The sequence below is a fragment of the Paramaledivibacter caminithermalis DSM 15212 genome (assembly GCF_900142245.1).
GTDB classification, from domain to species: Bacteria; Bacillota; Clostridia; order Peptostreptococcales; family Caminicellaceae; genus Paramaledivibacter; species Paramaledivibacter caminithermalis.
Genome location: NZ_FRAG01000004.1, coordinates 16,052 through 73,722, shown reverse-complemented (window position 1 = coordinate 73,722; position 57,671 = coordinate 16,052). Strand labels below are relative to the sequence as shown.

Here is a 57,671-nt window from a genome sequence, read left to right as displayed (position 1 = left end):
AGACATTTAGAAACCTCCCTACATTTTCATTCTGTCTTGATATTTATTTCTTAAAAGTATAGCAGTAAGATTGATAAATATTAGTACCAGTAGCAATACTGTAATTCCTGCTGCAGCAACTAATTGAAAGTCAGCCTGTGGCTTTGAAGCCCAAGTGAAGATTTGCAATGGCAGTGTAGTAAATTCATCCATCAATCCCTTAGGAGTAAACCATATAGCTGCAGCTCCTCCAACAACAACTAAAGGTGCAGCTTCTCCTATTGCCCTTGAAATAGCTAATATAGTTCCTGTTAATATTCCTGGCATAGAATATGGTAATATTACACCAGTAATAGTTTCCCATTTAGTTGCTCCTAAGCCATAGGATGCTTCCTTCAAATCTTTAGGGACTGTTTTTAAAGCCTCTTGGGATGAAACAATAATTATTGGTAATATTAATAACGCCATAGTTAAGGATGCAGACAAAATTGTTCTTCCAAATTTCAAAGTCCTAACAAACAAAGATAAACCAAGTATACCATATACAATTGATGGAACCCCTGCTAGATTACTTATATTAATTTTAATTAAGCTAGTAAATCTATTTTTGGGTGCGTATTCTTCAAGATAGATAGCACCGCTTACCCCTAATGGAAAGGCTATTATTACAGTAGTAATTATTATCCATAGTGATCCAAATAAACCAGCCCTAATTCCAGATTTTTTGGGAAATCTTGATGAGTACTTTGTTAAAAAATCAATATTCAAAAATGGGAATCCCTTTTTTAAAATATCTGTAAATAAAATTATTAGAACAATCAAACTAAATAAGATACAAGCCACTAAAATAACATGAAAGATAGTATTTATTTTTTTTCTTCTTGCTAAACTCATTAGTAATCCTCCTTAAACCTGTTAACTATAAGCTTTGAAAGAAGATTCATTGTCAATGTGATTACAAAAAGTAGCATTGCTACAGCAAATAGACTATGTGCTTCTATAGTCCCTTGAACAACATCTCCTTGACTTATCTGTACTATAAAACCCGTCATAGTCTGGATACTTTCAAGGGGATTTAATGTTAGCTTTGGGGTAGCACCAGCAGCTAATGCAACAATCATCGTCTCTCCTATAGCCCTTGATATAGCTAAGATAAAAGAAGCAACTATTCCTGAAAATGATGCTGGAATAACAACTCCAAAGACAACCTCAAGTTTCGTTAATCCTAGAGCATATGCTCCTTCTCTTAAACTTTTTGGTACTGCCCTCATTGAATCTTCACTTAATGATAAAACCATAGGAATAGTCATAATTCCAACTGCTATAGAAGCACTTAAAGCATTATAAATACTAGTATCAGGATAAAATTTCCTAATAATTGGCGTAATTGTGGTAAGTGCAAAATATCCATAAACTATAGAAGGTATCCCTGCAAGAATCTCAATAAATGGCTTTACTATTTTACGAACTTTCATATGGGAATATTCGCTTAAATATATCGCACTCAATAGTCCTATTGGTAAAGATATTAGTGAAGAAAATATAACTATTAAAAAGGTCCCTGCTACTAATGGAAGTACCCCAAAATTCTGTGGCTTAAAAAGAGGAGTCCATTTTGTTCCAAACAAAAAATTTAATATGGGTACTTTTTGGAAAAATATTAAGCTTTCACTTAAAAGTGTTGCAAATATGCTAATTGTTATTAATATCGATACAGAGCCAAAAATAAATAAAATTTTCTTTATAAGTCCCTCTCTTATTTTTTTGCTCATTTCTATCCTCCTAAACATGCCGATAAAAGGGCACTTTATGCCCTTTTATTACAAGTGTTATTATTCTATTTTAATCCTAATTTTGATAAAGATTCATCATATAGATTCTGTGGAAGCTTTACATAACCAACATCCGGAATTACTTCTTTTCCTTCAGTTAAGTAATATTCTACAAATGCCTTTACTTCAGGTCTTTCTAAAGCTTCAATATTTACATATATGAATATCGGTCTAGAAAGAGGGATATATGTTCCATTTTCTATTGTTTCACTTGTTGGAGCAACTGGTCCATTTCCGCCATCAATGGCTACTGCTTTAATTTTATCAGTATTTTCAACATAGTACGCATATCCAAAGAAACCTAGTGCATACTTATCACCAGCAATACCTGTAACTAAAACATTATCATCTTCACTTGCTGTATAGTCTGGTCTTATATTTCCACCTTCGCCATTAATCTCTTCAGTAAAATAATCAAATGTTCCTGAGTCTGAACCTGGTCCATAAAGCTTGATTTCTTCATCCGGCCATTCTGGTCTTACATCTTTCCATGTTTTAACCTTGCTATCCTTATTCCAAATCATCTTCAATTCTTCAACAGTTAAATAATCAACCCAATCATTCTGAGGATTTACTAAAACAGACAACCCATCATATGCAACTTTAACTTCCTCATATTTTATTTCATTCTCTTGTGCAATTTTTATTTCTTTCTCTTTTATTGGTCTTGATGCATCATTTATATCTGTTTCTTTTACAAGAAACTTTTTAAATCCACCGCCTGTCCCAGATACGCCTACAGTAACTCTTACATCTGGATTTGATTTTTGGAACTCTTCTGCAACAGCCTCAGTTATAGGAAATACTGTACTTGATCCATCTATTACTACTGAACCTGATAATTTATTAGATTCTTGGTCGTTTACTTGCTCCGAACTGTCTCCATCTTTTTTTCCCGTAGCTTGTTCCCCACACCCTGCCAAAAGTGATAATGCTAAGCTTAAAATCAGTAATAAAGCTAATAACTTACTATTTTTTAATAAATTCATTTTCATTCTCCCTCCAACATTTAAAAAATTGAATGTTTTATACAATAATAAAATAACATTATTATTCTTTTTTATTGTTATCACATTGTTAACTGATTGTTAATTCCATGTTAAACAAGTACTTCTTACTTGATAAACTTGCATAATTAACATTGTTAATTTTGAATTTCTGTAATCTTTTAATCAAGTTATTGGGCATGTCATTTATAATATTATTTACTTCTTCATCCATTTTCATTATAGAACATCGTATTTATTTCTACGCATTTTATCCCAACTATTTCTATTCAATATCATTATCTAAAATTACTGTTAAATTCTAATTAATTTCATGTAAATTATTGTAGATGATATATTTTTGTTAAATTTGATATGTATTTGTTTTTGCAGTAGATAAAACAACTTATAATTTAATTGCATATTGAAAAATTTGTTTTTAATACTATTTCCAAGAAAAAAAGAATCCTATCACAAGGATTCCAATTTTTTAGATATAAATCTTAATTTTCAATTATATTATCTATAGGTTTTCCAGCAGGTACCATAGGATATACACATAAATCTTTATCTATTTTACATTCAATAACAGCTGCCTTTCTTGATTTTAATACTTTGCATATTACTTCTTCTAAACCTTTTAAATTATTAACACTATAGCCATCAATTCCATATGCATCAGCCAGTTTAACATAATCAACTTCTTGTCCTATATCCGTTTCAGAATACCTTTCATTTTGAAATAGTTTCTGCCATTGCCTTACCATTCCAAGAGCATTATTATTTAGGAGCAATGTTATTGTTGGAAGCTTGTATTTTGTAACGGTAGCCAATTCATTACAATTCATTCTAAAGCTTCCATCGCCTGTGATATGCAATACTCGTCTTTCTGGATTAGCTATCTGTGCTCCAATAGCTGCTCCAAGTCCATATCCCATGGTTCCTAACCCTCCAGAAGACAAAAAACTTCTAGGTCTAGAAAATTTCCAATATTGAGCCGTCCACATTTGATGCTGCCCTGTATCGGTTACAACTATTGTATCATCATCTAATGCTTCACATATTTTTTCTAATATATTTTTAGGTATAAATCTCTCATTATTTATACTAGATTTAGATTTCCATCCTTCTATTTTATTTAACCATTCACTTCGATCTTTAAAGTTAATATTTTTAATTAAGCTTCCCAAAATATGCTTAACATCTCCAATTATAGATAAATCAGCCTTCTTATTTTTATTTATTTCTGTTTTGTCTATATCTATATGAATAACCCCAGCTTGCGGTGCGAATTTATTCACATTTCCCACTACTCTATCACTAAATCTAGCTCCAACAGCAATAATTAAATCACTATTTGTCACCGCCAAATTAGCTTGCTTTAAGCCATGCATTCCTACTAATCCTAGAAATAAAGATTTTGATGTTGGATAACTTCCAAGCCCCATCAATGTATTTACTACAGGTATATTTGCCTTTTTAGCAAATTCGTATAATTCTTCAGCAGCATCTGCCATAACAACTCCTCCCCCTGCATATATAACTGGTCTTAAGGATTTATTAATGGTCTGGGCTGCTTTTTCTAAGATTTCCTTATCAATATCATCTATAGGAAAATCCTGAGTCCTATTATCTTTGATATCATACTCTGCTTCATCTAAAAAAATATCCTTAGGTATATCTATCAGTACTGGTCCTGGTCTTCCTTTTTTAGCAGTATAAAATGCCTCTCTAATTATGTCTGCCAAGTCATTCACATCTTCTACTAAATAGTTATGCTTTGTAATAGGTAATGAAATTCCAGTAATATCAACTTCTTGAAAAGAATCCTTCCCAAGTAAGGATCTCGGTACCTGCCCAGTAAATACAACCAAGGGCACAGAATCTAAATAAGCTGTAGCTATTCCCGTAATAGTATTTGTTGCTCCTGGACCTGATGTAGCAAAGCATACCCCTACTTTTCCAGTAGAACGTGCATAACCATCAGCTCCATGAACAGCTCCCTGCTCATGGGCCGTTAATATATGGGTAAAGCTATCAAAATTATCATACAAAGCATTATATAATGGAATAACTGCTCCGCCTGGATATCCAAAAATCGTATCAACATTCTGTTCCTTTAAACATTCTAATACAATTTGTGCTCCACTAAGCTTCATAATTTCACCTTCTTTCGGAGTAAATATTGAGTGTTTTTTAATATATTTTAACTTTCTAAGCTAGTAAATAAATTTTCAGCTTTCAAGATTTCTTAGGGGGTTTTAATATTTCTTTTGAGTAATTTTTATAAACCTGTTTTTTCATTGAAGTCATATAAAAAAACAGGTTTATTACATGAACGAAAAGGAAATATTAAAACCCCCATGATAGAAAGCATATTAGGTTACCTTATTTTTTTTCTATCCATTCCATCATACTTCTTAGATTCTTTCCAACCTCTACTATAGGATGTTCAAGTTCTCTTCTTTTAACAGCATTAAATACTGGTCTATTCATGGTATTTTCAGATAACCAATCTTTTGCAAACTGACCTGTTTGAATTTCCTCTAAAACTTTCTTCATTTCCTTTCTTGTTTCTTCAGTTATCATTCGTCTTCCAATCATGTAGTCCCCATATTCAGCAGTATCGCTAATACTATATCTCATTTTTTCAAATCCGCCTTCATATAGAAGATCTACAATCAGCTTCATTTCATGTAAACATTCAAAGTAAGCTATTTCTGGTTGATATCCTGCCTCTACCAAGGTATCAAATCCCGCCTTTATTAACTCTGTTGCACCACCGCATAAAACACATTGTTCACCAAATAAGTCTGTTTCAGTTTCTTCCTTAAATGTTGTCTCAAGAACTCCTGCTCTTGTTGCACCTATTCCCTTTGCATAGGCTAAAGCTAATTCCTTAGCATTACCAGTATAATCTTGGTAAACAGCTAATAATGCAGGTACTCCTTTGCCTTCTGAGTATACCCTTCTAACCAAATGTCCTGGACCCTTTGGGGCCACCATAAATACATCTACATACTCTGGTGGAACTATTTGACTAAAGTGAATATTGAAACCATGGGCAAATACTAATGCATTGCCTTCTTCTAAATTTTTTACTATATGCTCTGCATAAACCTTTTTTTGATGCTCATCTGGAACTAAAATCATAACTATATCACTGGCTTTAGCAGCTTCTGCTACTTCTAAAACCTCTAGTCCTTGCTCCTGTGCTTTACTCCATGATTTACTTTCTTTATACAGTCCTACAACTACGTCTACTCCACTTTCCTTTAGATTTAATGCGTGGGCGTGACCTTGACTTCCAAAACCAATAACTGCTACCTTTTTATCCTTTAACAATTCTAAATTTGCATCATTATTATAGTACATTTTTGCCATTTTAAATTCCCCCTATTTTAATTGATTTCTCTTATATCGTATACATTTACAAGTTTCTCCATTTGATTTATTGCTTGTTTTATACCATGCTCTAATCCATCCTTTAATGTTATTTCCAAGTTTGAATACTGTGAATTTTCTATTTCTTCCAAATTTACACTTCTTATATCAAATCTTTTTCTTTTTAAAAGACCTACAACTCTAATCAATGCTTCTAAGCCACTATCGACTCTACACAACAATTTTTTATCCAAATTAATTCAACTCCTTAAAATCATTTTTATTTTACTAATTTTCATTTTTTAAAAACAATTTAATGCCTTAAGTAAAAAAGAAGCAAAGGATTTTATGTAGGAAGTCATATTTATATAAATAATGGTCATCACAATAATTTCCATAATTATATTGATATAAAAAGAAGGATATAGTCTTTTAATGTCTAATTATTAGATTGAAGTATATAATTTTTTTATTAGCTAATAGATTATAGATTAAGTCTGTTAGCTTTTTTTATCTTTTTTATAACACATAGTAAAAATTTTTTTCTATTGACTCCTTTTTTATTCTTCTTTGACTTCTATAAATAAAACTTTAATTATCTATCCACTATTCACCTCCCTTTATTATTTTGGATCAATACTTTTTAGTATGACAATATTAATTTGATACTAGAAAAAATTTTAATGTCTCCAAATAAAAAATCTCCCATCCCTAAGACAACAAAAGCTTATCTTAGGGACGAGAGACTATTCTCGCGGTACCACCCTAGTTTCAATTAAAAACTAATTGACTCTCCATTCAGGTCGAAGAATTATTCCTTGAACCTTAGCTATATAACGGTAGCACCCGACCTAATCTACTTGGATGAACCCTTTCAATCAGGTAGTTCAAGAGTGATCATTACATATCTTCATTAACACCAGTTCTCAGCAAACCTGGCTCTCTGTAGTTAAAGTTTAGATATCTTTCTCTCTATCAATACTTTTTATACTATATTGAATATTTATGAAAATTATACTACCCTTATACATATAAGTCAACATTAATTTTGAATTTTCTAAATTATTTTTTATCGTACAATTTTTTTATATTTGAATTAATTTTATTATATAGAATTTACATAGTAAAACTTAATTTATACATGTGCAAATATGCAATGCTTCTGGGCATTTTGGACATGTATAAATTAAAGTCTTTACTTAGATTCCTATATAAATAAAAAAGCTTCTACGAATTTATGACACTTTTATTTTAATCCAGCAGATATTTTTATATTATACTGATGATCATAATCAATTTTTCCATCCTTATGTCTTGTACTATTTGCAAAGTGTATATCCATGTGTCCCGTTACACCATTATCATAGATATATTGTATATCATGGGGCATAGCAGATGCGGATGCTGCTATTTTTCTTCCATCAACTATTATAATTACAGGTCTAGTTTTCCAGCTGTAATCCCCACCCCAAACCTCTTTCATAACTGCTGAATCATATTTTGTTAAGGGTTCACAGTCAGCATGATTAGCACCTACAGTCCTTTTCATTGTCCATTCTTTACCAGTATAAAAATCTCTAACTTTAAATACCTTTCCTATAGGTATTACATATTGTGCTTCAGTCCACCAATCTAAATATTCCCCATATTTTTCTCCTAGAGTATTCTTCACTGGTACATTATGAACAGGAATCTTTATTACATCTCCAATATACAATATAGTATTTTCAGTCATATTATTTACTTTAATCAATTCATATTGAGGTATACCAAATTTTATAGAAATTTTCCAGAAATCATCGCCTTTTTGAACTGTATAATAGGTATATGTTACATAGGCTTCATCATCATTCTCTTGAGTTGAATACTCAGATTCTGATGAAGCTCCATCAGGTATCAATATTTTCTGCCCTACAAAAAGTTCACTATATTCATTTGCATTATTTATCTTTAATAATTCATTTATATCTACAGAATATTTTTGACTTATTTTCCAATAGGTTTCTCCCGCTTCAACTATGTGGGTTCTATAAATATTTTTTACAGGTATAATTAGTATATCATCTACATTTATCATAGTTTGTGAATCTGCATGATTTGCCTCTAGTAGCTTATTAATATCAACATTAAATTTTTCACTTACTTTCCAATATGTATCTCCCCAAACTGCTTTATACAGCAACTTATCATATGGATTAAAGGGAAGCTCTATAGTTTGTCCAACATTTAGATAAGAATTACTATTAGCTGAATTTTCACTAAGAAGTTCATTTAAATCAATAGAATATCTCTCACTTATTTTCCAATAAGTATCTCCACTCCTCACTTGATAAGAAATTGTATCTGCAAAAGCATTAATACCATTTTGCGACATTAAGGTTAATCCAATTATTCCACCAATAATTATTTTTTTTATGTTCATTTCAATCCTCCTTATAAGAATTAAGCTTACCAAAATTATATTCGACATTTTTCGATTTTCCCCTTTGAGTAATAAATGGAAAAAATATAGCGACCCTTTATGGTCGCCATTCTAATCTTCAAATCTTGTTTTTAATTCAATTCTATAGGGTAATTCCTTCAAATTAGTTTTAGTAATTATATATGGATATGTAATAGCCTCTGTTACAACCTCTCCTGGTTTTGGATCTGTAAATTTAGCATAAACAACTAGCTTGAATTTATCTTCTCCTTCATCTATTTTCTTTATTTTATCTATTTCAACAGTATATCCCCCTGTAGGCTTTTCTCCTCTTGTTACCACAACAAAGATTTCACCATTAACCTTACATGCTAAAGCTCTTTCTAAATTTTGATATCTAGGTAATATTTCTTTTATCTTTTCTGGTATTTCTTTGTCATTAAGAACTCTAAATTTAACTTCTTTATCATCATTAATAAAATGTTTTACTGCCATACTCACACTTATCATAATCATTATAGCTATCAGTAGAATTATTAGAGATTTAATATTTAAGAATCTCTTTATACCATTATTAGATTTAATATTAGATTTTTTTGTATTAGATTCCATTTGCATTATTCCCCCTTCACTTGGCATCCTTCAATATATTAAATACTATTCAATAGAGGGTACAAATATTCCATACTAAATAATATACATCATAAATTAAAAAACTTAAGGGTATAACCCTTAAGTCTCTATTTCCCTAAAATTTCTTTAGCCTTTTCTACTATATTTTCTGCTGTTAATCCATATTTTTTCATCAATTCATCAGGTTTGCCTGACTCACCAAAGGTATCATTAATGCCTATTCTTTTTAAAGGAGCTGGATAGTTTTCTACAAGAACCTCTGCAACTGCACTACCTAATCCTCCAATAATATTGTGTTCTTCAGCAGTTATTATTCCTTTAGTTTCCTTAGCTGTCTTAATAATAATTTCTCTATCAATAGGTTTTATTGTATGTATATCAATAATTCTTGCAGAAATACCTTGCTTTGAAAGTTCTTCAGCAGCTTTTAAAGCAACATCCACCATTATTCCTGTAGCAATAATTGCTATATCATTACCTTCCTTTACTTCGATACCTTTGCCAATGGAAAATTTTGTATTATTTTCATCGTATATTACTGGCACTTTAGCACGACCTAATCTCACATATACAGGTCCATTGTACATTGCAGCTTCCTTTAAAAGAGCTTCAGCTGATACTGCATCTGCAGGATTTAGTACAGTCATGTTGGGCAATGCTCTCATAATAGCCAAGTCCTCAATTGCTTGATGAGAAGCTCCATCTTCACCTACAGTAATTCCCGCATGGGTAGCACATACTTTAACATTTAATTTAGGATAACAAATTGAATTTCTTATAATCTCAAAGGCTCTACCTGCTGCAAATACAGCAAATGTACTTGCAAAGGGTATTTTACCAGAAGCTGCAAGCCCAGCAGCAGTTCCCATAAGGTTTTGCTCGGCTATACCCATATTGAAAAATCTATTTGGAAACTCCTTTGAAAACCCATGGGTTTTGGTGGATTTTGATAAGTCTGCATCAAGAACAACTATATTTTCGTTATTTCTTCCAAGTTTAATAAGAACGTCACCATATGTCTCACGAGTGGCTATCTTTTTTGTCATTATTGTTCACCTCCAAGCTCTTTAAGTGCCTTTTCTTTATCTTCATCCTTTGGAGCAGTTCCATGCCAAGAAACTTCATTTTCCATAAATGAAACTCCCTTACCCTTTATAGTTTTTGCAATAATCATTGTTGGCTTTTCTTTAACTCTTTCAGCTTCATTGAAGGCATTGATTATTTCTTCAAAATTATGACCGTCAATTTCAATGACATTCCAACCAAAGCTTCGCCATTTTTCATCTATGGGCTTTGTGCTCATTACATCTTCATTTTTCCCATCAATTTGAAGTCCATTATAGTCTAAAATTGCTGTAAGATTATCTAACTTATAATGGGCAGCAGCCATAGCAGCTTCCCAAACTAATCCTTCATTTATTTCTCCATCACCTAGTAATACATATATTCTATTATCTTTTTTATCTAACTTTGAAGCTAGTGCCATACCAATCGAAGTAGAAAATCCTTGTCCAAGGGAACCAGTTGACATTTCTACACCTGGAATACCCTTCATATCTGGATGTCCTTGAAGCATACTTCCAGCTTTTCTTAAATTTAGCAATTCATCGGGTGAAAAAAAACCTCTTCTTGCAAGAGCAGCATATAATACTGGTGCAGCATGACCTTTTGATAAAACGAATTTATCCCTATTTTCAAGCTTAATATTTTGTGGATCAATATTCATCCTTTCAAAATATAAAACTGTTAATATGTCTGCTGCAGATAATGACCCACCAGGATGACCTGATCCTGCTGCATTAATCATCTCTATTATGTCTTTTCTGATTTGTGTGGCCTTTTTTTCAAGTTCTTTATATTGAACCTTCATAAAACTACCTCCTGTTAATTATTTTTCCAATCATTTTTTGAATGATAATACCACAAAAAATGACTCAATACCTAAATTTTCAAATATAACTACTCCTTAAATATAAAGAAAAATAAAAGAATATATTCAAAGCTCCTGTAATATAAGCTAGTACAAATAGTTAACTTCAGCTTTTATTTATTAATTTCAGCAAATCCTTCTCCTAAAACTTCATGTATAGTTGTTACCATTATAAATGCTTTATTATCTATAGAGTAAACAATCTTTTTCAGCTTAGCTACCTGTGCCCTGTTAACAACACATAACAGTACATCTCTATCTTTTCCTGTATACATCCCTTTGCCCTTTAACGATGTAGCTCCTCTATCTAATTCTCTAAAAATCTCTTTACTTATTTCTTCAGAATAATCAGTTATTATATAGAATGCCTTTGAATAATTGAGACCTTCTACTATAAAATCCGCAACTTTAACTAGTATATATAATGCAATTATTGAATATAGAGAGGTCTCAATATTTTTGTTTACTACCCCAGCACTAGCAACAATAATAAGGTCTATTATCATCATTAGCTTAGCTGTGCTTAGATTGGGTATGTATTTGTTTAATATAGCACCTGCTAAATCAGTACCTCCTGTAGTTCCACCAGTTATAAATACAAGTCCTATTCCTATCCCTAATATTACTCCTCCAAATATGGAAGCTAATAAAAGATCATTTGTAGCCTTAATATTGCTACCAAAAGCTATAATTAAAATTCTTATAAAAAGTGAAAGCATACCTGTTCCATAGGCAGTTTTCGCTCCAAATGCTCCTCCCAAAACAATTATTCCCAATATAAACAATGGGATATTTATGGCTAGATTAGTTACATCTATGGGTATTCCACTAACTTTCTGAATAACAATTGCAAGCCCTGTTACACCTCCTGGTGCTATTGTGTTAGGCTCTAAAAAAAATAATAAACCTACTGCCATCAAAAAAGCTCCTAAAGTAATGCTTAGATAGTCAAATAATAATTTATACCATCTACCTTTCATATATATCTCCTTTTTTATTCTAGGAATTTAAAAAATACGCATCTTTATTACACAACAGTCATTATAACATAGTTAAGTTAGTTTTTAAATAAAATATTTTTACATCATTATTATGGAAATAATAAACAAAAAAGATACAAGAAATAACCTTGTATCTTTTTTGTTTATTTTCAACAATCTTTAGTTACTAATATCTTTACTAGTAAGCACTTGAAACATAAATTTAGGAAGCACCATCATTCTCTTAAACCTCCAAGGTTCTTTTATAAGCCTATAAAACCATTCTAATCCAAGTATTCTGAAAATTTTTGGTGCTCTTTTAGTAGTTCCAGCCCAAATATCTACACAACCTCCCACTCCTAAAGCAACCTTGACATTCAAGTCTTTTCTATATCCATACATAAACATCTCCTGTTTAGGCACTCCTAATGCAACAAACAATATATCAGGAGATAGATTATTTATATTTTCTATAATATCCTTTTCTTCTTCTTTTTTAAAATATCCATGTCTATATCCCTTGACATCAATATTAGGAAACTTTTCTTTAATATTATAGACTGCCATTTCAGCAACTCCTGGTTTCCCTCCAAGTATATATATAGACTTTCTAGAATAATTGCAAAATTTTAAAATTTCACCCATTAAATCTATACCCGTTACCCTTGTAATAAGACCTAATTTATGTATTTTTGAAGCAATAATAAGTCCTATCCCATCAGGTATATTCATATCAGAGGATTTAAGAGCTTCAATAAGTTTCTCATCATTTCTAGCAGACATTATAATTTCTGTATTTGGAGTACAAATAAATGAAAAAGCTGATCTATCTAATAGTTGCTTAAATCTTTCAAAGGCACTTTCCATAGTTACTATATCAATTGGAGAACCATATATTTTTGTTGTTTTTCTCATTATTACACCTGCTTTACTTTAACATTTTTCCTAAAATATCATAATTTATTTTTGAATTTTTTTTCAGTTTTTCAACTCTATCATGGAGTTTTTGAGATTCATTATATCTATCCTTTAATATATTGTCAAATTCAATACATAGGTTTAAAAAATCTAATGTTTCCACTTTCCCTCCATTTTTTTGATCTACAATATCTAAAAAAGATTGCACCTTTGGATCATATTCTAATCCTATCATAGGAATTTCCTTTATTGCAGCAAATATTAAAGCATGTAATCTCATGGCAACTAAAATATCTAATACTCCTATTATGCCTAGCATTTCCTCAGGAGTATATTCATTTTTCAGTATATAAGCTCTGTTATCCATATGATTAATTATTCTTTTAGATATTTCTTCATCCTTTGAAGCCTGCATAGGTATAAATACTACATTTAATCCTTGACTTATAACATAGTCTCCAAATTTTGCCATAGTATTTATGAAGTTTTGTCCTATTTTCCAAGGTCTAACTGAAACTCCTACTAAAGGTTTGTCATGGGGAATATTTTCATTTTTTATAATCTCTTTTACTCTTTTTTCATTTACACTATTTAGGCAAAATGTAGCATCTGTAGTTACTTCTATTGGTTTTGTTATACCTATTTCTTCCATCAACTTTTTTGACTGCAAGTCCCTTAAAACTATTTTATCTACTTTATTGATTACTTTGCTAGCTAAATATTTATTTAAACTTTTTTTGATAGGTCCAAAACCATTACAAAAAAATAGAACTGGTTTTTTTAATAATTTTGCTATACTTATAATTGCTAAATAATAAATAAGAGAACGGCTGCTGGTGGCATCCTGCAATAATGAACCACCACCACTAATAACTAAATCTGATTTCCTAATAGCATTGAAAATATCCTTAATACTGTTTCTGCTTACACCATTAATCTTATGAGTACTTTTAGTATACTTTACATTATATGAGAGAGCAGATATTTCTAATCCTGAATGCTTTTCTTTTATCATTTTTACAATAGAAGATAAAATAGCTTCGTCTCCCAGATTTTTAAAACCATAGTATCCAAAAATAAATACATTTTTCATAAAGTTCTTCCTTTCAAGGAATTCTATTCTATTCCATAAATTACCGCCATAAATCTAATTAATTTACTTTCAATTAACATCGACCGACCTATTTGAACATCTACATTTGACACCTTAATATCCCTGTCTGTTTCAGTAACATTTCCTTTGCTTTTAAGGGTAAGTATCAAATCATATCTATCAGGTATAATGCTATATATAACATTACCTTCTGTATCCGTTGTCTGTATTTGGGAATTGGCTACTTCCTTCTTCACAACCTCACCTAAAATGCTACCTGTTTCGACGTCTCTAAACACATCTCCTTCCTTTACGCTATTTACAGAAATTTCTTTAATTCCTTTAATATAGTAGGTAAGTAAAATTTCTTTATTAGATTGAGATTGTAAAAGCTCCTTTGCATTTTCATCATTGTCTAAAACAAAAAATTTTCCTGCCAATAATGCAACAATTAAGAGTACCATCAAATCTAGATAGTTTATTAATCCAAATATTCTTCCTTTTTCATCGATTATTTTCACTTTCCTACACTCCTTTTAGCAGCTTATTATATATTTCTATAGTTCTTTCAGTCATTGATTTAATTGAAAATTGATCTATAACAATCCTTCTACCAAGTTGTCCTAACCTATCTCTCTTTTCTTTGTTACAAGAATCTAGTATAGTTAATATCTCTTTTTTAAGCTTATCTACAGTTAATTCTTCACTGGACGTTCTGCCAGTAAAATTATTTAATATTGCAGCTTCCATATTGTTTTCCGTCAATAAACCCATATAGCCCTCTCCACCTGCTAATATCACAGGTTTTTCACAAGCCATAGCTTCTAAAGCAGACCTTGACACACAAATAGCTAAGTCTGCTATTGATAAAATTTCAGGAATATCTGTTCTTTTTCCCAGAATATGAATAAAATCACTATTGCACTCTTCATTTATTTTATAAGCATATTCAGATATTTCCTTAAAATCATCTCCATCACCAGCAATAATAATTTCTACTTTTTCCATATCCTTGTATAATTCTTTTCCAGCTTCAATAACCATTTTAACTAATGTTGCTAAAGGTCCTGAGATTCTACTTATATATGCAATCTTCATAGTATCCTTTTTAAGTTTTAACTCGCTTTTTAGGTTTAAAGCATTTATATTTGGATTAAATTTATTAATATCTATTCCATTGGGTATTATAGTTATTGTTTTGGGATCTGCATTAAATTTATCTATTAGATGATTCTTGATATCTTCACTTATAGATATAACTTCTTTCCCCAAAAATGTAGTATGTTTGTAAATTAAAGAAGCTTTAAATTTTGCATGAACCGTAGTCATAAATGGAATATTTTCCATTAAAGAAACAATTTTGCTATTTAAAGCTGGAATCCTTCCATGGGCATGGATAATATCAATTTTTTCTTTTCTAATAGCATATTTTAATGTTTGTATTGATGTGAAAATACTCCTAAAATCCTTTTTATTTAAAGGTGCTTTATAATGAGGAATATTTTCTTCTATCAATTCTTTTACATAAATACCTCCAGCAGAAACTATTACTGGCCCATACCCCATTTTTTTTAATTCCTTTGCTAACCCAACAACATGTGTTTCTGCTCCTCCAATATCTAAAGCCATTGAAGCTAATAAAACATTCATTCATATCATCCTCTTTAGTTATTTCTTTTATAGAAATTTAAGTAAAGACTTTAATTTATACATGTCCAAAACGCCCAGAAACGCTGGGTATTTGCACATTTATAAATTAAGTTTTACTATTTAAATCCTATATATTAGCAAGTATTAGACATCCTTAATTTATACTTCTTTATATACCCTATAGATACTTAAATTCATTCCAACTATAAGCCAGAATACTAAAATTATTTTGGGATTAAAAAACACATGTTCTGCCATTCCATGTACTAATATGGCACATAAAGAAGCTATATAAGAAGCTGTAGAAATTTTTATAAATTTATCTTCACCATTTATAATCGAATTAATTCCCATTTTAAATATAAACAATACTAGTAGCAAGAACACAATAACACCTACAATACCAAGTTCTATCGCTATTTGTAAATAGGTATTATGGGTATGATATGGTGACATGGTCTTTATATAAAAAGGAGAAATTTTTCTAAATGCAATATAACCAACTCCAATACCTGAAAACCAGTAATCCTTTAAAATATCAATAGCCATATTCCATACATTAAAACGATAAAAATTAGAACTGTCTTGCAAGCTCCCGATTGTGCTAATTCTGTTAAGTACAGAATCGGGCATTAAAAATAAAGATCCAATACCTACAGGGATAAAAAGTGCGAGTTTTTTAAAATCAGTCAACAAAATGAACACAATTATGCTAAAAGCAAATCCAATCCAACTACCTCTTGAATATGTTAATAAATCGCATACAAAAATAATCAAGGCACCTATGGAAAAGCAAATTTTAGTAAATTTATTTTTACTATAAAGGATTAAACCAATAGATATTGGCAATACCATTATTAAATACTCTGCTAAAAGGTTTGGATTCTCAAAGGTTGCAAAAACTCTTATTTTAATATCCGGATTTTGAGAAACATCAATCCAACCGCTTCCCATGGGAACACCATGAAAAAATTGATAAAATCCATAAATAGAAACTATTACTGCAGTCAATGTGAAAACTACACTTAATAGGTATATCTCTTTTTTACTTTTCTTACTATGTATTAGTACAAATACTATGCCAATTGAAACTAAATGAATAGCAAAGTCTCTAAGGCTGCCTTTAGGAGTAATAGATAAAAAAGTGTTTATTGCAATAATAATAGCAAATAGAAATATAAAGAAATTTGCTGGTGTAAACTTAAATTTAAAGCTATCTGTCCTTATAAAGTCAATACAATATGAAGCAATTACAACTATCCCAATTAGCAATGTATTTACATCTGAAACAAATGGAATGCTTAAAATATATAAAATCATACCATATGTAGGTTTTTTAATTATCACTCTTAGAATGATTAAAGCCATAATAAACTTTACAGTTTCTAAAACTCCAAAAAAATAGGCTATAGTTCCTATACTTAAACCTATCCCAAGACCAATCCATCTATACCTTGAAGAAGCCTTCTCTTCATTCATAAATATCACTCCTCAGCTATATAGGCAAAAACGTCCAATAACGCATTTTTAGTTATAATTTCTTGGTTCCATGTTGCAAGTTTTCAAGTATTATCTTAGAAATCTAGATGAATTTTATAATTTTATTAATATAATTGTTAAAAAATTCTTCTTATTTTACTCGAATTCAAAAAAACTATCTACTATTTTTTTAATAAGGCTATTTTTATATAGATTATATATATCCATAAAGTATATATTTGTTGCTAAAATAAGAATTACTGCACTTATATATAATTGAAAAACATAAATATTTTTATTAATAAAGCCAAATAAATTAAAGGCTAAAACTGTACCAATAATCGCAAATGTAATTAATTCCATTATGCTTCGTTTGTTGTCCTTTTTAATATTGGCTTCAATTTTTAAAGCAATGCTTCCTTGTACCCCTTTGCAATATAATGGATGTAATAGTTTTAAAATTCTTTGTATTATATCCTCTGTTCTCTTTATTAGTGAAAATTCAAAAAACTTGAGATAACTGCTCTTTTCTTTGGTTAATAATCTATAAATCATACTATTAATAAAAATATTTCTAATATCTATAGAAATTTTATTTAACATTTTCCTTGTAAAGCTAAATTTATAGTAATGCTTAGTAATCTCAAGAATCTTCCTAAAAAATCTCACAATTATACTATGCTGCACAATATCAACTCCTAAATTAGACAATAAAACTAAAAGTTATATCTAATATTCTATATTTGAAACCTTGCAATCAAATACATACATATTTGACTTTAATCTTATTTCAGATCCAATATATATGGGTTTTGTAGCAATTAAAATCCCATCTTCATCAATAAAAGCCATTGAATTAAGCTTAATCTGTCCATCAAAAGATTCTGGTATCTCCTTATATTCTACTTTGCCATCCTTATTTATAACTAATTCTTGATGGGGTTTTATATTTTTTCCAATCACTCTACCAAATTCAGTACCTCTAACTGAATCAAATAAGATATCTCCTTCTTTTATAGCATCAACAAGCCCTTTAGTTTCTTCTTCAAATTCTATAGTAACACTTATCTGTTTTTGATCTTCAATGGACATATTTTTTAAACTGCTAAGCTTATATGCTCCCCCTGCTATTAAAATACCAATGAATAATATTACAGTTAAATCTATTATATTAATCATTCCAAATAATTTTCCTTTAGAATCAATAAACATTATACTTATTCCTCCTTAATTTAAAGCATCTAAAAAAAAATAGAAAGTTTTATTTGTTATACACCCTTTTATAAATAGGCTATTGAATAGTGTATGCACCCTTTATCATAACATATGAATCAACTGTTACTGAGGCTCCTCTTCCATCATTTCTTGGAATTATCAGTAGATGATTAAGGGGTATTTCTACTCCTTCAGTAAGGTCTACTCCAGTTGTAACATCTGAAAGACCTCCGTTCTGACTAGCTATAACTGCTGCCTTTCCAGAACGCCAAATTACTTCGCTACTTTCCCCAAACATTATTGTGCTTCCAGCCTTTACAAAAACAACTCGATATTTATCCTGGGATTCTGCTGTAGATGTATTATTCAATTGTTCAACCTTAGCTTTAAGCTCCTGCAATTGAGAATTCATTCCCACCGAACTGTTATTTATAGTTTCAATATTTTGATTTATGTAATATTTAATTTGCTCTATTCTCTTTTCAACATAACTAAGGGTTACTATAGGATCATCTTCAGAACCTGGTCCCATAAGCCCCACTCCATTGATTATAGAAAAACTTCCAACTAAAATAGTTACAGTAAAGAATATTAATGAGAAATTTTTTATTCTTTTTATATTCATACTTTTCCTCCTAATTATATTATTTAGATATATGATTTGGTTATTATTTCGTCCATTTACATTTTAACATAAATACTTCAAATAAATATATTACAAATTTATTATTATAGGAATTTAAGTAAAGACTTTAATTTATGTTGGACAAAGGCGCCCGTAGGGCTCATTTTAGTTACAAGTTCCAAGCTGCAAGTACTAGAGTCTTTCTAATAAGTTTTAAAAGAAAATAATTTACACCAGTATTTTACTGGTAATAGTTTTAATTTTCATTCTAGTCCTCTATTTTACTCTGTTTTAGCTATGCAATTTCTTACAAAAAAAGTTTAAGTTCCTTAGCAACAAGAAAAAGACAAACCCTTTATTATTCTAGAATAATAAAGGGTTGCTATCTAAATCCTCCAAATTTTATTTTAAACCATAAAATCTATTTATGTATATGTTTCTATTTTATAATTCAATAAGCCCTAGGCTTATCATTAAACTTTCATTGACTTTATTCATCATGTCCTCATCAAGTTTACAGATTTTTTCAATAAATCTTCTTTTATCTATAGTTCTAACTTGTTCTAAGAGTATTACAGAATCCTTTGGCAATCCATATTGCTTTCCATTTATCTCAACATGGGTAGGTAGCTTGGCTTTATTAATCTGCGAAGTTATTGCAGCAATAATCACTGTGGGACTATATTTATTTCCTATATCATTTTGAATTACAAGTACTGGTCGCACACCTCCCTGTTCTGAACCAATAACTGGACTTAGGTCTGCGTAAAATACATCTCCTCTTCGAATTATCAATCTACTCACACTCCGCAGCAAGCTCTTCTTCATATTTTTTAAGACAACTAAAATCTACATCCATACCCATCTCTGCATAGATCAAATTTATAGGTGCCATATCTTTATATCCATTTTTCATATATTCCCTCATTTCCATTCTTTTTCTCTCCCTCAAATAGGCTTTCATGGCCTCTCTTATAAATTCACTTCTATTTCTCTTTTCTAACTTTACTATGTAGTCAACTTCTTCGAGTAGTGCGTCTGGGACGTATACCATTATCCTCTTTTTTTGGGCCATATTGCACCTCCAGGAGAAATTTAAATAAGATTTATAAAAACTATGTAATCTTTTATAAACTAAATTATAAATGGAAACAATTGTTCATATGATGTTCATAGATATCAATATTATATACTATTTAATATAAGTGTGTCAATCTATTCAAGGTTTTATACAAATAAACTATAAATTCATATTTTATAATTTTTTTAAATTACCCCCTTAGTTTATTTCACTATAACTATATAAAGGGATTAAATAATTTTTCCCTTAAAGTTTCAAAAGGTAATCGCAAATATCAACTATCTGATTATTTTTTACATACACCCTAGGAACTCTTTTGCTTATCATACATACTATTTCATAGTTAATTGTATCTACACCTTTGGCTACTTCATCAATACTTATGGAATTATTGCCATTACTACCAAATAATATAACAATATCTCCTCTGTTAACATCAATTCCTGTAACATCAATCATACATTGGTCCATACATATTCTCCCAACTACAGGTACCTTTTTATCCTTCACTAAGACCTTGGCCTTGCCGCTCAGTAGCCTTGTATATCCATCTGCATACCCTATAGGTAATGTTGCAATTTTTGTCGGTTTATCTGTTTTATATATCAATCCATAACTAATCCCGATTCCTGCTTCAACCTCTTTAACATGTGATATCTTTACCTTTAGAGACATAACCTCTTTTAAGTTTACCCTGTTTTTATCTACTTCATCAGAGGGATATAATCCATATAGCATAATACCTGCTCTAACCATATTATAGTTCAAATCTGGTAAATCTATTATTGCAGCACTATTTGATACATGTTTTATTGGAATATTAATATCTTCTTTTTCGATTTCATCACATATGAACTTGAATTTTCGTGCTTGTTCATACGTAAATTCTTTTTCCACTTCATCTGCAACAGCAAAATGAGTAAACATTCCTTCGACTACCATATTTGGTAATTTGTTAATTTTTTTTATTGTTTCAACAGTTTCTTTAGTAGGTTTCATTCCTAATCGGCTCATCCCAGTATCAATTTTTATATGAACTTTAACTTCTTTATTCAACTGTCTAGCTTTTTTAGAATATATAGCGGCTTGATCATATGTATAGATAGTTTGGATTATATTATTTTTTATAACGATATCTGCACTTTCACTAGGAGTATAACCTAATATAAGAATTGGAATATCTTCATAGCTTTTTCTAAGCTGTATAGCCTCCGACAAAGTTGCTACCGCAAATCTATCAGCCCCATTTTCAAGTAAAGTCTTACCTATCTGTACAGCTCCATGTCCGTATCCATCTGCTTTAATTACTGCTGTAATCATTGTACCGTCTTTAACAACTCTTTTAACTTCTCTCATATTATGTGCTAAGTTATCAAGATTGATTTCTGCCCACACTGGTCTTAATTCATTCATCCTTTGCATATTATCCCTCCAATTGTCATAAAACTTATTCTATTGTAAATATTTTATCATCTATATCTTCATTATATCGAAAATTTAGATATTTTACATCTATTCTTACTTTATTATTTACATCTAAAACTTGAAGCATGACAGGATAATACTTTTTTATATCAAACCAAAGTATCTCTTTATTGAAGTACGGATGATTTCCTGGAATATCAGTTTGTAGTAATATGTATTCTTTATCATCTATAATCTTTCTATTTACCTTTGCAGTTTCTGTATTTATGAAATTATGTATAAAATAACCTATAAAAATTTTCTGCTCCCTTGAAGATGAGAAATTCTCCATTAGCCAATCCTGACCTATCCTAGGATGACAAATCCATGCTCTTTTCCCATTGTATATAGTTGTTTTGCCTTTTAAACTCTCTGGATTTTCTATCTCTATTCTATACTTATCGGGAGCCGCAAACCAATGGCGAGCAGTATACTTTTGAGGATTTTTATTCCCATATACTGTAATATTAGCAGTACATGTATAAGTATCTAAACTAACTATCTTCTTTTGAGCTTCATAAAACAATTCTTCATCTGTTTTTTCACTACATCCAGCAAACAGCAAAATGATGAAAATAATTGTTATAAATAGCTTATTGTTCAAAGATACCTCCTCCAAGAATACAGGCGTGTGATAACGCATCTTTAGGTTAAGATTAAGATTAAGAATTATAGTCATTCTTTTAGTCCTTAATAAATATTAAGCAACAAAAAATTTTCTATAATCTATATGATAATAACTAAAGCTTATAAATCATTATAGTCTTTTATTTAATTTTACGTTTTAACCTAATAAATATGCCTTAAAATATTACTTCTAGTTATAATTCCTACTAGCTTATCCTCTTCATTTACCACAGGTACTCTATTTATTTTTTTATCTAATAAAATATTAACTATCTCTTGTACCTCAGTGTCTTCTTTTACAGTTATAACATCTTTAACCATAACATCCTTAACTTGATATGCGGTCATTTTCTTAATTTCCTTCTCCAGTTTTTTAAAGCTTTCTAAAAAAATGATACCATCCAAAATAGGAATAAAAGCTGGTAAGTGTAAGCTTTTTTCAGGATATATTAAGTCCGACTCACTAACTATTCCTACAACCTTATCTTCTTCATCAGTAACAGGAACCCCACTAATCTTATTGTTAAGTAAGATTTGAACAATATATTCTACATTATCTTCAGCTTTAACAGATATAACATCCCTATTCATAATATCTCTAGCTTTCATATTTTATCTCCCTTCGTCTTTTCCACAATATCTTTTATGGTATATGCAATACATTCAACCATATCTCCTGCTAATAATCCATATTCTCCTTTATCACGGGCAACCCTATCTCCTGTAACTCCATGGATATATACCCCTGTTACAGCAGCCTCTAGAGGATCTAAGCCTTGAGCAACAAGCCCAGTTATGATACCCGTAAGTACATCTCCGCTTCCAGCAGTAGCCATGCCTGGATTTCCTTTTATATTTATAAACACTTCTCCCTCAGGTGAAGCTATTATAGTACTTGCTCCCTTTAAAACAACTATGACTCCCCAATTTTGTGAAAAGTCCCTTGCAACTTTAATTAAATTTTCTTGTATTTCTTCTATCTCTATCCCTGTTAATCTTGACATTTCACCTATATGGGGTGTAATAATTATTTTTGTCTTTTTTTCAGAGAGCCATTCAATATTTTTTGATAAACCATTTAATCCATCCGCATCTAATATTATGGGAACTTCTACATTGGCTATTACTTGCTTTATTATCTCAGAAACCTCAGCTGTATTTCCACATCCTGGACCAATAGTCAACACGCTTGCTTCTTTTGTGTCGCTTATAATTCTATCAATATGGTTTATTCCTATTACACCTTTTCTAATTTCCCTAAGTGGAACGGTAATAATTTCTGGTATACTTGTTTTAACTATATGATTTAAGCTTTCCCCTATATATAGTCTAAGCAGCCCTAGACCAGTTCTCAGAGCTGACTTGCATGTCAAAATGGCTGCTCCAGTCATTCCTGATGAGCCAGCAATTATATTGGCCTTACCATAATTTCCTTTATGGGTATTCTTCCTTCTCGATGGTAAATTATATTTTATAATGCCTAAATCTATTAAATTATGGCTTAATTCAATATTTTCAATAATTTTATTGGGTATACCTATATTCTTAATTATAAGTTTACCATTATATTCTGCTCCAGGATAAATTAAATTACCACACTTTGGCAGAGCAAAAGTGATGGTTTTATTAGCTCTTATGGCTGCTTTATATACTTTACCATCGTTTCCTCCTATTCCTGATGGAATATCAACAGCAAAAGTGTATTTGCTATATCTATTAATAATATTAATAATCCTTTCTCTTATACCTTGAACATCTTTATTTAGTCCTGTACCAAACAGTGCATCAATAACTATAGGATAATCAATAACAGTCTCCTTTAGCTTCATAAGATCATCATCACTTATAATCTCCCTTATATCAACACCCATGTTAATAATTATATTGAGATTTATTAACGAATCTCCTTTAATGCCCTTCATATCTCCTACAATAAAAACTTTTACTTTAAATCCCTTATCGTACAAATGCCTTGCTATAACAAAGCCATCTCCGCCATTATTGCCTCTACCGCATACTACAGTAAAATTTGCATTAAACCCAAACTCCTTAATTATTTCATCAACCACAGATTTTCCTGCATTCTCCATGAGCACAACTCCAGGTATTCCGTACTTTTCTATAGCAATTCTATCAATCATTTTCATTTCATCACTCAAAGCTACTTTCAAATTATCACCACCTAAATTTGAGATTAAGATTAAGGCTCAGATTGAGGTTCTCACATTATTGAATTTCTCTGTTGTCTTCTATGCCTATAGCTTGAGCCACTGCATATTGTCTGCAATGGGATATTGATAATTCAATATTTGATATCCCTTTTTCCTCGGCTATTTCTTTAGCCTTACCATATAAAATAACCATCGGTTTTCCCAGTTTATCTCTAATTATTTCTACATCTGTCCATTTAAATCCTCTAATTCCCGTTCCAAAAGTCTTTACAACAGCTTCTTTAGCAGCAAAGTTTCCTGCAATAGTATATATATTATTGTTTATACTTTTAAAGTACACTATTTCATTTTTTGTGAAAATTCTTTTAACAAATCTTTGATTTTTTACTGCTTTACTTATTCTCTCTATTTCGATAATATCTATTCCTGTTCCTTTAATCATCTATATTTTCTCCTTTATTAATTAACTTATTGTGCTAGTTTTTGCTATGGAAATTTTAATACTAGCATAGCTGATTAATTATTTAAATTATACCCAATTAATCAAATAAAAAAAACCTCCAGAAATATAGTTTCTTGAAGGCATTTACCATGTATCATAAAAATTTTCTATCTAATTTATCCGTTTCTTCATGTCCTAATGTACCATGTAAGTATAAGTAAAGATCATTAATCCTATTTTCTTTTGTGAATTTTTCCTCCCACATTTCTCCTAATTTTTTCCTTATATCCTTAATTTCTTTGTCTAAATAACTAACTCTCTTTCTACCCTCAATAATATCTTCATATGAAATAGCTATAGTTTCTTTAAGTAATTCTAAATTAGTATCATATATTTCTTTGGGCAGCATTTCCAATCGAAACTGTAATTCATCTATTCTGTCATTGACCTCTAATATCTTATTTCTTGTATTTTCAAGTGCATCTAAAGCAGCCGTATTATTATTAGAATTGGCTTCATCTGAAAGTTTAAGGATTTTATTCATTAACATTTTTTTCTCTTTATTTGCTTCCTTTAACAATTTAGTGATTTCCTTTTCTTCACTAATCAATTTCTCTAATTTATCTGATAATCTTTTCATATTCTTTGTGGAATTTTCATTAAATAATTTACGCCAATGCTTATCTTTAATTAGAATAGGTATTTTATTTCTTTTAATTATTTTTTCATCAATTTGTATTTCTCTTAACATATATGCTATCTCTCCTACAATTTTGTTAGTTCATACTTATACTCCCATCTACATTTTCGTCAAATTAGTCAAACATCTTTAGTCCTCATATAAGATAAATATAATGTATGAATATATCATAGATATTTGTAAAAATTATATGTAGTGACCAATAATTCAAGCCATATTTAAACATGAAAGGAGTTTTATTATGAAACCTTTGGTACCAGATAGAGTATATTTTGAGCCTTTAGCCCTAGAATATCCCTTAAATCAAAAAACATATAATTATTGTGAAAAGAATAATATTGAAATACTAAATACTACATCACATAATCAAGTCAGGGATATGCTTGGTAAAAATGAAAAGGCTAAATTTGCTGCTGCAAAGAAAACACTGATAGTAGGAACGGACAAAGGCACCCGTAGGGTGCGTTTTAAGTTCCAAGTTGCAAGTACTAGAAGCTTTATAATAAGTTTTAAAAGAAAACAATTTGTACCAATATTTTACTGGTAATAGTTTTAATTTTCCTTCTAGCTCTCTATTTTACTTTGTTTTAGCTATGCAATTTCTTGCAAAAAATGTTTCAGTTCCTATACAATAAAACAAGTCCCTATCCACACTGTATAATATGCGTCTAAGGACTTATCATCTTATATATTCTATTTTATTTCTTCCCTATATTGCCTTGCCTCTGCTTTAGAACAAAGTACAAAATGTTCTGGAGTTATTTCACGAAGCTCTGGTTTTTCTGATCCATAGTTATGGACACTTGGGTCATAGAATATACGCTTTCTATTTCTTTCATAACTAGGATCTGGAAGTGGTATCGCTGAAAGTAGAGATTTTGTATAAGGATGAAGAGGGTTTTTATACAAGTCTTTAGACCTTGCACATTCCACTAGCTTACCAAAATACATAACACCTATTCTATCTGAGAAATATTTAACTACCGATAAATCATGGGCAATGAATAATATAGTAAGTCCTAGCTTTTTCTGTAATCTATTTAAAAGATTAAGAATCTGCGCCTGTATGGATACATCAAGAGCTGATATTGGCTCATCAGCTATAACAAGATCAGGCTTTACTATAAGGGCTCTTGCTATCCCTATACGCTGTCTTTGTCCACCTGAGAATTCATGGGGATAGCGACCAGCATGCTCTTTTGTAAGACCTACTGTTTCAAGTATATCATAAATCATCTCCATCATTTCATCTTCTGATTTACACATATTATTTATTTTAAGTCCTTCTCCTATAATCTCTTTAACAGTCATCCTAGGATTTAGCGAAGCAATAGGGTCTTGGAATATCATCTGTATCCCACGAGTTACTTCTCTAAGCTGTTGTTTAGATAGCTTTCCTGATATCAACTTTCCATTGAAGTAAACTTCTCCTCCTGTTGGGTCATAAAGCCTTATTATGGAACGTCCAGTTGTGGTTTTCCCACAGCCTGACTCTCCAACAAGCCCAAAGGTTTCTCCTTTATATATATTAAAGCTAATATCATCTACAGCTTTTACAGTTATCTTGTTCTTTCCCCTTCCACTAGTAAAGTATTGTTTTAAATTTTTCACCTCTAAAACTGGTGTATTATTTGTATTGCCCATTATTTTTCACCTGCCCTTCTCTTCTGTCTTTCTATACGTTTCTTAAGAATTTTTGGCATTTCAACCTTAGGTGCATCTGGATGAAGTAGCCATGTAGCAGCATAATGAGTATCACTAACCTTATACATAGGAGGCTGCTTTTCAAAGTCTATTCTCATAGCATATTTGTTTCTAGCTGCAAATGCATCTCCCTTTGGTGGATGAACCATATTAGGAGGAGCTCCTGCTATAGCAAAAAGTTCATCCTTATCATCGGTATCCATATCAGGCATAGATGCAAGCAGACTCCATGTATATGGATGCTTTGGATTATAAAATATCTCATCGGTTGTACCATATTCGACTATTTTACCTGCGTACATAACTGCTATACGATCAGCAACATTGGCAACCACACCTAAGTCGTGGGTAATAAATATAACAGATAAGTCACGATTTTTTTGCATATCTTTTATAAGTTCAAGTATTTGTGCTTGTATAGTAACATCAAGTGCTGTTGTAGGTTCATCGCAAATAAGAATCTCAGGGTCACAAGCAAGGGCTATTGCTATAACTATTCTTTGTCTCATTCCACCTGAAAATTGAAATGGGTATTGATTATATCTTTTTTCAGCCTCGGGAATTCCTACAGCCTTCATTAATCCTATAGCCTTTTCCTTTGCTTCTTGTTTACTAACTCCATACTTTAGTCTAAGGGTCTCTGTTATTTGTTTACCTATTTTCATAACTGGATCAAGGGATGACATAGGGTCTTGGAATATCATGGATATTTCTGTCCCCCTTATCATATTGTAATTCTTTTCAGTATATTTCATTAAATCATCATCTTTATAAAGAATTTGACCTGACTCTTTATTTGCATTTTTTGCGAGTATCCCCATTATAGTTTTTGTTGTTACAGATTTACCCGAACCCGATTCCCCAACTATAGCTAAAGTTTCACCTTTATACAAATCAAAATTCACACCACGAACAGCATGAACCTTTCCAGAAAAAGTATTAAAAGTTATATATAAATCTTTAACCTGCAATATTTTTTCTTGATTTTTCATATCATAATCCCCCCATTTCTATTCTTGTCCTCTTAAAGTTGGGTCAAAGGCATCTCTTAGACCATTACCGAATAAGTTAAATGAAATCATTAAAATAGAAATTACTATAGCAGGAAATAAAATCAAATGAGGGTAGTTAAGTAATTCTTTTTGCCCTTCTGCTAATAAAACTCCAATCGATGGTTCTGGTGCTTGAATCCCCAAACCTAAATAAGCTAAGAAAGATTCACTAAATATAGCTACAGGCACAGCAAAGGTAACACTTGTTATAATAGGTCCAATGGCATTTGGAAGAATATGTCTAAATATAAGTCTACTATCGGTTGCCCCTAAGGTTCTAGATGCTAAAACATATTCCTGACCTTTATATTTATAAAACTGTGCTCTTATAAGATAGTTCATCCCTACCCAACCTGTTAACACTAAGGACAAAGCTATAGGAACAATTCCAGCACCCATATAAAGCAGGAATAGTATAATGATTACGAATCTAGGTATAGATATAAGTATCTCTACAATCCTCTGCATTACAACATCAATCATTCCACCATAATAGCCTGAAATAGAACCATAGACAACTCCTATAACAAGGTTAACTGTAACTGCTAGTAGTGCTATAGCAAACGATATCCTAGTTCCTCTCCAAAGCCTTGTCCATTGATCTCTTCCAAGATAATCAGTACCAAACCAAAAATATTTATCTTCTACACCCTTATATTTGTACATATTCACTCTAGCTACAACCATCTCAGTTCCACGTTCTTCATATTCTCTAACTACTTTAACTATAGAATCCTTATATTTAGTTTCAAGACTAGTCTTCCTAAGATTTCTTTCTATAGAACCATCAAAAATACCTAATTTCTCAATGCCAGGAATCCTAGGTGGCATAAAAGTAAGCTTTGGATTTTGTTCTCTAAAGCTATACTCATTCATTGCAGGCCCAAAAATAGAAAAAAATGCTATTATAGCTATGAATATAAAAGCCACTAAAGAACCCTTATTCTTTCTAAATCTCATAAATGCATCTTTAAAGAACCCAATAGCTTCTCCTTCAAATTTTTGATCCTTTATATCTTCCTCAAGCTGTACAAACTCAAAATCTCTTTCTGTTAGCTTTATATCCTTTTCATTCTTCATTACTTCCTACCTCCAATACGAATACGAGGATCTATTATTCCATATGATAAGTCAACAATTAACACCGTCATAAGACTTATTACTGAATAAAAACAAAGAAGTCCTATAGTCAAAGTATGATCCTTGGCATTTATAGCATTTATCAATACTCCCCCCATACCTGGTATGGCAAATATCTTTTCTATTACTAACGATCCAAATAATATACTTGTAAATATTGGTATAATGATATTTGCAAGTGGTACAAAGGAGTTGCGCATAGCATGTCTTATTGTTGCCTGCAACTGAGTAAGACCCTTGGACTTTGCTAAAAGCATATACTCTGAATTAAGTGCCTCGCAAAGCTCAGATCTAACATATCTTGTTATAGTAGCTATCCCTGAAAATGATAAGGCTAATATTGGAAGAATCATAGATTTAAATCTAGCCCAATTTAATACTTGTTCTTTAGAAAGTACCGTAGGAAGCAAGTTCCATTTAAATGCAACAATATATTGAAGTCCTGAAGCAAAAACAAAGGATGGCACTGAAATAAATAGAACAACCACTACAGAAATTAAATGGTCTGATATTCTATTCTTTCTAATAGCGGCTATTATCCCTAGTATAATTCCAATAGGAATCATAAATAACATCGCAAACAAATTAAGCTGCATAGTAATTGGAATCTTGGAAGCTAAAATCTCCCCTACAGTACGTTTTGGTTCTACCTTCAGTGATACTCCAAAATCTAGTTTTACGGCATCCTTTAAAAAGTATCCATACTGAATAATTAAAGGCTCATTAAGATGGTATTTATCTTCTAGTTGCTCAACTACTTCCCTAGGTAAAGTAGGATCATCAGCAAAGCTCCCAGGCATTAATCTTAGTATAAAAAAGGATATACTTATGATTATAAAAAAGGTAATAGCCATCGCTATTAACCTTTGGACTATATATCTTAACATATCAAACTACTCCTCCCAGTGACAAATAATAAACATGTATGACTTAAGAACATACCAAATTAACCTCAGTCTGACAATTAAATTTATCAGACTTTATATATACTATCAGTCCAAGCTTTCGTTAGCCAAACTAAGTTGTATTTTCATAGTAGAGTGCTTACAGTAATAATACTACTGTAAGCACTATTCTTAATAATAGCTCATTATTATTCTTCTAATGGCTCTATATCAGCTTGTAAAACTTGATATAAACCTCCAGCTGGGAAATATTTTCCATTTGCTGAATGTAGCTTCACTCTGTCTGAGAACATAATTGGTATATTTACCTCTACTAAAGGGATAATTGGCAAATCATTCATAACCATTTTTTCCATATCTCTTAAAGCATTTATTCTTCCTTCTTTATCATAAATCAAATCTCCTGTTTTAGCTCTTTCATAAAGTTTATCAAACTCAGGATTCCTATAGGTGTTATATTTTCTACCTGGATCACTAATAAAGAACTCCATCATTCCCCATGGTTCAAACCTCGAACCGCTCCAAAATGCGAAGCCAGTTTGATAATCTCCCTTCTCTACATTATCATATGATACTTGCCATGGAATAGCCTTCAATTGTACATCTATTCTATCAGCACCAAATAGATTCTCATATGCTTCTTCCATATACTCAGAAATCTTTTTAACGTTTTCATTTGTATCAAAGTAAGCTATTTCAAAGTTTATCTTCTTGCTACCATTTGCTTTATATGCTTTATCAAAATACTCCTTAGCTTTATCAGCATTGAATACTTCTGTATAAGCTTCAACTTCTTTCCCTTGAGGTGTTGATCTATATGACTCTCCTGTTTTAAAATCTGCTATGTACGAGCTAGGTAGATAGTAATTTGCAGGTTTTCCTGTTCTATATATGTCCTTGGCAATAACATTTCTGTTTATACCGTAATGAAGTGCTTTTCTAAAATCTAGATTTTGTAATGCTGGATTATCTTTACTTTCTGTATTAAGGATTATAAACATAGCAGTGGTAGCTGGTGTAAAATCTACCCTTGGGTCCTCCTCGTACTTGTCATATTTAGCTCCGAGAAGCTTAACATAATCAAGCTCTCCTTTTTCAAATAACTGAAGTATAGTTTCGTTATCTTCTATAGCTCTTATTTCAACTCTATCTACTTTATAAACAGAAGCTAAAGGTGAATCTGGGTTCTTTTCAAAGTTTCTATATTGATCCCTTACCCATTCCTTTAATATATATGGTCCACCAGTAGATTTAGGAATCTTGTCAAAATCTGTTCCGTATTTTGTTTCAGTCTTTTCTTCATTCATAAGGGATGTATACATTTCTACATGCACAGGTGAAGTAGTTGGAAAGATAAATGCATCTAAGATAGTTGTTTCAGGAACCGCACTCTCAAGTGTAATCTCGAGTGTATAATCATCAATAGCCTTTATACCTACTTCTTCCCACTTAGCTTCTCCGTCCCAGTATTTTTTAGCATTTACAACAAACATATCTTTATAAAAAACAGTTGAATTTGGGTTCTTAAGCTTTGGATCTAAAAGTAGTTTATATGATTCTTCATATGTTTTAGCATTGATAATTGTCCCGTCATCGAATTTTAAGCCTTCTCTGATTTTAAATGTCCATACTTTACCATCTTCGCTTCTCTCTGGAAATGCTTTTGCATGATTAGGAAATATCTCATATCCATCTCCAGCTTCATTCATTACGATTCTTAGTAAAGTACCATTAAAAAGGAGCATAGACTCTCTTTCAGGTACAGTTTTATAAATATGGGGATTAAAAGTTGCTACCTTTGAATCTGCAAATCTAAATACCCTTGACCCCTTTGGTGCTTCTTTGTTTTCTTCCACTTTTTTTTCTTCTTGATTTGCTTTTGGTGTCTTAGCTCCTTGTTTTGCACATCCTGCAAAAACAACTGCAACCATAGAAATTGCAAGTAATAAAGCTAAAATTTTCTTAAAACGCTTCATAAATAGACCCTCCTTAAAAAATTTTTAATTTTAGCATTAATAAAAAACACCCTTATAATGTTAACACTGTCTTTTTTTACATTAGCAAAAAATTAATATTTCCCTAAAATTACAGTTACAGAAAAATTTTTTGCTAAATTATTAACATTCGACTATTATATTCTAGGGCTCAAAGTTATTATACAATATTTTTTTGATATATCATATATTTTTTTTATAAAAGTTTTTATGTATTGTTAATATTTTGATCAACCTTTCCATTTTTCTTTCATCCCCATTAAAAAATATATAAAAATTAATTCATTTACATGCTTCAAAAAATTATAGTCATTGTTTTTTTTTTGTAAAGATTATATAATTATGATTTAAGAGGTGGTCTTCATGAAAATATTAAGCTTAATAACAATAGTATTTACCTTAACCTATCTTATTGCTAGTAAGGTTTCATTACTTTTATTTAAACTCTCAAACGCTTTTTTTATTTTAGGAATTACTTATCTAATCATTGCTTTGATTATGCACGTAAAAAACGTTGGGTTATTTAAGCTTATTAGGTATAATAATTATAAGAAAAAGCAAAAACTCTTAATTGAAAAAGGTTTTGAGGATAAGGATTCCTTAATGGAGCCTTATGAATTCTTTAACAAGGATAATTCTAATAAATGGAATAATTCAATATTCTATATTTTTTCTATTCCTTTACTTTGTATATCTGTATTACTTGCTTTTATTGGAAAATAACAGAAAACAAAATGTATAATATGATGCCCTTTGCCTTTATATTTTTATATTGAAAATTTGCATTAAAAAAGGAATCTTCCTTTATTTTCCAGATTCCTTTTTCATCAATGCTTCCCTTTTTCACTCTATTTTTTCTTAAGCTTTACTTTTCTACCTTTATCTCTAGTAGCCTTTCTTTCTATATTTTTTTTCTTTTTCTTACCCTTAGATTTCTTACCAGTTGCTGGTTCAATATTTATCTTATTACCCTTTATAGTATTTTTACTCATTATGGAAAGAACTTCATCTGCATATTCTTCAGGTATTTCTACAAAGGTATAATTTTCATGTATATCTATATCTCCAATTCTTTTTCCTGAAATACTAGTTTCTCCAGCTATCGCCCCAACAACATCTTGAGGTCTAATCTTTTTGTTTTTCCCTATATTTATAAACATCCTAACCATGCCTTCTTCTTTAGCATTAGTTCCTTTATATGGTTTATCAGGTTTTATATCTACTTCTTTAGCATACTTCATTTCAAGCTCCATCTTTAAAAGGGCTGCCGCAACCTCAATAGCTGAGAAATCATCTTCTATTAAATCATCTAAAACCTTGATATATTTTTCAAGCTTGCCCTCATTAATTTTTTTCTTAAGTTTTTCAAGGAAAATACTTGTCTTTATTGTCTCTATATCACTAATAGTAGGTATTGGATGCTTCTTTATTTTCTTTTTTGTATACTTCATAATGTTTCTTAATAAATAGAAATCTCTTCCTGTTACAAATGTAAAAGCACTGCCAGTTCTACCTGCACGCCCTGTTCTTCCTATTCTATGAACATAGTATTCTTCATGGGTTGGCATATCATAATTAAATACAGATTCTACATCATCGATATCTAATCCCCTAGCAGCAACATCAGTAGCAACCAATATCTCCACATCTCCACGTTTAAATTTATCCATAACTTGTATTCTTTTAGACTGTTTCATATCTCCATGGATTTTATCTGTCGCATAGCCTCTAGATTGTAAAAGATCAGTAATATCATCTACCTTTCTTTTTGTATTACAAAATACTAAGGAAAGCTTAGGGCTATACATATCTATTAATCTTGTCAATACTTCAAGCTTATCCTTTTCCCTAACTTCAAGATATAGTTGGTTTATATTTGGAGTAGTAAGTTCCTTATGAACTACCTTTACTATCTCAGGGTTTTTTTGATATTTATGTATTATTTCCATAATAGGCTTTGGCATTGTAGCTGAGAATAAAAGAGTTTGCCTTTCCTCCCCTACACTTTCCAATATAGTTTCGATATCTTCTCTAAATCCCATATTGAGCATTTCATCGGCTTCATCTAGTATCATCATTTTTAGATTCTCTAGTTTTAATGTCTTTCTTCTCATATGATCCATAACTCTACCTGGTGTCCCAATTACAATTTGAACTCCCCTTTTAAGCCCCTTAATCTGTCTATCAATAGGCTGTCCACCAAAGATTGGAAGTGTTCTAATACCCCTTTTATACTTCGCTATTTTAGCAAGCTCCTCTGCCACTTGAACAGCTAGCTCTCTAGTAGGGCAAAGTATCAATGCTTGGGTTTCTTTTTTATCAGAATCCACCATATCTATGGCTGGTATTGCAAAGGCTGCTGTTTTGCCAGTCCCTGTTTGAGCCTGTCCGACTACATCCTTCCCTTGTAGCACCAAGGGAATTGCCATGGTTTGAATAGGTGTAGCCTCTTCAAAACCCATATCTTTCACTGCTTTTTTAATTTCTTCTGAGCAATTAAGCTCTTCAAATCTAATTTTATCCATTTTACCATTCCTTTTCTTAATATTTTGCTTTCCCATTCTTATGTGATTATTGCTTACCACATAGTTATTAGAAATAAATGAAAAAGATAAGGAAATGTTTTAGCCAATTTCGCCTTAAAAACTTAATTGTAACTAGAAAAAATTTATTGTATTAAAGCTCATTTACGCTCTTTTTCATTTATTAAGCCCTTTATTGATGTTTCTTCTTATAGGAATTTAAGTAAAAACTTTAATTTATACATATCAAAAATTCCCAAAAGCTCTGGATATTTTGATATACATAAATTAAGTTTTACTATGGGAAATCTATAAACAAAGCAACTTTTTCTATTATACTATTTATTTTGTGTTTTTACTATTTTTTTCTGAATCTTAATCATATTTATTTTTCCCCTTTGGATAAATTTAATACTTTACAAACTTTACTTATATGCTATAATAAATGAAGAAATTGCATAATACATTTATAAAATTTTTAAATGCAAAATGTAATAGAAAGAGTCAATAAAGCTATCTACATATTGTATTTCAAAACTATTAGTGTTAATTATGCAAGTTTCTCAAATAATCGATAAGTGTTTTCTTGGTACCCACTTCAAAAAAAACAAGAGCAAAATATTTTATTTTTGTCTCTTAAGTGGCTCTGGGAAACATATATATTATGTTGAAAGGAGTTCTTTTTATGCAAAAATTTTCTACAAATGCTTTAGTTAAAAACGCAGTTGTTGCTGCTATTTATGCAGTAGTAACTGTATTCTTACTGCCTTACCTAAGCTACGGCGACCTACAATTTAGAATTGCAGAAATTTTAGTATTACTAGCTTTTATAGATTCCCTTTATATACCAGGACTTGTAATTGGATGTATTATTGCTAATCTAGGCAGTCCCCTAGGAGTAATTGATATATTTGCAGGCTCATTTGCTACACTTTTAGCTGTTACTGCAATTTATCAAACCCGAAAAGTTTTGGGTAATAATTTTAAAGCATTAGTAATAGCAAGCCTATGGCCAGCAATATTTAATGGATTAATAATAGGCTGGGAATTAAACTATGTGCTTAATCTTCCTTTTTGGATATCAGCAGGTTACGTAGCTTTAGGGGAATTTGTAGTAGTAAGTATTATAGGTACTATAATATTCAGAAGTATATTATCTAGGGAAAATTTTCTAGACATACTTGTATTAAGTAAAGATAATAAATAGTAATTAAAAGCCTTAACATAAAGACAATGTTAAGGCTTTTTATATCCTAATAATCCCAATCTTCCTTCTTTTCACCTATGATTTTTCTATAATACTTAGCTGTTTCGCCATAGTTCCCCAAAGCTTTCTTACCTTCTGGATGAAGCTTATATATTCCTCTATCAACCTTCTCAAACCATCCATAGAAATTTTTTGAAAGAATACTTTGGGTTTTAGCACTTGTACCAAGCTCCCTTAGCCTTTTAGGTGAAAGTGGTCCATATTTTTCCAAACAGCAAGCTATATGTATGGCATTTTCTCTATAGGCTGTCATAATTTTTTCTTTAACACTACCACCTATATTATAGCTCCCAGATCGTCCATTTATTTCTCTAATTATGCTTTCCTTCATCCTATTACTTTTTTTATGTTCATAAACCGATGGATGGAAAACTATTTCAACCTCTGTTGTAGTTTCTAAAAAAGATACTACTATAAGCCCTATCTCTAGACGTTTTATCAGATTACATATGTCCTTCCAATGCTTGCTCCATTTAAAGTTCTTTGGTTTAGGTATAGCTATATATACCCCATTGGTTATTTTCTGCCTCTTTGTAGCTTGTATAAGCAGCCTTAAGCTTATACTTTTCTTAAGTTCAATAATGATTATTTCTTCACCCTTTTGAGCCACAATGTCACAGTCCTTAACTTCACTTTGAACCTTATAGCCTTGATTCCTTAGGTAACTACTAATAGGTCCATATAAATCTTTTTCTAATATTTTCTTTGAAGTGTCATTAGCCATCAATTCCTCCAAAATCATAGGATAATATTAATTTTTATTGATACGATAATTATTTGCTTCCTCAAGGAGTGCCTCAAATAGCTTTAAGAATATTGGATGGTGTATTGTCAAATCTTCTGGATGCCACTGAACACCTATCACAAAATTTTTATTAATATGTTCTATGGCTTCGATAGTACCATCAGCTGCCCATGAAGTCTCCTCTAATGACTCAGCAACCTCTTTTACCCCTTGATGATGAAAAGAGTTTACCTTCATTTCAGTTTTTTTAAATATGTCAAAAAGCTTACTTTCAGGATTTATCCTTATATTGTGGTAAAGATTATGTACAGGTGTGTTCTGTGGAAAATGCCCTAAAGAATTTTTTCTTTGTGAATATATATCCTGATACAACGTTCCACCCATTGCAACGTTGATTAGCTGCATTCCTCTACATACACCTAAAATGGGCATATCTAGTTTAAGAGCTTCTAAAAAAAGCTCTATTTCAAATTCATCTCTTTCTTCACATATAGTTTGAACCTGTTGAATAGGATTTTCTTCATAAATCAACGGAGAAATATCATTTCCACCAGTAAAAATTATGCCATCTATCATATTCAAATAATTTATTATAGCCCTTTTATCATCAATCAATGGAATCAATATAGGAATACCACCAGCTAGTTGTACTGATCTTATATAATTATGACTTACAAGGTTATATAATTTTCTAGGTCTATTCTTGTTTTCCCAAAATGTTGTTATACCAATAATTGGTCTCATTTTCATTATCCTTTCTAAATATGAGGAAAGTTATTTTTTAAAATTTATAAATAATCTCTTTATTGAGTGCCTTAATAATCTCAATTACCCACCTTATAGCATCATCATAATCCTTTATTGCTGAAATTCCTTCATGGGTATGTATATATCTTACAGGAACGCCAATTACAATTGTAGGCACTCCCGCATTTGATAAATGAATCTTGCTTCCATTTGTAGCTCCACCTAATCTTACTGCATCCTGAAAATCAATATTCAAGTTTTTAGCTATTTCTCTAGCAAATTTTGTAAATCTAGGATTTGAAATCATCAATCTATCTCTATGCCTTATTTGAGGACCTTTTTTTAAAACCGATTGAGCCTCAAACTCATCTCTGAATGTATCATCGGCTGGCGTTCCTTCAAATACAATGGCAACATCTGGTTTAACTGTATTTGCAGTAATAACAGCTCCCCTCATTCCAACTTCTTCTTGAGTAGAAATTGTTCCCACTACATTTACATCTAGTTCTTCATTTTGTAATTCCTTTAGTACCTCTATTACCAGCCCACATCCTAATCTATTGTCAAAAGCCTTTCCTATTATTGTATCGTTTATATCATTATGTCTAAATTCAACATCGGGAATTATAGGTGCTCCTATTTCTATTTTAAAATCCTCTAATACCTCTTTTCTTGATGTGGCTCCAATATCTATAACCATATCTAAAATATCCAAAGTCTTATTTTTTTCTGATTCTGTCATAAAATGAGGTGGTTTAGTTGCAACTACTCCAATTATATATTTTCCTTCAGAGTTCTTGATTCTAACCCTATGGGCAGGAATATTTTGGGATACCCAGCCACCACTAGCAATAAACTTTATAGTCCCATTGGCTTTAATAGACTGTACCATAAATCCAACCTCATCAGAATGACCATCTATCATAACAATTGGCTTATTGCCATCATTTTTTTTTCTATAAAGATATAGATTCCTAAGTGAATCCTCTTTTATATCTAAGTAGTTTTCCGTATATTTCCTGATCACATCAACCACTTCATCTTCAAAACCTGATATACCATTAGCATTAGATAATTCTTTAATCAATTCTAAATTCATAATTCATCTCCTCAATTCCTTTATTATTTTCAATATTTTTATCATCATTAAGTAAATTTAATAAACAAGGAAGTCACATTGTATTATTCCTCTTTAGTTCCTAAACTATCGTATAGTTCCAAAAACTTTTCTCCTTCTCTAGAAATTGTTGTTCCTGCTCTTCCAGGTCTAACTAAAATCAAATCCAAATTATTCAAAATTTCTAGTCTAAGTCTAAGCTGTTGATCAGTTAATACAATTTCTCTTTGTAGAAGAAGCTGCCTTAGAGTGGCTCTTCCATAGGAACAATGCTTCTTCTTACCTTCTAAAAATACTCTTAAAATTTCTAAGCTTTCTTCTAAAAAACCTCGTTTTTCTATCTCTCTAATTATTTCATTTATATTAATATCATATTTGTTATTTATGTTATTATCTTTTTTATCTTTATTCCATGCTTTAGTAAAAAACGGTAAGTCTTCTGGCGTAATTATACTTTTTTCACTACAAGCAATATATGTTAATACATTGAATAATTCCTTGACATTTCCATCCCAAGTATATTGACGTAAGATTTCCATAGTATCATCTGTAAACTTAATATCATGTCTGTTAAGATTGTCTCTTAAGTATTTATAGGTTAAAATTTCCATATCCTCTTTTCTATCCTTTAATTGTGGAATTATGCAAATCATTCTTGTCAGTAGGTAATAAAGCTCCTTTTTAAATAATCCTTTATTTACAAGCTTTTTTATATCTACTGTACTGGTAGTAATTATTCTTAAATTTACAGGAATCGATAAAGGATTCCATGCACAATAAACTCTCTTTTCCTGTAGAAATTGTATTAATTTAGCTTGTGCTTCTAAAGTAAGTTCTCCAACTTCTTCAATACATAGTGTACCATTTTGAGCTATCTCAAATAGCCCCTTTATATATATACCCTTGTCATTATATCCAAATAATTCCTTTTCCATTGCCTCTGGTGTTCTAGATTCACAATTTATACTAACATAAGGACCATTTTTAAAATAAGAATAATTATGAATAGCTTCAGCTAACATGCTTTTACCTGTTCCAACATTACCAATAATATGAATTGGTTCATCAGACAAAGCAAATTTTTTTGTGACTTTTATTAGTTTTTTCATTTCATTACTATATGTTATAATATCTTTAAATGTTGATTTTGCCATATATTTCTTTGAAGAATTTATTCTATTTTTCTCAATATCCATTTGTGTTTCTTCTGATAGAACAAACAATGACTTAATGTATTTTTTACAGATTATAGAATAGTCTAATTTAATACCAAGCAACTCATAAAGCCTAATTACTATTGATATATCAGCTATTCTATATCCTACATCAATGACTTTTTTAATTCCAGCAGGTATCATAGCCCTCTCACCTGGAGTTACCACAATATCTATTTTTCCCTTGAAATTTGAGTTAGGATAATATGGTATGTACTCATGTCTACCAATACTTTGCTTAAGCTCCTCAACTACTTCATCTGTATTCTTCCTTGTGTCATTTACAACAAATATTTTACTGCCCGATGGAATTGATAAAAGCTCCTTTGCTTTATAAAAATTTATACTTCTTTCAATGATTAAACATTCTGTATCTTTAGGTATAAAGGGCTTAATAAGTGGTTCTATTAATTTTCCTGATATTAATACTATTTCATCGTCTCCAATAACGTTTGACTTTAAGTCTTTAATTGTCATTGCTCTTACAGATACAATATCTCCAAATATTACCCTTAGTTGGGTACTAATCTTCTTTGCATAAAATTCTTGAATTGCAATAACAACTAATTTACTTTTAATCAACAATTTCACATCCTTAAATGTTTTAATAAATTAATATAAATGACAAGCAGTAAAATGTCTATCTTCTACTTCCTTGAATTCTGGAGCTATCTTTTTACATATGTCTTTAGCGTGTTTACATCTAGTATGAAAAGCACATCCCCTCGGTGGATTTAATGGACTTGGTATATTTCCTTCTAATATTATCCTTTTCTTTTTTATTCTTGGATTAGGTATAGGTACAGCTGACAATAATGCTTGTGTATAAGGATGCAAGGGATTATCATACAATGTATCTTTATCAGTTATTTCTACTATTTTGCCTAAATACATTACTCCAACTCTATCACTTATATGTTCAACAACACTTAGATCATGGGCAATAAAAAGATATGTAAGATCCAAATCTCTTTGTAAATCCTGCATTAGATTTAGTACCTGAGACTGAATAGATACATCCAAGGCAGATACTGGTTCATCTGCAATAATAAGCTTAGGCTTAGCTGCTAATGCTCTTGCAATACCAATTCTTTGTCTTTGTCCACCACTAAATTCATGGGGATACCTCACTGAATGATATGAGCTTAATCCTACCATGCCTAGAAGTTCATGAATACGCTTTTTCATTTCTTCACTATCTTTATACATATTATGAACTATAAGAGGCTCAGCAATTATTTCTCCAACTGTCATTCTAGGATTCAATGAAGCATATGGATCCTGAAATATCATTTGTATATCTTTTCTTAATGGCCTAATTTCATCATCTGTCATTTTACTAATATCCTTACCTTGAAAAATTATCTGTCCATCAGTAGGTTCAATTAGTTTCAATAACATTCTACCCGTTGTGGATTTTCCGCATCCGCTTTCTCCTACAAGCCCTAAAGTCTCACCATTGTATATCTCAAAGGAAACATTATCAACTGCACGAACAAATTTTTCTTTTTTATTAAGAATACCCTTTTTTACAGGAAAATATTTTTTTAAGTTCTTAACTTCTAATAGAGGCTTTGCCATTATATTCCCTCCTCTCTATAGACTTTTTTATTCACATAACCAGCATTTACTGCTGTGATTTTCTTCTACATTATAGAATGGCGGTTCTTCCTCCCAACATTTATCAAAAACATTCTTGCATCTTGGTGCAAATTTACAACCCTTAGGCATATTTTTAGGGCTTGGTACATTGCCTGGAATAGATGCTAAACGCTCTACTTTCTGACGAAGTACAGGAACGGATTTCAAAAGTCCCTTTGTATAAGGATGCTTGGGATTTTCAAATATCTGATAAACATCTCCACGTTCAACTACTCTACCAGCGTACATAACTACAACTCTATCACACATTTCTGCAACTACTCCTAAATCATGGGTTACAAACATTATTGCAGTACCTACATCCTTTTTAAGCTTTTTCATTAAATCTAAAATTTGAGCTTGTATAGTTACATCTAATGCAGTTGTAGGTTCATCTGCTATTAGAAGTTTAGGGTTACATGCCATAGCCATAGCAATCATTACCCTCTGTCTCATCCCCCCTGATAATTGAAAAGGAAATTCTGAATAAATATTCTCAGCCCTAGGAATTCCTACTAATTTTAGCATTTCTATAGTATGCTCTTTAGCTCTTGCCTTATCATATTTTAAATGTAACCTAATAGCTTCACTAATTTGTTTTCCTATTCTAAGAACAGGATTTAATGACGTCATAGGTTCTTGGAAAATCATAGCAATATCATTTCCTCTTATCTTTCTCATATCTTCTTCTTTCAAATCTACTAAATTCCTGCCTTGAAATTCAATTTTTCCATCAACTACTTTCCCTGATGTATCATTTAATAGACCCATAATTGAAAGGGAAGTTACACTTTTTCCACTACCCGATTCTCCTACTATTCCTAAAGTTTCTCCTTCATTAACATGAATATCTACCCCATCTACTGCTTTTACTATTCCATTATCAGTAAAAAAATAAGTCTTTAAATTTTTAATTTCAAGTATTTTTTTATCCATTTAAGTTCCCCCCTCTCTCATAATCAGTTATCTATTTTGGGATCTAAGGCATCCCTAAGCCCGTCGCCTAGTAAATTAAAAGCTAATACCGTAACAAATATAGCCATGCCTGGGAAAAAGGTTATATGTGAAGCCACACCTAAATAATCTCTTCCTGAGCTTAACATAGCTCCCCATTCTGGTGTGGGCGGCTGTGCTCCCATTCCAAGAAAGCTTAAACTGGATGCTGTCAAAATAGAAGTACCTATTCTCATCGTAAAATATACAATTATTCCAGAAAAGGTTCCTGGTAATATATGCTTAAACATAATTCTTTTATCCTTTGTCCCAATGCTTTTAGCTGCTTCGACATATACTGTTTCTTTTATTGCAAGGGTACTTCCTCTAACTATTCTTGCAAACATAGGCGTACTGAAAATGGCAACTGCAAAAACTACATTATAAAGCCCTGGACCTAGTATAGCTATAATACCTATTGCTAGTATAATTCCAGGAAAAGCAAACAAAACATCTGCTATTCTCATTATTACATTATCAATCCACCCTCCATAATAACCACTTATAAGCCCTAAAATAGAACCTAAAATAGCACCAACCAAAACCGAACTTAAACCAACTGCCAAGGATATTCTTGCTCCTACTATTACTCTACTAAATATATCTCTCCCATAAGCATCTGTTCCAAACCAGTGCTTACTCGATGGTCCTTCTAAGATATGATCATAATCAGGCTCTGCAACATCATAGGGAACTATATAGGGTCCGATTATGGCAGTTATAAAAAACAAACATATAAACAATGCTGCTACAATAGCTGTTTTTTGTTTCTTGAATTTCCTCCAAAATTCTGAAAAAGGTGTTCTTATATCTTCCATTTTTTCATTTTCATTAGGTTTAGCTACTTCTCTAACTGTACGTTGAGACAATTCTATCCCTCCTTATCATTATCGATAACTAATTTCAGGATTTAATACTGCATATAATAAATCTACAATTAAGTTAATAATAATAAATTGTAGTGAAAAAATTAGAATTTCTGACTGAATCATTGGATAATCTCTAAATGCCACTGAATCTATTAGCAGGCTTCCCATCCCTGGCCAACTAAAAACTGTTTCTATAACAACAGAACCACCTAAAAGAAATCCAAATTGCAACCCAACCATTGTTACGATAGGAATAAGTGCATTTCTAAATACATGTCTCCACACAACAACTTTCTGGATTAACCCCTTTGCTCTTGCAGTTCTCACATAATCTTCTTTTAAAATATCCATCACTGATGATCTGGCAAATCTGGCTATTATTGCTGCCACTCCTGCCCCCAATGTCATAGATGGCAAAATAAAATGCTTAAATGTTCCATACCCACCTGTTGGGAGCCATCCTAGCTTTACTGAAAAAATTTGTACCAGCATAAGTCCAAGCCAAAATGATGGCAACGAAATACCAGAAACAGCAGCAAACATTCCTGTATAATCCTGCCATTTCCCACGATTAACTGCCGAAATAATACCAATTAAAAGTCCAAAGATAACGGACCAAAAAATACTAAATAGAGTCAACGTAAGTGTAGGAACAAATCTATTTTTTATTTCCTCTAGCACTGGTTTTTTAGTTTTTAATGATGTTCCTAAATCGCCGTGTAATATACCCTTCATATAAGTTATATATTGAACATATAAAGGTCTATTTAATCCCAATTCTTCTCTAATAAGTTCTACATCTGCCGCTGTAGCATCTTCTCCAGCAACTATTCTAGCTGGATCACCTGGAATTAAATGTATGAAAAGAAATACAAAAATTGATATCAATATAAGGGTCGGTATAACACCAAGTACTCTCCTTATAGTATAATTTAGCATCTAAATCTCCTCCCTTCTAAAGCAACGGCGTCTGACTACGCATTTTAAGTTGCAAGTTCCATGTTCCAAGTTTTAAAGTCATTCTTTTAGGTGGAAAGAATTTAATTCTTGATTCTAAAATTTTAATTAGAATAAGATAAGCACCCTTAAGTGCTTATCTTATGTTTCTAAGCTATATGAAAGGTTTTATTTGATTTCTGCATCCTCTACACTAAGGGAGCCATCTGGTAATAGATATACTCCTTCTAAATACTCTTGTCTACCACCCATTGTTAAGTTAACTCCTAAAAATGCCCATGGAGCATCATTCCATATGATTTCCTGTACCTTCTCATATGCTTCTCTTCTTTCTTCATTGTCTGCTGTAGCTATACCTTTTTTAATCCATTTATTAGCTTCTTCATTATTATAATAAGCTGTATTGTATGAATTTGGAGGGAATGATTCACCAGCAAACAACGGTCTGATTCCCCAGTCAGCATCTCCTGTAGATGGTGACCATCCACCATAGTACATTTGAAGTTCAGCATCCTCTGGATTTTCTACTGTCCATATCCTTTCAAGTCTAGTACCTGATTCCATCGGAACTAGGTTTGCTTTAATGCCAATTTGAGCAAGCTGCTGTTGTAGGAATTCCATACCTTTTATAGTACCAGAACTGTTATTTGACCAAATCTCAGTTTCAAAGCCATTTTCGTATCCAGCTTCCTTCATAAGTTCTTTGGCTTTTTCTAAATTGAAATCATATGTATTTTCTTGTTTAGAATAAAACTGTGTATTTGGAGCTATTATTGAATCCATTTTTTCCATATATCCGCCATAAACAACCTTTGCAAATGCTTCCTTATTAATTGCATAGTTAATAGCTTTTCTTACTCTAACATCGTTAAAAGGCTTTTTATTACAATTCATTGCTAAATATCTAACGATAATTGATGGTTTTGTTTCTACAATAACACCGTCTTTACCATTAATTGCTTCAATCTGCTCTGCTGGAACAGGATAGATAAAATCTGCTTCCTTTGTTTGTAACATAGCAATTCTACTTCCATTCTCTTTTACAGGTTTAAATGTAATGGAATCAACCTTCGGATAATCAGGCTTCCAGTAGTTTTCATTTTTAACTACTTTTAAGTAAGTACCTGAAATCCATTCTTTAAAAACAAATGGTCCTGTACCAACAGGGTTGCGTGATACTTCTTTTCCAAATTCCTCTAAGGCCTTTGGACTATGCATCATAGCTGCTGGATGTGCAAAGGTATTTATCATAGCCCCAAAAGGTTCTTTAAGTACTACTTTAACAGTATAATCATCAATTACTTCTGTATGGTCTACTATTGCAAATAAACTGTGTCTTTTTAGCTTATTTTCTGGATTTGCCAATCGGTCTATATTAACCTTAACTGCCTGTGCATTGAAATCTGTACCATCATGGAACTTAATTCCTTTACGTAATTTAAATGTAAATTCTGTTGCATCTTCATTAGCTTCATAGCTTTCTGCAAGAACAGGTATAACATTCATTTCCTTGTCAAAGCCTACTAGACCCTGCATCATCGTCTTTTGTGCTGAATAGGACAATGTATCATTAGTATCATGTGGGTCCATACTAATAAATGTGTCTGCCACTGCTATCACTATGTCTTTATTGTCCTTAGCAGGTGTCTTACTCTCATCTTGAGTTTTTTCTGTAGCTTCTTGTTTTTGTTCTTGACTTGCTGCTCCAGTATCGGTTTTGTTTCCACATCCGACTAAACTAGATACAACTAAAGCCATCACTAAAAACAACACAAATACTTTTTTAAACATCTTTTTTCCCCCTTAAAATATAATTTTGTATGTAAAAGTGCAAAGCACTTTTTACCTAATAAGCAAGACTTATATTGAAAATAATTTCTAAAGTTTTTTTGCCAATATATATATAGCTATATGGCCAAAAAACTAAAAGGAATGATTTTGTTAACAAAATTTAATAATTACATTATACAACACAAAACAACCTATTACAACCTATTAATCTTAATTCCATACTTTTTTAAATATTTTTATTAATAATGGACCACATAAAAAGCATTATAAACTCTTTAGCTATATTAATTTAATCTTTTTTTATATGTCTTTTAATTATTATAAATGTTATACTATTATATATTTGGGGAAATTGCATAGTACATTTAAAGAATTTTGGAGTGCAAAATTTAGTAAATAGAGTCAAGAAAGCTATTTACATATTGCATTTCAAAATTATTAGTGGTAATTATGCAAGTTTCTCATTTAATTTTAAACTACATAGTTGAAGGAGGAAAATAATGCTTGATTTAGACTTAGCTTTAGAAAAAGTAAAAAAATGGGTTAAAGAAGCTGGTGATATTCAAAAAGAATATTTTAGAAAGAAAAGTATATTGATCAATACTAAATCAACTGGTATTGATTTAGTAACCGAAGTAGATGAGCTTTGTGAAAAACATATGTTAGACTCCATAAAAGAAAATTACCCTCTTCATGGAATTTTATCAGAAGAATCTGGAAAATCCGATACTAATATAACATCAGATTATTTATGGATTGTTGATCCTGTAGATGGTACTACCAACTATGCTCAAGGGCTCCCTATATTTGCTATATCAATAGCACTTAAATATAAAGATGAAACTATTTTAGGAGTTGTATATTGTCCAATAGTTGATCAATTATTTGAAGCTGTTAAAGGCAAAGGAGCATATTTAAATGGAGAGAAAATCACTATTGGCAATAAAAGAGATTTAAGTGAATGTGTTTTAGCAACTGGCTTTCCCTATGATAGGGCTGTACACAAGGATAATAATGCCAATTATTTTGCTCATCTTGTACCAATGGTAAGGGGACTTAGGAGAATGGGGTCAGCAGCCTATGATTTAGCTAATGTAGCAGCAGGAAGCCTTGATGGCTTTTGGGAAATAAATTTAAGTCTCTGGGATATTGCTGCTGGTGAACTTCTTATAGAAGAAGCAGGTGGAAAAATAGTATATTTAAAAGAAAAAAGAGGTATTTCATTAGTAGCAGGAAATGAAGCTATATGTCAGAAAATATTAGATCAAATAGAATATGTTGATAAAATAATATACAAAACCCCTTGAATAAATTTTTCTATCAAGGGGTAAAATTTACCTAGCTAAAGCAATGTCTTTAGTTTTTGTATCATAATAATCTTCTAAAAGTACTGGTGTTCTAAATCTTAAGGACTTTTTAATATCAAGTATTCTTTGATTTTCGGAACCCCTAAATTTAAGGAGTAGGTTCTTTTGTTTAAGTATGAATGGCCCATCTATAAGTACATCTATACTTTTTAAAAATTCAATCCATCCATCTTTATATTTTTTACCTCTTTTATTTATTAATTCTTCAAATTTATAGCCTGTATAACACCATATATCTAATCCCATATCCTTTGCTGCTAAAGCTATCTCAAGACATTCAATTGGCTGTTCAAATGGGTCTCCACCACTAAAGGTAATCCCCCTATGTAATCTTAAGCCCCTTAACTCGTCAATAACATCCTTTACCTCCATTAAAAAGCCACCATTAAAGTCATGGGTACTAGGGTTATGGCATCCATAACAATTATGCCTACAACCCTGAGTCCATATTACCGCCCTTAGACCTGGTCCATCAACAATACTATCTCTCATAATCTTATGGGATAGTCTAATAAGCATAAACCCACATCTCCTTACTATCTCATGCCATGTTTTGTTCTATCCTTAACCTCAGCAAGCTTAGCATCATTAAATCTATCTATAGTACCAACTAAATATCCTGTAATTCTTCTGATTCTCTCAAACTTTATTCCATCAGCTTCAGTCCTTCCACATCGTGGACAAACATTATGGATAACCCCATTATATCCACAAACTGGATCTCTATCCACAGGGTGATTTATGCTACCATATCCTATACCCGCTTCATGCATTGCCCTCACAACCGTTTCAAAGGCTTCAAGATTATCAGAGGGGTTCCCATCAAGTTCTATATATGTAATGTGACCTGCATTAGTTAATTCATGATAAGGAGCTTCCAACTTAATCTTGTCAAAGGCACTTATTTTATAATAAACAGGAATATGGAAAGAATTTGTATAATAATCTCTATCATTAATATCTTTCAATACTCCAAACATCTTCTTATCAAGTCTAGTGAATCTGCCTGATAATCCTTCAGCAGGAGTTGCAATAAGTGAAAAATTCAGTTTATATTTTTGTGAATTAGCATCGAGCTTATCTCTCATAAACTTTACTATTCTAATTCCTAATTCCTGTGCTTCCTCACTTTCTCCATGGTGCTTACCTATTAATGCTTTTAAACATTCTGCTAAGCCTATGAAACCCACAGTTAATGTTCCGTGTTTTATTATCTCACTTAAACTATCTTCCCAAGATAATTTATCTGAATCAATCCAAACACCTTGCCCCATGAGGAACGGGAAATTTTTAACTTTTTTAGATTGCTGCACCTGTAATCTTTCCATAAGTTGGTCTATAAGAAGATCAACCTTAGAATCTAAATCTTCAAAAAAGCCTCTTATATCAGGAGTCCCATTAGTTATTTGACCATACTTTATTCCTAGCCTAGGTAAATTTATTGATGAGAAGGAAATATTACCTCTTCCTGTGACTATCTCCCTTGATTTATCATATACATTTCCAATAACTCTAGTTCTACATCCCATATAGGTTGCCTCTGTTTCAGGTCGTCCTTCAACATAGTATTGAGCATTAAATGGAGCATCTAAAAAACTGAAGTTAGGAAATAATCTTTTAGCTGAAACCCTACAGGAAAGCTTAAATAAATCATAGTTAGGATCTCCCACGTTATAATTTATTCCTTCTTTAACCTTAAAGATTAGTATTGGAAATATGGGAGTTTCTCCATTCCCTAGTCCTGCTTCCGTAGCTAAAAGTAAATTTCTAATAACCATTCTACCTTCTTCAGAAGTATCCGTTCCAAAGTTTACACTGCTAAATGGCACCTGAGCTCCTGCTCTTGAATGCATGGTGTTGAGATTATGTATAAAAGCCTCCATAGCTTGATAAGTTCTCCTGTCAGTTTCCTTATATGTGTGCTTAGTAACAAATTTTTGTATTTTTGCAGCTTCTACATCATTTATATTTAATCTATCCTTAAGTATGGATATTTCTTCAGCTTTATATTTATCACTTTCCTTAAGTCTTAATTCTTCTTCTGAAGCTTTCTCGCTTTTTTCTACTATTTCACTAGCAATACTTTTTGCTTCTTCATCCTCCAAATCAAAGTTTAACACTAAAGCCTTTATCATATTTTCAATATACAGCCTTCTATAGGTTTTTTTCACCCCAGGTGCTAAACCATAATCAAAGGTAGGAATACTTTGACCTCCATGCTGATCATTTTGGTTTGATTGTATTGCAATAGCCGCTAAGGCAGCATAGCTCATTATATCCTGTGGTTCCCTTAAAAATCCGTGTCCCGTTGAAAATCCATTCTTAAATAACTTCAATATGTCTATTTGCGTACATGTTAACGTCCCCATGTTAAAGAAATCTAAATCATGAATATGTATATCACCGTTATCATGGGCAAAGGCATGCTTCGGCTTTAACATATGTGATTTGCAAAACTCTTTAGAAACCGTACTTCCGTATTGAAGCATTGTCCCCATTGCAGTATTTCCATCTATGTTGGCATTTTCTCTCTTTGTATCACTCTCATTAGCATCCTTTAGGGTAATCGTTTCAATGGTTTTCATAAGCCTTGTTTTTGTTTCTCTAATTCTCGTTCTTTCCGCTCTATATAATATATACTCTTGACTTGTTTTTGCATGTCCGCTTTCTATTAATACTTTAACAACTGCATCCTGTACCTGTTCAACCGTTGGAATTTCATTACTATATTTTTTATTAAGAAGAGCCACCACACGTTGAGTTAACTTTTCTGCAATATCATAAGAAGCTTCACTCCCTTCTTTATCTGCGACAACCTTCGCCGCTTTATAAATTGCAGCAGTAATTTTTTCTGGGATAAAGTTAATTATTCTTCCATCCCTTTTCTTAATTTTTTTAATCATATATTTCTCCCTTTCTGCTATATATTGTGCATACAACATCTATATATACTATATATAGATTTAAAAGCAACAAAAAATACCCTCTGACTTTTAAAAGGGCTAAAAAAATATACTACTTGCTGTCTGATATCTAAATTTTATCAAAAGAAAATCTAAATAACAATAAGAAAAAAGACCCATAATCTACAGTAATATTGCTTTGTTTGTCATATTGCTCTTTTTTTCTCAAGAATCCTCTAATTTTTAAGCTGGTTACAATTATAAATAGAAAAAATGCGACAAAAGTCGCATTTTTAGATCTATATATAAGTATATATAAAAAATAGTTTGTAATCATTCCTTACGTTTAGCTCATTATCTTAGGTATCTATTCAATAAAAACTCTAGATATTTTTATATGTATAAATTAAGTTTTACTATGGGAAATCTATATATATAACCAATCATACACATTAGCTTTGGTAAAAAGAAACCACATATATTTTATAATACCTTAGCACCTACAAAATCAATATCTAAAGACTTTACTTCCCACTTCTTACTTAATGTATTTAAGAATTCCTGAATTTCAATATAAAAATTTTCATTACCATCTTCACATAATAATGCCATTATTGTCGGACCAGCACCACTCAAAAATACCCCTAAACAGCTTAAATCTTCACATTTTTTCTTTATCTCATCAAATCCATCGATTAGTTTTCCCCTATAATTTTGGTGTAATCTATCATCACAAGCAGTTCTTAGAAGATTAAATTCACCATTAGTCAATGCAGTAATAAGCAAAGACACTCTTCCTACATTGAAAACTCCATCCTTATATGGAATCTCCTTAGGTAAAACTCCCCTTGACTCTTTAGTTGATAGTTTAAAATCAGGAATCATTGCATAAAATTTCAATCCTTTAGCTACATTTATTCTACTATAATTTATATTATTATTATCCTGTATTGCTACAGTCATACCTCCAAGGAGGGCAGGAGCTACATTATCGGGATGACCTTCAATCTCGGTAGCAAGGTTTAATATTTCCTCTTGTGATAAAACCCCACCTGCAATCTCGTTGGCACCAATTACTCCTCCAACTATACAAGCTGCACTACTACCTAGCCCCCTTGATACAGGAATATTATCTTTAATTATTATTTTAATTCCCTTAGCTTTATACCCTATTTTTTCAAAGCATTTTTTCATAGAAATATAAATTAAATTATCTTCATTTGAAAATTCTTCATGGCAGCCCTCTATAATTAATCCCTTGTCTATTTCTTCGAAATAAAATATATTATATAGATTTAAAGCTACTCCAAGACAATCAAATCCTGGTCCTATATTTGCACTTGTAGCAGGAACTCTTACTTTTATCATTTTTATCATCCTATCTAATAAATAATATTACACTTTAAAATTATTATTTTAAAATATCAGTAATAACTTTTTTAATTTCGTCATTTTTACATTGCCTATTATGCAAAATTTCTCTTTTTTCCAAATCCTTTATTCCCTTTGGAATATTCATATCTGTAATATTTGACATTTCTTTAATTAACTTAAAATCGTCATATCCTTCAACATTTGCATCTATAGCCTTCATAACACTTCTAGTAAATTTGAATGGGCTTGCTGTAGATGCTATTATAGTCTTTGTTTCATCACCAGTATCTTTTTTATACTTTTTGTAAACAGCATATGCTACTGCTGTATGGGTATCTATCACATAATTAGAATCCTCATATACTTCTTTTATAGTATCACAGGTCTCATCATCATCTATATATCCACCATAAAAGTCCTTAAGACCTTTCTTCATTTCATCGGATATTACATACACTCCACTTTCTTTAAGCTTTGCCATCAAATCACTAACCAAATCATTATCATTTCCACTTAAATCGTATATAAGTCTCTCTAAATTACTTGAAATAAGTATATCCATTGATGGTGAAATGGTCTTCTTAAATTCTCTTCCAATATCATACACTCCTGTATTAATAAAATCATATAGAACATTGTTTTCATTGGATGCACAGATTAATTTATTGACTGGTAATCCCATTTTCTTTCCATAATAAGCAGCTAAAATATTACCAAAGTTTCCAGTTGGTACTACTATATTTATCCTTTCATTTTTAGTGATTTTTTCTTCTTTAAGCATGTTTAAATACGCAGAAAAATAATATACTATTTGTGGAATCAACCTGCCTATATTAATAGAATTTGCTGAAGAAAACATATAACCCTTTTTATCTAATTCCTCATTAAACTCTTTATCGGCAAAAACTTCCTTAACTCCCCTTTGTGCATCATCAAAATTTCCTTCTATTCCTACAACAAAGGTGTTCTTTCCTTTTTGAGTTATCATCTGTCTTTTTTGTATATCGCTTACTCCATCCTCAGGAAAGAAAACTATTATCTTAATCCCATCTACATCTGCAAAACCTTCAAGAGCTGCTTTTCCAGTATCACCTGATGTTGCAGTAAGTATCACTATTTCCCTGGTAATATTCAATTTCTTACTTGCGGTCTTCAATAGATGGGATAATATTGAAAGAGCCATATCCTTAAAGGCTAAAGTAGGACCATGAAATAATTCAAGAAAATATACTCCTTTTCTTTCAACTAATGGTGCTATATCTTCAGCTTCAAATTTCCCATCATAGGCTTTATTTACACACTCCAATAATTCTTTATCATCAAAATCAGTAAAGTATTTTTTCATTATGTAAAATGCTAACTCTCTATAATTCATATCCATCAATTCTTCAAATGATTTTTCTACCACTGGAAATTCTATAGGAACATATAATCCTCCATCATGGGCTAAACCTTTAACTATCGCTTCGGAAGAAGTAATAGTTAAATCATTGCTTCTAGTACTTTTATAAAAACAAGCTGCCATTTTAATCACCTCAGGTTATTATTAAGATACAATTTGTTTTATTTTACAACAAATCTGTAAATCATACAACAACAAATGTAATTTTTATTCGTACATTTTAAATAAAAATGCGTCTGGTGATGTATTTTTAGTTGCAAATTCCAGGTTCCAAGTTGCAAGTTTTCAGGACATTCTCTTAGGTTTCGAAAAACAAATCTTAATATTTTACTGGTAATAGTTTGTAATTCCTTTTGTCAGTTGAAATCACTTTATATAATACGTGAACTCGTTTAGCTTGCGCTAAACATCGAGACTTCAGATGGAGAGTCTACTCCACCTGAAACAAAAAGTGAAGGTCTAACAAATTTAGATAAAATTTCTTCAAAAATATTTGAGTTCTTATACAATAAATAATCCGCTGGAATAAGGTCCAGCGGTTATTAATTTTCTATACCCTTTCTTGCCATTACGCCTTTAGTATAATAGTGCTTTATTTCCTTCATTTCAGTTACTAAATCTGCAATTTCTATAAGCTCCTTAGGAGCATACCGTCCCGTTAGAACAACTTCAACATGAGGAGATTTTTGCTTCAACATCTCTATTACATCTTCTACTAAAAACAATTTGAAGTATAGTGCTATATTTACTTCATCCAAAATAACCACATCATATTCTCCCTTTGAAAGAATGTCACTACATTTTTTAAGACCATTTTGGGCTGCATCGATATCCTCCTGCTCAGGCACTCTATCTATAAAACAGCTTCTTCCCAGCTGCTCAATCCTAAAATTAGGAAGATATTCTTCTGCCTTTACTTCACTATATTTCATTCCTTTCACAAATTGTCCCATATAGACCTTTTTACCTGCACATGCAGCTCTTAATGCTAATCCTAATGCCGCAGTTGTCTTACCCTTGCCTTCTCCTGTATAAATATGTATGTATCCCTTTTCCATATTAATATTAGTCCTCCTATTTTATTTAAGATGCCTTGTATAATAATACCATCTAAGAAAATAATGAAAATTGGAATAAAAAGCTATAAAAAGAATAAGTATATTTAATGGTATAAATTCATTCTCCTTTATACTCATAAATAGTATTGTAATAAATATAATATTTGAAACTATCAAGGTTAATATACCTTGTACAGAATCCAATGGTTTTGACATAATAAACCCTATTAAGCCCTTTGAAGTCCTAGCATAACATCCTTCATGGTACACCGCTACACCAATAATACCCTCTTGGACGATCACTAGCTGACTCTTATACTCTATTTCTCCACAGCATTTGTTGCAGTATACATCTTTCCCCATAGTATCTACCCCCAAAATAATCTGTTTACATATATTGTTACTATTCTCTTTCTATATAATTATTGTGATTCCTGCTGTAATCTATATATTTTTATATATAACGAGTTGCAAGTATTAGGGTCCTTCTAATTAGTCTTGAACTCCTTTAGCTTGCGCTAAGCATCGAGGCTTCAGATGGAGAGTCTACTCCACCTGAAGCAAAAGTGGAGTCCTCCACTTATAAAAGTAGAGGTCTTACAAGTTCAGATAAAAAAATCATCAATTCCTAAGAAATTTTACAGGAAATGACGATTTCTTTATTGCTAATCTAGTTTTGACAGTTCTAGGGCTAACTTTGCTCCAACCCTTGCGTTATTATATACAAGCTGAATATTTGACTCAAGGCTTTTACCAGAAGTTATACTCTTGATTTTTGATAGAAGAAAGGGTGTCGTTTCCTTACCCTTTATGCCTAGGTTTTCTGCTTCTTCTATAGCATCCTCAATAGCTTTATTAATAATATCATAATCCATTTCATATTCTTCTGGTATCGAATTACCTATAACTAATCCACCCTGTAGCTTTAAGTCCCATTTAGCCTTTACTACGGCTGCTAATTCCTCAGCAGAATCAACTTTATAATCCACCTTAAATCCACTTTTTCTAGTATAAAATGCAGGAAATTCTTCGGTTTTAAATCCAACTACAGGGACACCATGGGTTTCGAGATATTCTAGCGTCAGTCCTATATCTAATATTGACTTTGCTCCTGCACATACTACTGCTACATTGGTATTAGCAAGCTCCATAAGGTCAGCTGAAATATCAAAGGTATTGCTTGCTCCTCTATGAACTCCTCCTATACCACCTGTTACAAAAACCTTTATGCCTGCTAGATTTGCAGCTATCATAGTTCCTGCTACTGTAGTTGCACCATCAAGCCCTTTAGCCAATACAAAGGGAATATCTCTTCTACTAACCTTTATTACTTCATTGCTTTTTGCCATATGCTCTATTTCTTCTTGGCTTAATCCGACCTTTATTTTTCCATTTATAATTCCTATAGTGGCTGGCACAGCTCCGTTTTCTCTAATTATTTCCTCAACTCTTAATGCAGTTTCTATATTTTGTGGATATGGCATGCCATGGGCAATAATAGTCGATTCCAATGCTACGACGGGTTTATTTCCCTTTAAAGCCTTGTCTACTTGTGGGTGCATTTCTAAATATCTTTCTAGCATTATTTCATCTCCTTCATCGTTTCTTCTATCCTCTTAACAGACATATTAGGGTTGATGGTATTTTCATAACCAAGTGCAATTACTGCTGCAGCCATGGAAAACTTGGTGCTTTTCTTAATATCAAAGTCATTTAGATAGCTATATACGAGTCCTGCAATAAAAGCATCTCCTGCTCCAGTTACATTGACCACTTTAATTTCCTTTTGTGGTATATACCCTATGTCCTTACTGTCCCCATAGTATACTCCATCCTTACCAAGACTGATAAAGACTCTCTTAACTCCAGAATCTAAAAAATACTTCATGGCTTTCTTTATATCTTCTCTACTATTTATTTTTATTCCAGTTAATTCTTCAGCTTCAATCTTGTTTGGTTTTATGGTATGAAAAGCTCCTATAAAATCCTTTACCTTTCTTCCCTTTGTGGTAGACACCGTATCCAAGAAAAAATCTACTTCTTTAAAATTAGTAACAATATATTCTATAACTTCCTTCTTTATATTTGTATCAACTACCACACATCTAGAATTCTTAATGATGGATGATTTTTTTCTAATAAAATCAATATTTATTTCATCTATAATATCCATATGGGATAAAGCAACCTTCATATCTCCTTTTTCATCTAAGACCGAAAGATATGTTGAAGAAGGCATATTTTTTAGTATCAAAGAATTGTCCATATCGATTCCCGATAATTTACACTCATCTAGTATCTTCTTGCCATATAAATCATCACCTATAGCCGTTATAAGCTTTACATCTATATCCATCTTAGCAAGATTTTCAGATATATTTCTTCCTACACCTCCAAGGGAAATCTTAATTTTACCAGGATTTGAATCCTCCATTTTTAATATCCCTGTAGGAAATCCAATCAAGTCAATATTGGCTCCTCCAATAACCGTAACATACTCTTTATCCCTTAATATATATCCCTTACCCTTAATATAACCCTTTTTCACAAGATTGGCTATATGGACAGCAGCAGAGGAACGAGCAATACCTAGGGTATCAGCAATCTCTTGTTGTGAAATCATGGGATTATTACTTATTAAAGCTAATATTTCCTTTTCTCTGTCTGTCAAACAAATCACCTATTTCTTTGTTTTTAAACTAATGTTTATAACCTAAACTATTGATTATATAATATCATTATTTTATCTTTTTATCAAGACGAAAAGTCAACTTCTTTATATTTCCATAAAATAGTTCTCTCATTGGAGTCTTTATTTCTTCTCTAAATTTTCAATTCTCTTCTTTAGCTTATCAATCTCCTTTTCAAGCCAAAGATTTTCAAATTCAACTTGAAATATAACCAATATAAGAAAGATTATAATGAGTTGCCTAAAGGAAACAACTGCTTTCCCGTCTATCCAGCTATATAAAAGAAATATCCCTCCTAATATAACAAAGGGTAGCCCTAATTTTTTAATAACGATAAGTATTTCTATTATTCCCTCTTTAGTAAATTTATTGAACTTTTTATAGTCCATATTTCTACCTCTCCTAAAATGGATATTTAGGTATACTAAATAAAACCTCTAACAATCACCTACAAAAAAATATTCTGAAATAAAAGATGATAGAACATTTTATATTGATGTGAAAAGGATAAGTAAGTCCTCATAGGTAATCTATAAATGATTATTAGGCTAGTTGCGAATGATACAGAAGGCTAGTTTCAATCCCTTATAGGTAATCTATAAACGCTT

Annotated in this window: 56 protein-coding genes and 1 other annotated feature (1 of these 57 cut by a window edge); of the genes, 4 read left to right on the top strand and 52 right to left on the bottom strand. The window is 31.3% G+C overall.

The genetic code is table 11. The annotated features are described in order from the left end of the window. From pstB to BUB36_RS02445, 28 genes are all read right to left on the bottom strand, one after another. Window positions 1-6, bottom strand: the beginning of a protein-coding gene (pstB, locus tag BUB36_RS02580) for a phosphate ABC transporter ATP-binding protein PstB (RefSeq protein WP_073146827.1). It extends 750 nt beyond the left edge of the window; 6 of the gene's 756 nt are visible here — the first part of the coding sequence; its start codon is at window positions 4-6; the stop codon falls past the left edge of the window. Window positions 7-18: 12 nt separating this feature from the next. Beyond that, entirely contained in the window at window positions 19-873 is an 855-nt protein-coding gene (pstA, locus tag BUB36_RS02575) for a phosphate ABC transporter permease PstA (RefSeq protein ID WP_073146826.1), read from the bottom strand. Then, a complete protein-coding gene (pstC, locus tag BUB36_RS02570; RefSeq protein ID WP_207550742.1) occupies window positions 873-1,751 on the bottom strand; it encodes a phosphate ABC transporter permease subunit PstC in 879 nt (292 codons plus the stop codon). Before pstC ends, pstA begins: the two co-directional genes overlap by 1 nt. A gap of 65 nt (window positions 1,752-1,816) precedes the next feature. Further along, window positions 1,817-2,800, bottom strand: coding sequence for a PstS family phosphate ABC transporter substrate-binding protein (locus tag BUB36_RS02565; RefSeq protein ID WP_073146884.1), 984 nt, complete (start codon window positions 2,798-2,800; stop codon window positions 1,817-1,819). 500 nt (window positions 2,801-3,300) lie between these two features. Continuing rightward, on the bottom strand, window positions 3,301-4,956 hold the full coding sequence (gene ilvB, locus BUB36_RS02560; RefSeq protein WP_073146824.1) for a biosynthetic-type acetolactate synthase large subunit: 1,656 nt from the start codon (window positions 4,954-4,956) through the stop codon (window positions 3,301-3,303). 229 nt (window positions 4,957-5,185) lie between these two features. Beyond that, a complete protein-coding gene (gene ilvC, locus BUB36_RS02555; protein ID WP_073146823.1) occupies window positions 5,186-6,181 on the bottom strand; it encodes a ketol-acid reductoisomerase in 996 nt (331 codons plus the stop codon). Window positions 6,182-6,198: 17 nt separating this feature from the next. After that, entirely contained in the window at window positions 6,199-6,435 is a 237-nt protein-coding gene (locus tag BUB36_RS02550; RefSeq protein ID WP_073146822.1) for an ACT domain-containing protein, read from the bottom strand. A 477-nt stretch (window positions 6,436-6,912) separates the two neighbouring features. After that, window positions 6,913-7,169, bottom strand: a binding site (T-box leader). A gap of 258 nt (window positions 7,170-7,427) precedes the next feature. Further along, window positions 7,428-8,603, bottom strand: a complete 1,176-nt coding sequence (locus BUB36_RS02545; RefSeq protein WP_073146821.1) for a LysM peptidoglycan-binding domain-containing protein — start codon at window positions 8,601-8,603, stop codon at window positions 7,428-7,430. A gap of 111 nt (window positions 8,604-8,714) precedes the next feature. Then, window positions 8,715-9,215, bottom strand: coding sequence for a protease complex subunit PrcB family protein (locus tag BUB36_RS02540; RefSeq protein ID WP_084111619.1), 501 nt, complete (start codon window positions 9,213-9,215; stop codon window positions 8,715-8,717). A 128-nt stretch (window positions 9,216-9,343) separates the two neighbouring features. Beyond that, complete coding sequence (locus BUB36_RS02535; protein WP_073146820.1) at window positions 9,344-10,282, bottom strand: transketolase family protein; 939 nt, start codon at window positions 10,280-10,282, stop codon at window positions 9,344-9,346. Next, on the bottom strand, window positions 10,282-11,106 hold the full coding sequence (locus BUB36_RS02530; RefSeq protein WP_073146819.1) for a transketolase: 825 nt from the start codon (window positions 11,104-11,106) through the stop codon (window positions 10,282-10,284). Before BUB36_RS02530 ends, BUB36_RS02535 begins: the two co-directional genes overlap by 1 nt. 173 nt (window positions 11,107-11,279) lie before the next feature. Further along, on the bottom strand, window positions 11,280-12,146 hold the full coding sequence (locus BUB36_RS02525) for a YitT family protein (protein ID WP_073146818.1): 867 nt from the start codon (window positions 12,144-12,146) through the stop codon (window positions 11,280-11,282). A 180-nt stretch (window positions 12,147-12,326) separates the two neighbouring features. Beyond that, complete coding sequence (locus tag BUB36_RS02520; RefSeq protein ID WP_073146817.1) at window positions 12,327-13,061, bottom strand: WecB/TagA/CpsF family glycosyltransferase; 735 nt, start codon at window positions 13,059-13,061, stop codon at window positions 12,327-12,329. 13 nt (window positions 13,062-13,074) lie between these two features. Beyond that, complete coding sequence (gene csaB / locus BUB36_RS02515; RefSeq protein WP_073146816.1) at window positions 13,075-14,157, bottom strand: polysaccharide pyruvyl transferase CsaB; 1,083 nt, start codon at window positions 14,155-14,157, stop codon at window positions 13,075-13,077. Between the two features lie 23 nt (window positions 14,158-14,180). Further along, window positions 14,181-14,678 (bottom strand): DUF4330 domain-containing protein, encoded by a 498-nt coding sequence (locus BUB36_RS02510; protein WP_073146815.1) that lies wholly within the window; start codon window positions 14,676-14,678, stop codon window positions 14,181-14,183. Between the two features lie 4 nt (window positions 14,679-14,682). Further along, window positions 14,683-15,807, bottom strand: a complete 1,125-nt coding sequence (locus BUB36_RS02505) for a glycosyltransferase (RefSeq protein WP_073146814.1) — start codon at window positions 15,805-15,807, stop codon at window positions 14,683-14,685. Window positions 15,808-15,966: 159 nt separating this feature from the next. Further along, window positions 15,967-17,286 carry an O-antigen ligase family protein gene (locus tag BUB36_RS02500; RefSeq protein WP_073146813.1) on the bottom strand — a complete coding sequence of 440 codons (1,320 nt, stop codon included), beginning with the start codon at window positions 17,284-17,286 and terminating at the stop codon, window positions 15,967-15,969. Window positions 17,287-17,442: 156 nt separating this feature from the next. After that, the gene (locus tag BUB36_RS02495; protein WP_073146812.1) at window positions 17,443-17,973 is read right to left on the bottom strand and encodes a hypothetical protein; all 531 of its coding nucleotides are present in this window, start codon (window positions 17,971-17,973) and stop codon (window positions 17,443-17,445) included. Between the two features lie 42 nt (window positions 17,974-18,015). Then, window positions 18,016-18,498: a DUF4330 domain-containing protein gene (locus BUB36_RS02490; RefSeq protein WP_073146811.1), complete on the bottom strand. Its 483-nt coding sequence runs from the start codon at window positions 18,496-18,498 to the stop codon at window positions 18,016-18,018. 79 nt (window positions 18,499-18,577) lie between these two features. After that, window positions 18,578-19,126, bottom strand: a complete 549-nt coding sequence (locus tag BUB36_RS02485) for a hypothetical protein (RefSeq protein ID WP_073146810.1) — start codon at window positions 19,124-19,126, stop codon at window positions 18,578-18,580. Window positions 19,127-19,570: 444 nt separating this feature from the next. Then, on the bottom strand, window positions 19,571-19,954 hold the full coding sequence (locus tag BUB36_RS02480) for a type II toxin-antitoxin system PemK/MazF family toxin (RefSeq protein WP_456299437.1): 384 nt from the start codon (window positions 19,952-19,954) through the stop codon (window positions 19,571-19,573). Next, complete coding sequence (locus tag BUB36_RS02475) at window positions 19,923-20,201, bottom strand: CopG family ribbon-helix-helix protein (protein WP_073146808.1); 279 nt, start codon at window positions 20,199-20,201, stop codon at window positions 19,923-19,925. Before BUB36_RS02475 ends, BUB36_RS02480 begins: the two co-directional genes overlap by 32 nt. A 252-nt stretch (window positions 20,202-20,453) precedes the next feature. Beyond that, on the bottom strand, window positions 20,454-21,629 hold the full coding sequence (gene alr / locus BUB36_RS02470) for an alanine racemase (protein ID WP_106406465.1): 1,176 nt from the start codon (window positions 21,627-21,629) through the stop codon (window positions 20,454-20,456). 25 nt (window positions 21,630-21,654) lie between these two features. Further along, window positions 21,655-22,275 (bottom strand): LolA family protein, encoded by a 621-nt coding sequence (locus BUB36_RS02465; protein WP_073146807.1) that lies wholly within the window; start codon window positions 22,273-22,275, stop codon window positions 21,655-21,657. Window positions 22,276-22,460: 185 nt separating this feature from the next. Continuing rightward, on the bottom strand, window positions 22,461-22,907 hold the full coding sequence (locus BUB36_RS02460; protein ID WP_073146806.1) for a CBS domain-containing protein: 447 nt from the start codon (window positions 22,905-22,907) through the stop codon (window positions 22,461-22,463). Then, on the bottom strand, window positions 22,904-24,469 hold the full coding sequence (locus tag BUB36_RS02455; protein WP_073146805.1) for a bifunctional ADP-dependent NAD(P)H-hydrate dehydratase/NAD(P)H-hydrate epimerase: 1,566 nt from the start codon (window positions 24,467-24,469) through the stop codon (window positions 22,904-22,906). The genes BUB36_RS02460 and BUB36_RS02455 overlap by 4 nt, the downstream gene beginning before the upstream one ends. A gap of 55 nt (window positions 24,470-24,524) precedes the next feature. Continuing rightward, window positions 24,525-24,911, bottom strand: coding sequence for a holo-ACP synthase (acpS, locus tag BUB36_RS02450; RefSeq protein ID WP_073146804.1), 387 nt, complete (start codon window positions 24,909-24,911; stop codon window positions 24,525-24,527). A 154-nt stretch (window positions 24,912-25,065) separates the two neighbouring features. Then, complete coding sequence (locus BUB36_RS02445) at window positions 25,066-25,662, bottom strand: coiled-coil domain-containing protein (RefSeq protein WP_073146803.1); 597 nt, start codon at window positions 25,660-25,662, stop codon at window positions 25,066-25,068. A gap of 190 nt (window positions 25,663-25,852) precedes the next feature. On the opposite strand from BUB36_RS02445, the gene BUB36_RS02440 reads away from it, so the two are divergent. Then, a complete protein-coding gene (locus BUB36_RS02440; RefSeq protein ID WP_073146802.1) occupies window positions 25,853-26,158 on the top strand; it encodes a spore photoproduct lyase family protein in 306 nt (101 codons plus the stop codon). Window positions 26,159-26,304: 146 nt separating this feature from the next. Here BUB36_RS02440 and BUB36_RS02435 read toward each other — a convergent pair whose 3' ends face one another. The 5 genes from BUB36_RS02435 to BUB36_RS02415 form a co-directional block, all read right to left on the bottom strand. Then, complete coding sequence (locus BUB36_RS02435; RefSeq protein WP_073146801.1) at window positions 26,305-27,255, bottom strand: ABC transporter ATP-binding protein; 951 nt, start codon at window positions 27,253-27,255, stop codon at window positions 26,305-26,307. Further along, window positions 27,255-28,307 carry an ABC transporter ATP-binding protein gene (locus BUB36_RS02430; protein ID WP_073146800.1) on the bottom strand — a complete coding sequence of 351 codons (1,053 nt, stop codon included), beginning with the start codon at window positions 28,305-28,307 and terminating at the stop codon, window positions 27,255-27,257. Before BUB36_RS02430 ends, BUB36_RS02435 begins: the two co-directional genes overlap by 1 nt. Before the next feature lie 18 nt (window positions 28,308-28,325). After that, window positions 28,326-29,447 (bottom strand): ABC transporter permease, encoded by a 1,122-nt coding sequence (locus tag BUB36_RS02425; protein WP_073146799.1) that lies wholly within the window; start codon window positions 29,445-29,447, stop codon window positions 28,326-28,328. After that, the gene (locus BUB36_RS02420; RefSeq protein WP_073146798.1) at window positions 29,447-30,394 is read right to left on the bottom strand and encodes an ABC transporter permease; all 948 of its coding nucleotides are present in this window, start codon (window positions 30,392-30,394) and stop codon (window positions 29,447-29,449) included. Before BUB36_RS02420 ends, BUB36_RS02425 begins: the two co-directional genes overlap by 1 nt. A gap of 206 nt (window positions 30,395-30,600) precedes the next feature. Continuing rightward, the gene (locus tag BUB36_RS02415; RefSeq protein ID WP_073146797.1) at window positions 30,601-32,388 is read right to left on the bottom strand and encodes a peptide ABC transporter substrate-binding protein; all 1,788 of its coding nucleotides are present in this window, start codon (window positions 32,386-32,388) and stop codon (window positions 30,601-30,603) included. 381 nt (window positions 32,389-32,769) lie between these two features. Here BUB36_RS02415 and BUB36_RS02410 point away from each other — a divergent pair, with 381 nt between their 5' ends. Then, on the top strand, window positions 32,770-33,129 hold the full coding sequence (locus BUB36_RS02410; RefSeq protein ID WP_073146796.1) for a DUF3899 domain-containing protein: 360 nt from the start codon (window positions 32,770-32,772) through the stop codon (window positions 33,127-33,129). A 125-nt stretch (window positions 33,130-33,254) separates the two neighbouring features. Here BUB36_RS02410 and BUB36_RS02405 read toward each other — a convergent pair whose 3' ends face one another. After that, the gene (locus BUB36_RS02405; protein ID WP_084111617.1) at window positions 33,255-34,931 is read right to left on the bottom strand and encodes a DEAD/DEAH box helicase; all 1,677 of its coding nucleotides are present in this window, start codon (window positions 34,929-34,931) and stop codon (window positions 33,255-33,257) included. Window positions 34,932-35,613: 682 nt separating this feature from the next. On the opposite strand from BUB36_RS02405, the gene BUB36_RS02400 reads away from it, so the two are divergent. Then, entirely contained in the window at window positions 35,614-36,135 is a 522-nt protein-coding gene (locus BUB36_RS02400; protein ID WP_073146795.1) for a QueT transporter family protein, read from the top strand. A 46-nt stretch (window positions 36,136-36,181) separates the two neighbouring features. Here the strand turns inward: BUB36_RS02400 and BUB36_RS02395 are convergent, their stop codons facing one another. The 9 genes from BUB36_RS02395 to BUB36_RS02355 form a co-directional block, all read right to left on the bottom strand. Continuing rightward, the gene (locus tag BUB36_RS02395) at window positions 36,182-36,919 is read right to left on the bottom strand and encodes a DUF2161 domain-containing phosphodiesterase (protein ID WP_073146794.1); all 738 of its coding nucleotides are present in this window, start codon (window positions 36,917-36,919) and stop codon (window positions 36,182-36,184) included. Window positions 36,920-36,946: 27 nt separating this feature from the next. Continuing rightward, window positions 36,947-37,684 (bottom strand): gamma-glutamyl-gamma-aminobutyrate hydrolase family protein, encoded by a 738-nt coding sequence (locus BUB36_RS02390; RefSeq protein WP_073146793.1) that lies wholly within the window; start codon window positions 37,682-37,684, stop codon window positions 36,947-36,949. Window positions 37,685-37,721: 37 nt separating this feature from the next. After that, complete coding sequence (locus BUB36_RS02385) at window positions 37,722-38,786, bottom strand: M42 family metallopeptidase (RefSeq protein WP_073146792.1); 1,065 nt, start codon at window positions 38,784-38,786, stop codon at window positions 37,722-37,724. A gap of 83 nt (window positions 38,787-38,869) precedes the next feature. Continuing rightward, a complete protein-coding gene (locus BUB36_RS02380) occupies window positions 38,870-40,600 on the bottom strand; it encodes a sigma 54-interacting transcriptional regulator (protein ID WP_084111609.1) in 1,731 nt (576 codons plus the stop codon). Between the two features lie 30 nt (window positions 40,601-40,630). Next, window positions 40,631-41,599, bottom strand: coding sequence for an ABC transporter ATP-binding protein (locus BUB36_RS02375; protein WP_073146791.1), 969 nt, complete (start codon window positions 41,597-41,599; stop codon window positions 40,631-40,633). A gap of 27 nt (window positions 41,600-41,626) precedes the next feature. After that, a complete protein-coding gene (locus BUB36_RS02370) occupies window positions 41,627-42,595 on the bottom strand; it encodes an ABC transporter ATP-binding protein (RefSeq protein WP_073146790.1) in 969 nt (322 codons plus the stop codon). A 23-nt stretch (window positions 42,596-42,618) separates the two neighbouring features. Beyond that, window positions 42,619-43,521, bottom strand: coding sequence for an ABC transporter permease subunit (locus tag BUB36_RS02365; protein ID WP_330390382.1), 903 nt, complete (start codon window positions 43,519-43,521; stop codon window positions 42,619-42,621). A gap of 18 nt (window positions 43,522-43,539) precedes the next feature. Continuing rightward, window positions 43,540-44,460 carry a glutathione ABC transporter permease GsiC gene (gsiC, locus tag BUB36_RS02360; RefSeq protein WP_073146789.1) on the bottom strand — a complete coding sequence of 307 codons (921 nt, stop codon included), beginning with the start codon at window positions 44,458-44,460 and terminating at the stop codon, window positions 43,540-43,542. Between the two features lie 186 nt (window positions 44,461-44,646). After that, window positions 44,647-46,269: a glutathione ABC transporter substrate-binding protein gene (locus BUB36_RS02355; protein ID WP_073146788.1), complete on the bottom strand. Its 1,623-nt coding sequence runs from the start codon at window positions 46,267-46,269 to the stop codon at window positions 44,647-44,649. A gap of 500 nt (window positions 46,270-46,769) precedes the next feature. Between BUB36_RS02355 and BUB36_RS02350 the strand changes: the two genes are divergently transcribed. Beyond that, a complete protein-coding gene (locus BUB36_RS02350) occupies window positions 46,770-47,576 on the top strand; it encodes an inositol monophosphatase family protein (RefSeq protein WP_073146787.1) in 807 nt (268 codons plus the stop codon). A gap of 27 nt (window positions 47,577-47,603) precedes the next feature. Here BUB36_RS02350 and nrdG read toward each other — a convergent pair whose 3' ends face one another. From nrdG to BUB36_RS02305, 9 genes are all read right to left on the bottom strand, one after another. Further along, window positions 47,604-48,155 (bottom strand): anaerobic ribonucleoside-triphosphate reductase activating protein, encoded by a 552-nt coding sequence (gene nrdG / locus BUB36_RS02345; RefSeq protein ID WP_073146786.1) that lies wholly within the window; start codon window positions 48,153-48,155, stop codon window positions 47,604-47,606. 17 nt (window positions 48,156-48,172) lie between these two features. Then, on the bottom strand, window positions 48,173-50,539 hold the full coding sequence (locus BUB36_RS02340; protein WP_073146785.1) for an anaerobic ribonucleoside triphosphate reductase: 2,367 nt from the start codon (window positions 50,537-50,539) through the stop codon (window positions 48,173-48,175). A 483-nt stretch (window positions 50,540-51,022) separates the two neighbouring features. Further along, window positions 51,023-51,907 (bottom strand): homoserine kinase, encoded by an 885-nt coding sequence (gene thrB, locus BUB36_RS02335; RefSeq protein ID WP_073146784.1) that lies wholly within the window; start codon window positions 51,905-51,907, stop codon window positions 51,023-51,025. 43 nt (window positions 51,908-51,950) lie between these two features. After that, window positions 51,951-53,438 carry a threonine synthase gene (thrC, locus tag BUB36_RS02330; RefSeq protein ID WP_073146783.1) on the bottom strand — a complete coding sequence of 496 codons (1,488 nt, stop codon included), beginning with the start codon at window positions 53,436-53,438 and terminating at the stop codon, window positions 51,951-51,953. A 419-nt stretch (window positions 53,439-53,857) separates the two neighbouring features. Continuing rightward, the gene (gene cobO / locus BUB36_RS02325) at window positions 53,858-54,373 is read right to left on the bottom strand and encodes a cob(I)yrinic acid a,c-diamide adenosyltransferase (protein ID WP_073146782.1); all 516 of its coding nucleotides are present in this window, start codon (window positions 54,371-54,373) and stop codon (window positions 53,858-53,860) included. A 21-nt stretch (window positions 54,374-54,394) separates the two neighbouring features. Then, window positions 54,395-54,736: a hypothetical protein gene (locus BUB36_RS02320; RefSeq protein ID WP_073146781.1), complete on the bottom strand. Its 342-nt coding sequence runs from the start codon at window positions 54,734-54,736 to the stop codon at window positions 54,395-54,397. 302 nt (window positions 54,737-55,038) lie between these two features. Continuing rightward, entirely contained in the window at window positions 55,039-55,956 is a 918-nt protein-coding gene (locus BUB36_RS02315) for a pseudouridine-5'-phosphate glycosidase (RefSeq protein ID WP_073146780.1), read from the bottom strand. Beyond that, window positions 55,956-57,044 carry a PfkB family carbohydrate kinase gene (locus BUB36_RS02310; protein WP_073146779.1) on the bottom strand — a complete coding sequence of 363 codons (1,089 nt, stop codon included), beginning with the start codon at window positions 57,042-57,044 and terminating at the stop codon, window positions 55,956-55,958. The genes BUB36_RS02315 and BUB36_RS02310 overlap by 1 nt, the downstream gene beginning before the upstream one ends. A gap of 141 nt (window positions 57,045-57,185) precedes the next feature. Further along, window positions 57,186-57,452 carry a hypothetical protein gene (locus tag BUB36_RS02305; protein WP_073146778.1) on the bottom strand — a complete coding sequence of 89 codons (267 nt, stop codon included), beginning with the start codon at window positions 57,450-57,452 and terminating at the stop codon, window positions 57,186-57,188. Window positions 57,453-57,671 lie beyond the last annotated feature (219 nt).

What these genes read in the sequence shown, in the direction of transcription:
- BUB36_RS02535 (WP_073146820.1), bottom strand. Translation starts at nt 10,282, where the DNA reads ATGACAAAAAAGATAGCCACTCGTGAGACATATGGTGACGTTCTTATT.
- BUB36_RS02520 (WP_073146817.1), bottom strand. Translation starts at nt 13,061, where the DNA reads ATGAGAAAAACAACAAAAATATATGGTTCTCCAATTGATATAGTAACT.
- BUB36_RS02395 (WP_073146794.1), bottom strand. Translation starts at nt 36,919, where the DNA reads ATGGCTAATGACACTTCAAAGAAAATATTAGAAAAAGATTTATATGGA.
- BUB36_RS02480 (WP_456299437.1), bottom strand. Translation starts at nt 19,954, where the DNA reads ATGAAGAAGAGCTTGCTGCGGAGTGTGAGTAGATTGATAATTCGAAGA.
- BUB36_RS02525 (WP_073146818.1), bottom strand. Translation starts at nt 12,146, where the DNA reads ATGAAAGGTAGATGGTATAAATTATTATTTGACTATCTAAGCATTACT.
- BUB36_RS02350 (WP_073146787.1), top strand. Translation starts at nt 46,770, where the DNA reads ATGCTTGATTTAGACTTAGCTTTAGAAAAAGTAAAAAAATGGGTTAAA.
- BUB36_RS02475 (WP_073146808.1), bottom strand. Translation starts at nt 20,201, where the DNA reads ATGGCCCAAAAAAAGAGGATAATGGTATACGTCCCAGACGCACTACTC.
- BUB36_RS02490 (WP_073146811.1), bottom strand. Translation starts at nt 18,498, where the DNA reads ATGTTTATTGATTCTAAAGGAAAATTATTTGGAATGATTAATATAATA.
- BUB36_RS02445 (WP_073146803.1), bottom strand. Translation starts at nt 25,662, where the DNA reads ATGTTAAGAGAAATACAAATTGATGAAAAAATAATTAAAAGAAATAAA.
- BUB36_RS02400 (WP_073146795.1), top strand. Translation starts at nt 35,614, where the DNA reads ATGCAAAAATTTTCTACAAATGCTTTAGTTAAAAACGCAGTTGTTGCT.
- BUB36_RS02425 (WP_073146799.1), bottom strand. Translation starts at nt 29,447, where the DNA reads ATGAAGAATGAAAAGGATATAAAGCTAACAGAAAGAGATTTTGAGTTT.
- gsiC (WP_073146789.1), bottom strand. Translation starts at nt 44,460, where the DNA reads ATGCTAAATTATACTATAAGGAGAGTACTTGGTGTTATACCGACCCTT.
- BUB36_RS02370 (WP_073146790.1), bottom strand. Translation starts at nt 42,595, where the DNA reads ATGGATAAAAAAATACTTGAAATTAAAAATTTAAAGACTTATTTTTTT.
- nrdG (WP_073146786.1), bottom strand. Translation starts at nt 48,155, where the DNA reads ATGCTTATTAGACTATCCCATAAGATTATGAGAGATAGTATTGTTGAT.
- BUB36_RS02430 (WP_073146800.1), bottom strand. Translation starts at nt 28,307, where the DNA reads ATGAAAAATCAAGAAAAAATATTGCAGGTTAAAGATTTATATATAACT.
- BUB36_RS02340 (WP_073146785.1), bottom strand. Translation starts at nt 50,539, where the DNA reads ATGATTAAAAAAATTAAGAAAAGGGATGGAAGAATAATTAACTTTATC.
- BUB36_RS02530 (WP_073146819.1), bottom strand. Translation starts at nt 11,106, where the DNA reads ATGAAGGTTCAATATAAAGAACTTGAAAAAAAGGCCACACAAATCAGA.
- ilvB (WP_073146824.1), bottom strand. Translation starts at nt 4,956, where the DNA reads ATGAAGCTTAGTGGAGCACAAATTGTATTAGAATGTTTAAAGGAACAG.
- acpS (WP_073146804.1), bottom strand. Translation starts at nt 24,911, where the DNA reads ATGATTAAAGGAACAGGAATAGATATTATCGAAATAGAGAGAATAAGT.
- thrC (WP_073146783.1), bottom strand. Translation starts at nt 53,438, where the DNA reads ATGGCAGCTTGTTTTTATAAAAGTACTAGAAGCAATGATTTAACTATT.
- BUB36_RS02420 (WP_073146798.1), bottom strand. Translation starts at nt 30,394, where the DNA reads ATGTTAAGATATATAGTCCAAAGGTTAATAGCGATGGCTATTACCTTT.
- BUB36_RS02435 (WP_073146801.1), bottom strand. Translation starts at nt 27,255, where the DNA reads ATGGGCAATACAAATAATACACCAGTTTTAGAGGTGAAAAATTTAAAA.
- BUB36_RS02410 (WP_073146796.1), top strand. Translation starts at nt 32,770, where the DNA reads ATGAAAATATTAAGCTTAATAACAATAGTATTTACCTTAACCTATCTT.
- BUB36_RS02500 (WP_073146813.1), bottom strand. Translation starts at nt 17,286, where the DNA reads ATGAATGAAGAGAAGGCTTCTTCAAGGTATAGATGGATTGGTCTTGGG.
- ilvC (WP_073146823.1), bottom strand. Translation starts at nt 6,181, where the DNA reads ATGGCAAAAATGTACTATAATAATGATGCAAATTTAGAATTGTTAAAG.
- BUB36_RS02315 (WP_073146780.1), bottom strand. Translation starts at nt 55,956, where the DNA reads ATGCTAGAAAGATATTTAGAAATGCACCCACAAGTAGACAAGGCTTTA.
- cobO (WP_073146782.1), bottom strand. Translation starts at nt 54,373, where the DNA reads ATGGAAAAGGGATACATACATATTTATACAGGAGAAGGCAAGGGTAAG.
- BUB36_RS02415 (WP_073146797.1), bottom strand. Translation starts at nt 32,388, where the DNA reads ATGAAGCGTTTTAAGAAAATTTTAGCTTTATTACTTGCAATTTCTATG.
- thrB (WP_073146784.1), bottom strand. Translation starts at nt 51,907, where the DNA reads ATGATAAAAGTAAGAGTTCCTGCTACAAGTGCAAATATAGGACCAGGA.
- BUB36_RS02390 (WP_073146793.1), bottom strand. Translation starts at nt 37,684, where the DNA reads ATGAGACCAATTATTGGTATAACAACATTTTGGGAAAACAAGAATAGA.
- BUB36_RS02545 (WP_073146821.1), bottom strand. Translation starts at nt 8,603, where the DNA reads ATGAACATAAAAAAAATAATTATTGGTGGAATAATTGGATTAACCTTA.
- BUB36_RS02405 (WP_084111617.1), bottom strand. Translation starts at nt 34,931, where the DNA reads ATGGATAAAATTAGATTTGAAGAGCTTAATTGCTCAGAAGAAATTAAA.
- pstA (WP_073146826.1), bottom strand. Translation starts at nt 873, where the DNA reads ATGAGTTTAGCAAGAAGAAAAAAAATAAATACTATCTTTCATGTTATT.
- BUB36_RS02440 (WP_073146802.1), top strand. Translation starts at nt 25,853, where the DNA reads ATGAAACCTTTGGTACCAGATAGAGTATATTTTGAGCCTTTAGCCCTA.
- BUB36_RS02305 (WP_073146778.1), bottom strand. Translation starts at nt 57,452, where the DNA reads ATGGACTATAAAAAGTTCAATAAATTTACTAAAGAGGGAATAATAGAA.
- BUB36_RS02505 (WP_073146814.1), bottom strand. Translation starts at nt 15,807, where the DNA reads ATGAATGTTTTATTAGCTTCAATGGCTTTAGATATTGGAGGAGCAGAA.
- BUB36_RS02485 (WP_073146810.1), bottom strand. Translation starts at nt 19,126, where the DNA reads ATGAATATAAAAAGAATAAAAAATTTCTCATTAATATTCTTTACTGTA.
- pstC (WP_207550742.1), bottom strand. Translation starts at nt 1,751, where the DNA reads ATGAGCAAAAAAATAAGAGAGGGACTTATAAAGAAAATTTTATTTATT.
- BUB36_RS02565 (WP_073146884.1), bottom strand. Translation starts at nt 2,800, where the DNA reads ATGAATTTATTAAAAAATAGTAAGTTATTAGCTTTATTACTGATTTTA.
- BUB36_RS02355 (WP_073146788.1), bottom strand. Translation starts at nt 46,269, where the DNA reads ATGTTTAAAAAAGTATTTGTGTTGTTTTTAGTGATGGCTTTAGTTGTA.
- BUB36_RS02375 (WP_073146791.1), bottom strand. Translation starts at nt 41,599, where the DNA reads ATGGCAAAGCCTCTATTAGAAGTTAAGAACTTAAAAAAATATTTTCCT.
- BUB36_RS02320 (WP_073146781.1), bottom strand. Translation starts at nt 54,736, where the DNA reads ATGGGGAAAGATGTATACTGCAACAAATGCTGTGGAGAAATAGAGTAT.
- BUB36_RS02385 (WP_073146792.1), bottom strand. Translation starts at nt 38,786, where the DNA reads ATGAATTTAGAATTGATTAAAGAATTATCTAATGCTAATGGTATATCA.
- csaB (WP_073146816.1), bottom strand. Translation starts at nt 14,157, where the DNA reads ATGAAAAATGTATTTATTTTTGGATACTATGGTTTTAAAAATCTGGGA.
- BUB36_RS02540 (WP_084111619.1), bottom strand. Translation starts at nt 9,215, where the DNA reads ATGGAATCTAATACAAAAAAATCTAATATTAAATCTAATAATGGTATA.
- alr (WP_106406465.1), bottom strand. Translation starts at nt 21,629, where the DNA reads ATGCAAAGGATGAATGAATTAAGACCAGTGTGGGCAGAAATCAATCTT.
- BUB36_RS02460 (WP_073146806.1), bottom strand. Translation starts at nt 22,907, where the DNA reads ATGAAAGCTAGAGATATTATGAATAGGGATGTTATATCTGTTAAAGCT.